General features: G+C 34.4%; 38 protein-coding genes, 1 pseudogene and 1 riboswitch (1 of these 40 cut by a window edge). Of the genes and pseudogenes, 11 read left to right on the top strand and 28 right to left on the bottom strand.

The genetic code is table 11. From position 1 onward, the window contains the following. The 5 genes and pseudogenes from MN581_RS07755 to MN581_RS07735 all read right to left on the bottom strand — a co-directional run. Positions 1–398, bottom strand: a pseudogene (locus MN581_RS07755) (myo-inosose-2 dehydratase); the annotation flags it as partial. A 91-nt stretch (positions 399–489) separates the two neighbouring features. Then, the gene (iolD, locus tag MN581_RS07750) at positions 490–2,403 is read right to left on the bottom strand and encodes a 3D-(3,5/4)-trihydroxycyclohexane-1,2-dione acylhydrolase (decyclizing) (protein WP_241699557.1); all 1,914 of its coding nucleotides are present in this window, start codon (positions 2,401–2,403) and stop codon (positions 490–492) included. A gap of 14 nt (positions 2,404–2,417) precedes the next feature. Continuing rightward, entirely contained in the window at positions 2,418–3,380 is a 963-nt protein-coding gene (gene iolC, locus MN581_RS07745; RefSeq protein WP_199500926.1) for a 5-dehydro-2-deoxygluconokinase, read from the bottom strand. A 14-nt stretch (positions 3,381–3,394) separates the two neighbouring features. Continuing rightward, entirely contained in the window at positions 3,395–4,213 is an 819-nt protein-coding gene (gene iolB, locus MN581_RS07740) for a 5-deoxy-glucuronate isomerase (protein ID WP_117973539.1), read from the bottom strand. 14 nt (positions 4,214–4,227) lie between these two features. After that, positions 4,228–5,685, bottom strand: a complete 1,458-nt coding sequence (locus MN581_RS07735) for a CoA-acylating methylmalonate-semialdehyde dehydrogenase (protein ID WP_241699556.1) — start codon at positions 5,683–5,685, stop codon at positions 4,228–4,230. A 223-nt stretch (positions 5,686–5,908) separates the two neighbouring features. Between MN581_RS07735 and MN581_RS07730 the strand changes: the two genes are divergently transcribed. Next, positions 5,909–6,667 carry a DeoR/GlpR family DNA-binding transcription regulator gene (locus MN581_RS07730; RefSeq protein ID WP_241699555.1) on the top strand — a complete coding sequence of 253 codons (759 nt, stop codon included), beginning with the start codon at positions 5,909–5,911 and terminating at the stop codon, positions 6,665–6,667. Positions 6,668–6,708: 41 nt separating this feature from the next. On the opposite strand, the gene ftsY is transcribed toward MN581_RS07730, so the two are convergent. The 11 genes from ftsY to aspS form a co-directional block, all read right to left on the bottom strand. Further along, positions 6,709–7,908, bottom strand: a complete 1,200-nt coding sequence (ftsY, locus tag MN581_RS07725) for a signal recognition particle-docking protein FtsY (RefSeq protein WP_117973545.1) — start codon at positions 7,906–7,908, stop codon at positions 6,709–6,711. An 11-nt stretch (positions 7,909–7,919) separates the two neighbouring features. Further along, positions 7,920–8,738 carry a Cof-type HAD-IIB family hydrolase gene (locus tag MN581_RS07720; protein ID WP_241699554.1) on the bottom strand — a complete coding sequence of 273 codons (819 nt, stop codon included), beginning with the start codon at positions 8,736–8,738 and terminating at the stop codon, positions 7,920–7,922. Positions 8,739–8,752: 14 nt separating this feature from the next. Then, entirely contained in the window at positions 8,753–12,325 is a 3,573-nt protein-coding gene (smc, locus tag MN581_RS07715) for a chromosome segregation protein SMC (RefSeq protein ID WP_241699553.1), read from the bottom strand. A gap of 18 nt (positions 12,326–12,343) precedes the next feature. Next, positions 12,344–13,045, bottom strand: a complete 702-nt coding sequence (rnc, locus tag MN581_RS07710) for a ribonuclease III (protein WP_117973550.1) — start codon at positions 13,043–13,045, stop codon at positions 12,344–12,346. Between the two features lie 113 nt (positions 13,046–13,158). Further along, positions 13,159–14,946 carry an oligopeptide ABC transporter substrate-binding protein gene (locus MN581_RS07705; protein WP_117973552.1) on the bottom strand — a complete coding sequence of 596 codons (1,788 nt, stop codon included), beginning with the start codon at positions 14,944–14,946 and terminating at the stop codon, positions 13,159–13,161. Between the two features lie 23 nt (positions 14,947–14,969). Next, positions 14,970–15,872: an ABC transporter permease gene (locus MN581_RS07700; RefSeq protein ID WP_117973554.1), complete on the bottom strand. Its 903-nt coding sequence runs from the start codon at positions 15,870–15,872 to the stop codon at positions 14,970–14,972. 30 nt (positions 15,873–15,902) lie between these two features. Further along, complete coding sequence (gene opp4B, locus MN581_RS07695; RefSeq protein WP_071456144.1) at positions 15,903–16,865, bottom strand: oligopeptide ABC transporter permease; 963 nt, start codon at positions 16,863–16,865, stop codon at positions 15,903–15,905. 1 nt (position 16,866) lies between these two features. Further along, complete coding sequence (locus MN581_RS07690) at positions 16,867–17,817, bottom strand: ATP-binding cassette domain-containing protein (RefSeq protein ID WP_117973556.1); 951 nt, start codon at positions 17,815–17,817, stop codon at positions 16,867–16,869. After that, positions 17,814–18,818 carry an ABC transporter ATP-binding protein gene (locus MN581_RS07685; protein ID WP_241699552.1) on the bottom strand — a complete coding sequence of 335 codons (1,005 nt, stop codon included), beginning with the start codon at positions 18,816–18,818 and terminating at the stop codon, positions 17,814–17,816. Before MN581_RS07685 ends, MN581_RS07690 begins: the two co-directional genes overlap by 4 nt. A gap of 404 nt (positions 18,819–19,222) precedes the next feature. Next, positions 19,223–20,077: a YitT family protein gene (locus tag MN581_RS07680; protein ID WP_241699559.1), complete on the bottom strand. Its 855-nt coding sequence runs from the start codon at positions 20,075–20,077 to the stop codon at positions 19,223–19,225. A 76-nt stretch (positions 20,078–20,153) separates the two neighbouring features. Beyond that, on the bottom strand, positions 20,154–21,920 hold the full coding sequence (gene aspS / locus MN581_RS07675) for an aspartate--tRNA ligase (RefSeq protein ID WP_241699551.1): 1,767 nt from the start codon (positions 21,918–21,920) through the stop codon (positions 20,154–20,156). Between the two features lie 371 nt (positions 21,921–22,291). Between aspS and MN581_RS07670 the strand changes: the two genes are divergently transcribed. Next, positions 22,292–23,608, top strand: coding sequence for an N-acetylmuramoyl-L-alanine amidase (locus tag MN581_RS07670; RefSeq protein WP_117973562.1), 1,317 nt, complete (start codon positions 22,292–22,294; stop codon positions 23,606–23,608). 41 nt (positions 23,609–23,649) lie between these two features. Here the strand turns inward: MN581_RS07670 and MN581_RS07665 are convergent, their stop codons facing one another. Next, a complete protein-coding gene (locus MN581_RS07665) occupies positions 23,650–24,738 on the bottom strand; it encodes a 3D domain-containing protein (RefSeq protein ID WP_241699550.1) in 1,089 nt (362 codons plus the stop codon). 149 nt (positions 24,739–24,887) lie between these two features. Here MN581_RS07665 and MN581_RS07660 point away from each other — a divergent pair, with 149 nt between their 5' ends. The 3 genes from MN581_RS07660 (at position 24,888) to MN581_RS07650 (ending at position 28,892) form a co-directional block, all read left to right on the top strand. Next, a complete protein-coding gene (locus tag MN581_RS07660) occupies positions 24,888–25,364 on the top strand; it encodes a nucleoside 2-deoxyribosyltransferase (RefSeq protein WP_241699549.1) in 477 nt (158 codons plus the stop codon). An 84-nt stretch (positions 25,365–25,448) separates the two neighbouring features. Beyond that, positions 25,449–27,158, top strand: coding sequence for an ABC transporter ATP-binding protein (locus MN581_RS07655; RefSeq protein ID WP_241699548.1), 1,710 nt, complete (start codon positions 25,449–25,451; stop codon positions 27,156–27,158). Then, a complete protein-coding gene (locus MN581_RS07650; RefSeq protein ID WP_241699547.1) occupies positions 27,159–28,892 on the top strand; it encodes an ABC transporter ATP-binding protein in 1,734 nt (577 codons plus the stop codon). It abuts the gene before it with no gap. 65 nt (positions 28,893–28,957) lie between these two features. Here the strand turns inward: MN581_RS07650 and MN581_RS07645 are convergent, their stop codons facing one another. The 4 genes from MN581_RS07645 to MN581_RS07630 form a co-directional block, all read right to left on the bottom strand. After that, on the bottom strand, positions 28,958–29,449 hold the full coding sequence (locus MN581_RS07645; RefSeq protein WP_241699546.1) for a hypothetical protein: 492 nt from the start codon (positions 29,447–29,449) through the stop codon (positions 28,958–28,960). A gap of 74 nt (positions 29,450–29,523) precedes the next feature. Beyond that, on the bottom strand, positions 29,524–30,204 hold the full coding sequence (locus tag MN581_RS07640) for a YjjG family noncanonical pyrimidine nucleotidase (RefSeq protein ID WP_117973572.1): 681 nt from the start codon (positions 30,202–30,204) through the stop codon (positions 29,524–29,526). An 88-nt stretch (positions 30,205–30,292) separates the two neighbouring features. After that, a complete protein-coding gene (locus MN581_RS07635) occupies positions 30,293–30,817 on the bottom strand; it encodes a folate family ECF transporter S component (protein ID WP_117973573.1) in 525 nt (174 codons plus the stop codon). Positions 30,818–30,856: 39 nt separating this feature from the next. Further along, positions 30,857–30,961, bottom strand: a riboswitch (THF riboswitch). Positions 30,962–31,021: 60 nt separating this feature from the next. Continuing rightward, on the bottom strand, positions 31,022–31,399 hold the full coding sequence (locus MN581_RS07630) for a methylglyoxal synthase (RefSeq protein WP_117973575.1): 378 nt from the start codon (positions 31,397–31,399) through the stop codon (positions 31,022–31,024). A gap of 116 nt (positions 31,400–31,515) precedes the next feature. Here MN581_RS07630 and ugpC point away from each other — a divergent pair, with 116 nt between their 5' ends. Beyond that, positions 31,516–32,622, top strand: a complete 1,107-nt coding sequence (ugpC, locus tag MN581_RS07625; protein ID WP_117973577.1) for a sn-glycerol-3-phosphate ABC transporter ATP-binding protein UgpC — start codon at positions 31,516–31,518, stop codon at positions 32,620–32,622. 49 nt (positions 32,623–32,671) lie between these two features. Here ugpC and MN581_RS07620 read toward each other — a convergent pair whose 3' ends face one another. The 7 genes from MN581_RS07620 to MN581_RS07590 form a co-directional block, all read right to left on the bottom strand. Continuing rightward, complete coding sequence (locus MN581_RS07620) at positions 32,672–33,238, bottom strand: hypothetical protein (RefSeq protein ID WP_241699545.1); 567 nt, start codon at positions 33,236–33,238, stop codon at positions 32,672–32,674. A gap of 83 nt (positions 33,239–33,321) precedes the next feature. Further along, positions 33,322–34,206 (bottom strand): 16S rRNA (adenine(1518)-N(6)/adenine(1519)-N(6))-dimethyltransferase RsmA, encoded by an 885-nt coding sequence (gene rsmA, locus MN581_RS07615; protein WP_241699544.1) that lies wholly within the window; start codon positions 34,204–34,206, stop codon positions 33,322–33,324. Then, entirely contained in the window at positions 34,199–34,774 is a 576-nt protein-coding gene (gene rnmV / locus MN581_RS07610) for a ribonuclease M5 (RefSeq protein WP_117973583.1), read from the bottom strand. The genes rsmA and rnmV overlap by 8 nt, the downstream gene beginning before the upstream one ends. Continuing rightward, a complete protein-coding gene (locus MN581_RS07605) occupies positions 34,767–35,543 on the bottom strand; it encodes a TatD family hydrolase (RefSeq protein ID WP_241699543.1) in 777 nt (258 codons plus the stop codon). Before MN581_RS07605 ends, rnmV begins: the two co-directional genes overlap by 8 nt. 78 nt (positions 35,544–35,621) lie before the next feature. After that, positions 35,622–37,631: a methionine--tRNA ligase gene (metG, locus tag MN581_RS07600; RefSeq protein ID WP_117973587.1), complete on the bottom strand. Its 2,010-nt coding sequence runs from the start codon at positions 37,629–37,631 to the stop codon at positions 35,622–35,624. 129 nt (positions 37,632–37,760) lie between these two features. Next, complete coding sequence (locus tag MN581_RS07595; RefSeq protein WP_199500925.1) at positions 37,761–38,378, bottom strand: DUF1054 family protein; 618 nt, start codon at positions 38,376–38,378, stop codon at positions 37,761–37,763. Between the two features lie 285 nt (positions 38,379–38,663). Continuing rightward, positions 38,664–38,900 carry an MmgE/PrpD family protein gene (locus tag MN581_RS07590; protein WP_117973589.1) on the bottom strand — a complete coding sequence of 79 codons (237 nt, stop codon included), beginning with the start codon at positions 38,898–38,900 and terminating at the stop codon, positions 38,664–38,666. 600 nt (positions 38,901–39,500) lie between these two features. On the opposite strand from MN581_RS07590, the gene MN581_RS07585 reads away from it, so the two are divergent. The 5 genes from MN581_RS07585 to MN581_RS07565 form a co-directional block, all read left to right on the top strand. Next, a complete protein-coding gene (locus MN581_RS07585) occupies positions 39,501–40,097 on the top strand; it encodes a TetR/AcrR family transcriptional regulator (RefSeq protein WP_117973591.1) in 597 nt (198 codons plus the stop codon). An 11-nt stretch (positions 40,098–40,108) separates the two neighbouring features. After that, positions 40,109–40,513 (top strand): DUF2871 domain-containing protein, encoded by a 405-nt coding sequence (locus MN581_RS07580; protein ID WP_117973593.1) that lies wholly within the window; start codon positions 40,109–40,111, stop codon positions 40,511–40,513. Positions 40,514–40,569: 56 nt separating this feature from the next. Further along, positions 40,570–41,637 carry an ABC transporter permease gene (locus MN581_RS07575; RefSeq protein WP_117973595.1) on the top strand — a complete coding sequence of 356 codons (1,068 nt, stop codon included), beginning with the start codon at positions 40,570–40,572 and terminating at the stop codon, positions 41,635–41,637. Positions 41,638–41,642: 5 nt separating this feature from the next. Next, positions 41,643–42,323, top strand: a complete 681-nt coding sequence (locus tag MN581_RS07570; RefSeq protein WP_117973596.1) for an ABC transporter ATP-binding protein — start codon at positions 41,643–41,645, stop codon at positions 42,321–42,323. Between the two features lie 142 nt (positions 42,324–42,465). Continuing rightward, positions 42,466–43,041: the 5' portion of a glycosyltransferase family 2 protein gene (locus tag MN581_RS07565; protein ID WP_117973598.1), read on the top strand. The gene runs 378 nt beyond the window's last position; only the first 576 of its 954 coding nucleotides appear in the window; it begins with the start codon at positions 42,466–42,468; the stop codon falls past the right edge of the window.

Here is a 43,041-nt window from a genome sequence, read left to right as displayed (position 1 = left end):
TTTTGCCATTCTTCTTCACTGAATTCAGGTTTTTTATCAAAAACAGGTGTCTCCATTTGACCTTGTACACTATGTCCTTGTTCTGACACAACGATGACTTTTGCTCCCATTGCATGCAAAAAGTCACGATGTAACATAAAAGCCTCTTCTGTTTCTTCAAATGGTTTGGTTGTTAAAAAAGCACTAAACCAGGCACTAGCTACTGATAATCCACGTGGTTCTAAGTAACTTTTTAATTCTTCTGGATTTTTCGGATATTTGTTTCCAATTTCTGTTCCTGTGTACCCTGCTAATGCCATTTCACTGATACATTGTTCAAACGTATTTTCCTTACCTAATTCCGGCATATCATCATTTGTCCAAGCGATTGGTGCAATCCCTAACTTAATAATTGTCATAGTATCCTCCTAGCTCAAAAAAAGAGCGCTTTCTTTGTTTTTAAAAGAAATATAGCTAACACCTTTATTTAGCTAGCTATATTCCCAAACCTTAATACTTCCACGCTTTTTCTAACTTTTGTTCTCGTTGTTTCCATGCTTGTGTCACATTAGGATTATCTGATACTTCTGATACTCCAACATTCCACCAACCACCATATCCATCAGTCATGGTTTTTGGTAATACTTTAATGTCAATCAATGTTGACACTGTTTGTTTTTTTGCATCTTCTAATGCGGCAACAAGTTCCTCTCGTGTGTTAACACGATACACTTTTGCTCCATATCCTTTTGCAACCATCGCATAATCAATTGCCATAATTTGATTATCAGCATCGCGTAATTCACAGTTGAAACTTCCACCACCATTAGACATTTGTAAATTATTAATACAACCATATCCAGCGTTATCAAACAAACAAATATTAATTTTTTGTTTGTACTGTAGGGCTGTTACTAACTCTGTATGTAACATCAAGAAACTACCATCGCCTAATACAGCATAGACTTCTTGATCTGGGTTAGCTAATTTTGCTCCTAAAGCGCCTGCCACTTCATACCCCATACATGAGTAACCATACTCTAAATGATATGTATTGACTGTATCTGTTTCCCATAATCGTTGCACATCTCCTGGTAAAGAACCCGCTGAAGCAACGACAACACTGTCATCTGCTACTGTATCATTTAGTGTGATTAACGCATTGGTTTGGGTAAATTCTGTTCGCAACACATCGGCATAATCATTCATGATTTCTTGTGAAAAATGATCCGCAATTTCTGCTTTAAATGTTTCTCTATTAAAGACAATATTATGTAAACGTTGGCGTTCTTCTTGCCATTCTTTGTGCCATTCTTCTAACTCATAACCATAACTGGCTTTATAATCATCCAAATGTTGACTAAACCATTCTAAACTAGCTTTTGCGTCACCTACTACTTGTAGTGCATCAAATTTATAGGCTTGTACTCGACTCACATTGATATTAATAAAACGTGTTTTATCATAATTAAATGCTGTCTTTGATGACGTGGTAAAATCGGTATAACGAGTTCCAATACCAATAACTAAATCAGCTGAGTCAATTGCTTTATTGGCTGCTGATGTGCCTAAGATACCTGTTCCTCCTAGGTTATAAGTAAAACTATTTGGAACAGTTGATTTTCCAGCATGCGTTTCAACTAATGGGATATTATGTTGCGTTGCAATCTGTTGGATTACCTCACCAGCACCAGAATATCTCGCACCGCCACCCACAATCATCACTGGACGTTTGCTTTCTTTGATTCTATCTAGTGCATCATTCAAGGCTCTTTCAACAGGACTTGTACGATCTAAATAGTGAACACGTTTTTTAAAAAATGACGCATCGAAATCAAATGCTTCCCCTTCAGTATCTTGCGGTAAACAAATTGTGGCTGGCCCTGCCGTTGCAGGATTCGTCATCACTTCAAATGCTCGAATTAACGCAGACATCAACTGCTCAGGACGTGTTACACGGTCCCAATATCGTGATACTGCTTTGAACGCATCATTTGTTGTTAGTGAAATACTAGATTCATGCTCTAGTTGTTGCAACACTGGATCTGGTTGACGTGTCGCAAAAGTATCTGCTGGTAAAAATAAAACAGGAATATTATTTGCATGCGCTGTTGCGGCTGCTGTAATCATGTTTGCTGAACCAGGTCCAGCTGAAGCTGTCACAGCATAAATTTTTTGTCGTTTCATTTGTTTGGCATAAGCAATCGCAGCATGCGCCATCCCTTGTTCGTTTTTACCTTGCATTATCTTTAAATGCCCTGGATTTTCTTCTAGAGCATGACCTAGGCCTAAGACATTACCATGTCCAAAAATATTAAATACTCCCTCAACAAAAGGTGTTTCTACACCATCAACATAGATATATTGTTGATTTAAAAACTTAACTAATGCTTGTGCTGTTGTTAATCGAATTGTTTCTCTCATTAGCTTACTTCCTTTTAGTTTGATTGTTCTTCCATTAACGCTTCAATTTGTTCTACTGTTGGCATGGCTTCAGATGAGCTATGTTTACTTACCACGATGGCTGCTGAGGCACTACCATATTGCAATGCTTCTTGAATTGTTTTCCCTTTAGTTAAGGCATATAAAAAGGCTGCAGCGTAAGAGTCTCCTGCTCCAAATGTTTTTAATACATTTGATTTATACGCTTTACCACGGAATGTTTCGCCCTCTTTTGTATAAGCATATGACCCTTCAACACCATGTTTAATCACGATTAATTCAGGCTCATGTTGGAATAAATACGCGACTGTTTTATCGTTATTTCCTTCTACTACATTCTCCAACATATTAAATTCATCACGTGTTCCAATCACGACATCTGATTGTTCAGCTACGATTGAGTAGTAAACAGATACTTCTTCAGCATTTTTCCATGTATAAGGACGATAGTCTAATTCAAACACCACTTTGACATTATTTTTTCGTGCTAATGCAACTGACTTTAATACGGCTTCACGGCTAGGACTTTGTGCTAAACCTGTTCCTGATACAACTAACATTTTCGCTTGTTTGATGTAGTCTTCACTGACTTCATTTGGCTCTAAATATAAATCAGCCACATCATCACGGTACATTAAAATACTACATTCTGACGGACTAAGAATTTCAGTAAAAGCCAACCCTGCTTTATGTCCATCTTTATCTATTGCCATTTGGCTTGTATCAATTCCAACTTCTGACATGTAATTTGAGATAAATCTTCCGTGTTGATCATCAGGAATTTTCCCAATAAATCCACAAGATAATCCTAATTTTGATGCACCAATTGCAATATTGGCTGGAGATCCTCCAACGTATTTACTAAATGTTTCTGTTTCTTCCATTGGACGATTGTACTCCACTGCATTTAAATCAATACACGCTCGGCCAACAGCAATTAAATCATAAGTTGTCATAATTAAACTCCTTTTTATTAGTCTCTATTTAAAATCCATTCGTGATCTTTGTCATTATGAAACTGCCATTTTTTGATTGGCCCTGCCATAATATTTAAATAATAACCATCGTATCCATCAGGGACTGATACTGGATGATAACCTTTTGGTACTAACACCACATTTTCATGTTCTACAGTCATGGTTTCATCTAATGAACGATCATCTGTGTATACACGTTGGAATACAAAGCCTTTTTTAGGGTTCATTTCATGATAATAAGTTTCTTCCAAGAAGGATTCATGTGGTAAATTATTTTGATCGTGTTTATGAGGGGGATAGCTAGACCAGTTACCACTATCTGTATACACTTCAACCACAATTAATTTATCTGAAATGGGACTTTGATCATCCATAATATTGTGAACAGTACGTTTGTTTTGATATTTTCCACGATGTTCTACTGAATTATCAGATGCTTTAATTAAAGTCGTTGGTAATATTTTATTACTTGGAGCATAGGCAATTAATACTCTAGCATCCTCATTGGTCGTAATATCGAACGTTTTACCACTTGAAACATAAACACTATCCGTTGGAACTCTATCAAAGACATCTTGACGATTCCCAATTTGTTTAAATGAGTCTTCCCCAACTATTACATCAATTTTCCCTGCCATCACGACAATGCACGCTTCTAAATTCGTTAATTCTTCTGTGTAAATACCACCTTTAGATAGGTTTAACACGCGCATTTCAATATAGCGTAATCCGTCCGCCTCACGCGTCACGTGATGGCATTCCACCACGTGTTCAGAAAGTTCTTTTTTATATGGACGTCGTTTTAGCTCAACCATTTTGTTTCCTCCCTTTACACATCACTACGTGCGTAACGTGCTGTTACGACTTTATTACGTGTATAGAAATCTACTCCAGCTTTCCCATTTGCTGGTAATGTCCCGTAGAATGATGATTTCCATCCTGAGAACGGGAACATTGCCATTGGAGCAGGAACGCCTAAGTTAATACCTAACATTCCAGCATCAATGTTTTCTCTAAAGAAGCGAATAGCCGAAGCATTATTCGTAAAGAGGCAAGCACCGTTAGCAAACTCTGATGCATTTGCAATAGAAATCCCTTCTTGTAAATCCTTAATTTTCATAATAGATAACACTGGAGCAAATAATTCATCTTTCCAAATAGTCATGTCTGTTGTCACACCTTCAAAAATAGTTGGTCCAACAAAGAATCCCGCCTCATCTAGTTGCTCACGACCGTCACAGATTAAATTAGCACCTGCTTCAACGCCTTGCTCGATATAGTTTAGTGTACGATCTAAGTTTTCTTGACGAATAACTGGGCCCAAGAACACGCCATCATCTAATCCATTGCCCATCTTGATATCTTTTGTGGCTTTTATTAATTCAGCCATGAATTCATCATAGATACCTTCTTCTACTGTTACCACTGCAGCTGCCATACAACGCTCACCAGCTGAACCAAACGCGGCACTTACAATAGCAGGAATACTGTCTTTAAGATTGGCATCATTTAAAACAATCGTGTGGTTTTTAGCTCCTGTTAGTGATTGAACACGTTTTAAGTTTTTAGAACCTTCTGTATAAACATATTGTCCAACTGGTTGTGACCCAACAAATGAAATCGCTTTGATATCTGGGTGTTGTAATAAACCGTTTACAACATCATGTGCTCCAAAAACTACATTAAATACTCCTTTAGGTAAACCAGCTTCTTCTAATAAGCTCACCACTTTTTCCATTAACATTGGCGCTTTTTCAGATGGCTTCAATACTACTGTGTTTCCTGTAGCAATGGCCATGGGGAACATCCAAAATGGTACCATCATCGGAAAGTTGAATGGCGTTATTCCACCAACTACTCCGATTGGGTATTTATAAACACTTGCTTCAACATCTGTTGCGATAGAAGATAAATTATCCCCCATCATTAAAGTTGGTGCTCCAGCAGCAAATTCTACATTTTCAATACCACGTTGAACTTCACCATATGATTCAGATAAAGCCTTTCCATTTTCTAACGTAACTAATTTTGCTAACTCATCTTTGTTTTCAATTAATAATTGATGAAACTTATATAAAATTCGTGCACGTCTTGGTACAGCAACTTCTTTCCATGTTTGAAATGCTTCTTGTGCGACAGAGGCTGCATGGTCTAAATCCTCACGGGTTGATAACGGAACCTCACACATTACTTCTTTTGTTGCAGGATTCACTACTGTTTCGTATGTGGTTGTTTGGCTTTCTACCCACTCACCATTTATATAATTTTTTAATTTTCTAATTGACATTCATACCCCTCCATAGATTTACTTAAAACATACCATTTAAATTGTTACATCTTGGTTGTTTTGGTTAACTTTGATTTAATATTACCTTTAATTTAATCAACAGTCAATATTTTTTGTTAATTTTATAATAATAACTGGTAATTAAAACATAATTTGATTAACTATTGATAAACTTATGTATAGGTGATATGATAAAAAAAATGACAGAAAGTGGAGAATACTTATGAAAGAGAAACGATTTGAATTAATGAAACAATATATTTTAGATCACAGCCATGTGAGCTTAAAAGAATTGGAAGAGGGATTCAACGTATCCATGAATACTATTAGACGAGATGTCAATAAGATACTCAAAGACTCACGTTTTGAAAAAGTTTACGGCGGTGTTAGTGTAAAAGAGGGGACTCTTGTTGATTTTGAGTATCGAAACGTTGAAAATAAGGAAGATAAAAAAGCCATCGCACAAAAAGCGGCTTCTTTTATTGAGTCAGATGACTTAATCTATATTGATTCTGGTACTACAACGAAATATATCCTAGATTATGTAGATGAAAACATTCCTCTTACGATTATTACCAATAGTTTAGATGTTGTATTAAAAGCTGAAAAATTAAGAAAAGCAAATATTTTTCTGATTGGTCATATTTTTAAGAAGCCTACCCGTTCATTTGTTGGAGTAGAAAATGACGAATTATCTGTTAAATACAATATTACAAAAGCATTTATGGCAGCAACAGCTGTTTCTATCAATAGTGGCTTAATGAATTCTGACATTATGGAATACGAGATCAAGCGACAAGTCATTGATAAAGCGGATAAAATCTTTTTACTAGCTGATGAAACAAAATTTGATCATTCGACTTTATTAACTTATGCAGATTTGAGTGCTGTCGATCTATTAATTACAAATAAGAAATTTACTGATCCATACTCTTCTTATTTTGTTGAGCATAATATTGACGTTTTACATTCATATAAATAATAAAAAACGATAAAACCTATCAAGGCTTTATCGTTTTTTATTTACCCATCATAATCTTCCATTAAATCTTTAAACAATCCGTAAACAAATTGATTTGGATTAAAGGCTTCTAAATCAGTGATTTTCTCTCCTAATCCAACTAATTTTACTGGTAAATGTAATTCATTTCTAATAGCTAAGACAATCCCACCTTTAGCTGTTCCATCTAGCTTAGTTAAAACTATCCCTGTCACATCTGTGGTATTTTTAAATTCTTTTGCTTGAATCAGTGCATTTTGCCCAGTTGTTGCATCTACTACTAATAACACTTCATGAGGAGCTGAAGGGTATTCACGCTCAATGATACGCTTCATTTTTTCTAATTCTTTCATTAAATTGACTTTATTTTGTAAACGCCCTGCCGTATCCACTAACAAAATATCATAATGCTCATTTTTCATTTTTTCTACTGCATCATACACAACAGCAGCTGGATCACTACCTGCATTATGCCGAACCACATCAACACCAGCACGTTCTCCCCAGACAACTAATTGATCAATGGCTCCAGCTCTAAAGGTATCAGCTGCTGCTAACAACACTTTTTTTCCTTCGTCTTTGTATCGTTTAGCCAGTTTTCCAATACTTGTGGTTTTACCCACGCCATTTACACCAACAAATAACATAATGGTTGGACTATCTTTTTGAATATTTAAATCATTGTTTTCTTCAACGCCCTCAGCTTCATAAATCTCAACTAATTTTTCGATAATTGTCGCTTGAACATCTTTTTTCTTTTTAACATTTTTTAATTTCACTTCTTCTTGCAACTCATCAGAAATACGCATTGCCGTTTCAAACCCGACATCAGCAGAAATCAATGCTTCTTCTAAATCTTCAAAAAATTCATCATCAACCATTCTAAAGTTAGCAAATAATTCATTCATGTATTGACCAAAAGATCGTCTTGATTTTTCTAATCCTTTGTCATATTTTTGAACGGTATCTTGTGGTTTTTCTTCAATCACCACTTCTTTGACTACTTCTTTTTTTGGTTCTTCTTGTTTTGAATAAATGATCTCTTCAACCGTTACATCTTCCTTTGGTTCTTCTACAACCACAGTTTCTTTGGCATCAAGACTATCTTCTTTATCTATTTTTTCAATGCTTTGTTCTAATTCCTCGACGATCTCTTTTTTTGGTGTTTCTTCAACTTTTTTCTCACCAAGAACTGCCTTTTTAATCTTATCAAAAAATCCCATGTCACTGCCTCCTACTCATTAATTAACACAAATTTTTCAACGGCATGCGCCACGCCATCTTCTTGGTTACTTTTCGTAACAAATTTAGCAATGTCTTTCACACCTTGACTGCCGTTTTCCATCACAACACCTAACCCAGCATACTCAATCATTGAAAAATCATTTTCTTCATCACCAATTGCCATCACTTCTGATTGTTTAATCCCTAAATAATTTGCCAATTCATCAATGCCAGCAGCTTTACTCGCTTCTTTATGGATAATTTCTAATAAATTGTCACGTGATTTCATGATATTAAACTCTTCTAATAACTCTTTTGGTAATTGGGCTAATTTTTCATCCAAATAACTTGTTTCAACGGCTACAACCATTTTGTTAAACAAACGATTTTTATCCAATGTATCAAGTGTCGCATGCTCCACCTTAAGTAGTGGATTCATACTTTCATAAATAGAAGTGTAAGGTTCTTTAGCAGTTTCTAAATGAATAACCGTATCCACTGAAATAATATCTAACGGTAAATTTAATGACATCATCACGTTAGCCACTCGACTCACTTCGTCAAAAGATAAAGAATGAGCTAATAGCGTCTCGCCAGTATCATTTTTTTGCACAGAACTACCATTAAAGGTGATACTATAGTCCCCTTCATCTCTTAACTCAAGCCTATCCAAGTAAGGCTCAATTGCAAATAATGGGCGTCCCGTACAAATGACAACCTTTACTCCTTGTTCTTTCGCTTGAGTTAACACTGTTTTATTTTTATCAGAGATTTTTTTATCATCAGTTAATAATGTGCCATCTAAATCAATCGCAATCAACTTAATCATGTTATGTCTCCTATCTATTTTAATGTGGTTTCTAATTTTTCCATCTCTTCTAAGTGTACGGAAACAATCTTCGATACACCAGATTCTTGCATTGTGACCCCATATAATACTTTAGCAGATTCCATCGTTCCCTTACGATGAGTAATCACAATAAATTGTGTCGCATCACCAAAATGACGTAAATAATTACCAAAACGTGTCACGTTTGCTTCATCTAATGCTGCCTCTACCTCGTCTAAAATGCAAAATGGGATAGGTCTTGCTTGAATGATAGAAAATAGCAGAGCAATAGCTGTTAAGGCTCTTTCTCCTCCTGAAAGTAAACTCAATTGCTGTAATTTTTTACCTGGTGGTTGAGCCACAATGTCTATCCCTGTATGCAGTAAATCTGTTTCATCACTCAAAATTAAATCAGCATGTCCTCCACCAAACATCTTAGGAAATACTTGACGGAATTCTTCACGAATGTCACAAAATACTTCATGAAATTGCTTCATGACTAACATATCCATCTCATCCATTGTTTCTTTCAATTCATCTTTCGCTAAATTCAAATCATCACGTTGGCTCGTTAAAAAGTCATAACGCTCCAATATATCATCATGTTGAGCAATAGCCGAAATATTAACAGGTCCTAAGTCAGCTACTTTTCTTTTTAACTCTCTAATGTTTTGACTCACGCTTGCTACGTTTTCAATGATGAAAGAACGCTCTTTTGCTGCCTCAAACGTTAAACTATATTCTTCTTGTAAGTAAGTTAATAAACTATCTAACTGATTATCACATGTTCCTTGAATAATGTCTAATTCTGTTCGTTGACTAATCAAGACTTGAATATCTTGTCGGTTTTTCTCAACAATTTTTTCTTGTTCTTTGATACTGGTTGTATAGTGTTCTCGCTGTGTTTTGGCTTCCGTAATTTGAGTTAAAATCTCCTCGCGCTTATTAGAAACACTACCCATCTCTTTTATAATTCTGGCTTCTTCTTCATGAAAATGACTGCTATCTTGCTCATTAGACTGCGTTTCTTGTAGCATGTCACTCATTTTCTTATCCGCAACATCTAAGCGTTCTATACGCTCTTTTTGTTTTTCGTTCAACTGACTGAGTTTTTCTTTCACCACTGCTAACTCAGCTTCTTTTTTAGCAAGTGATTGCGTCAACTCTTCTTTTTTCTCTAAATTAGTAGCCTCTAATTGATCCACATCAGCCATTTTTTTATCAAGCTCGGCTATTTTTTTTTCTAACTCTTTTTGTTCAAGCTCGTAATTTTCTTTATCTTGTTGATATAACGTTAGAAATTGGTTCAATTCACTTTGCTCATACTCTATCACTTTTTTCTCTTTTTCTAATTGACTCACATCTTGTGTTAAAAGAGACACTTGAGTGCTTAACTGTTGCTCTGTTAATCTTGCTTCTTCGCCTAATTGACGCAACTGTTCAAGAGACTCATCTACTACAACTAGTTCCTCTTTTATATGAGACACTTCTGCTTCTTTTTGCTGATACAAAGTCGTCATTTGAGACAATTGTTTCTCTATTTCCTGTAATTCTTTTGATTGTGAAAACCAGTGCATCGACTGACCATTTTTACTCATCCCACCAGTCATCGAGCCACCAGGATTCATCACATCACCATCTAACGATACCACACGATATTGAAACTTAATTTGTTTCGCAATGTGTGTCGCAGAATCCAATGAATCAGCCACAATCGTTAATCCAAGTAAGTTTTTCATAATCGCTGCAACTGTCTCATCATAAGATACCAACTCACTTGCTACACCAATAAATCCAGACATATGAGACACTTTATCTAATACATCTTGACGAATAAAACGAGCTTTGACGGTTGTTAATGGTAAAAATGTCGCACGTCCCAATCGTTGTTTTTTTAGATAAGAAATGGCCTCTCTAGCACTTTGGTCATCAGTTGTTACAATATGCTGAACACTTGTCCCAAGTGCTGTTTCCAATGCTAATTGGTATGCTTCTGGAATCTCAATTAATTCAGCAACAGCACCCACTACTCCAGGAAATTGCTGTTTATCTTTTAGTACTGCTCTAACACCTTGATAAAATCCAGCATAGTTATCTTGTAGCTCTTTCAAGCTTTTTTGTTTTGCTTGAGCTTGCTGTAAAATACGTAACGCATCCATTAATTGTGTATTTAATTTTTGAAGTTGCGTATTTAACTGTTCTTTGACTTGTCTTTTTTGCTGATAATCTTCCAAGTAAGTCACGACATTCGCTTTTTTTATGTCATACTCTTTCTCTAAATTTTCTAGGGTTTCTTGTTTTTCTTTAATCAATGAGATAAGCTGTTCATAATGATTGATTTCACGCGAATTTTTATTGGTTTCTTGACTATACTGTTTTTCTAAATGTTTTAACTCATTATTCACATGACTTTGTTGTTGCATATATTCTAAATAATCGCTACGCATATCATCTAATTGTTCTTTTGCTGATTTGCTATATTGAACCAGTTCTTCTCTCATACGATAAGTATCTTTTTGTATCGCTTGCTTTTCTTGTATTAATTCTTGTTCATCTTGCTTTAATGTATCAATCTCACGTCGTAATAATTCTTTTTGTGTATCTAAATCTCTCAATGTTTTTTGCTGTGATTCTTTCGTTTGGACAGAAAATTTTTGCTTTTCCTCCAACACTCTTTTTTGTGTTTCTAACTGTTCATATTGCGTACTGTAATCAAGTAGTCTCTGTTGATGATTGTCTAACATTTGTTCTAGTGTTTCTTGTTCTAATTTTAGTTGTTCTAATGTTTCTTCCAATGTGATTTTTTCTAATTCTCTAGCCTCTAGAGCTTGTTTTTTTTGACGTAATTGTTCTTTATTTTTTTCCCATTTTTCTTTCGTTTCTTCAATAAGATGGGTTGTCATACTGATATCTTGCTCAGATAAAGTCTCCTTTAAAGCCAGATATTGTGTCGCATTATCACTTTGTTTCTTTAATGGAGCTAATTGTATCTCTAGCTCATAAATAATATCTTGTACTCGACTTAAATTATCATCTGTTTCACCAAGATGTTTTTCAGCTTGTTTTTTTCGGTTTTTATATTTTAATACCCCTGCTGCTTCTTCAAATATAGCTCGACGTTCTTCCGGCTTACTATTAAATATTTCTTCTACTTTCCCTTGAGAAATAATCGAAAAAGAATCTCTACCTAGACCTGAATCCATAAACAAACTAATCACATCTTTTAATCTACAACGTTGCTTATTAATAAAGAAATCACTCTCACCATCTCGTGTTAACCTTCTTGTGACACTCACTTCAGAGTATTCAATGGGTAAGAAATGGTCTTCATTATCTAACACAAGCGTTACCTCTGCAATATTTAATGGGGAACGTGAAGAAGAGCCAGCAAAAATAACGTCCGGCATTTTCCCCCCACGTAAATTTTTTGCTGACTGCTCCCCTAAAACCCATCGAACGGCTTCTGTGATATTACTTTTTCCACTTCCATTAGGACCAACTACGGCCGTCAAGCCTTCATTAAATTCTATTATCGTTCGTTCTGCAAAGGATTTAAATCCCGCAATTTCTATTCGTTTCAAATACACAAAAAATAAGTCCCCTTCCTAGGATTCTTCTGCCAAAATATTAGCTAATGCTGCTTCTGCTGCATTTTGTTCTGCCGCTTTTTTAGATTTTCCAGACCCCTTACCTAAAGGTGTTCCTCCACCACACACTTCAACATGAAAAACTCTTGCATGTGCTGGTCCTTCTTCATCAATTAAATGATATTCAATCAAGATATCACCATTTTTTTGTAATACTTCTTGTAGAGCTGTTTTATGATCCATCTCATGTGAAAAAGCACCAGTTTCAATTTTTGCTACGACTACTTGGTAGATAAATTCTTTCGATTTTTTAGCTCCTTGATCCAAATATAGAGCTCCTAAAAAAGCTTCGAATAAATCACACAACAATGATGAACGACTTCTACCATTTGAATTTTCCTCACCCTTACCAAGTTTAACAAATTGATCAAACCCACATTCTTTAGCAAACATTGCTAGACTGTCTTCTCTAACAATGGTTGAACGTAGTTTTGTTAATTTCCCTTCTGGTAAATCTTGAAAATGACGGTATAAATAATCAGATACTTCTAACTCTAAGACAGCATCTCCTAGAAATTCTAATCGTTCATTATCTTGTAATTCAAAATGTCGATGCTCATTCACATAGGATGAATGGGTAAACGCTTGTTCCAACAACGAGATGTCTTTAAAAATGATGTTATAGTCTGTCTTTAATAACTGTGTTAACGTTTGTTCCATTGAATGTGCCTCTCCCTTTTAACGATAGATACTCTTATTATACGTTTTTTTTGTTTGAAAGAAAACAAAAACTATCAATTTGACCAAATAGCCAAATTGATAGTCATTAAACGTTATTTTTTATCTGTTACACCAACGTGAGACCATGGGTTACTTGTTACATCATAAGCCCAGTCAAATCCAGTTACTTTGTCACTTACTGGTAATACAGCATCTCTGAACAATGTTGGAATGACAAATGCTTCGTCAGCAACATATTCTTGCCATTCTTTAAATTTATCTGTACGGTATTTACCATCAAATGATTTCTCAGAATCAATTTCGTTCAATAGCTTAGTATTTTCATCACTGACAAAACGAGTGTAGTTAAACGCTGCTTTAGGTCCGTATAATCCTGATTGAGATGGATCTGAACTTAATCCCCAAGCCGCTTGATAAACATCAACGTCTGGTGAATCATTTTTCAATTTATCATAGAATGATTGGAATTCAATTAAACGACCAGTTGATAATTTAACATCTAAACCAATTTCTTTCCAGCAGTCCATGTAGTATTCAGCTAATGGTTGGGCAGTTTCGCCACCTGACATAGAAGCAAAATTAATTTCTAGTTTTTCACCTTTTGGATCGCGACGGAATTCTTCGCCATCTTTTTTCTTGTATCCAGCTTCATCTAATAATTTGTTTGCTTTATCAATATCTTGTTTAGAGTAACCAACTAAGCTCTTATCACTAAATTCATCAAAGATTGGTGGTACAATCGCATTAGCAGGTTGACGTAAACCATTGTAGAATTTGTTCGCTACAGCTTCGTTATCAATGGCATATCCCATTGCTTGACGTAATGATTTATTTGCCATTTTTGAATCTGGATTGTAAACAGATTCACCTTTAGCATCATCCCATTTACCTAATTTGAATCCAATATAAGTATAAGCTAAATCTTGACGACCTAAGATTTCATATCCTTCTATATCTTTATAGTTTGGATAGTTATCAGTTGGCATACTGAATACCATGTCATATTTTTTAGCTTTCAATGATTCTACAATTGAACTCGATGGTGCGACACGCATTGTGATTTTACTTAATTTGGGTTTTTCACCGTAGTAGTACTCATTTGGTGTGTACTCTACAGATTCACCTGTATTAATTTTTTCCATTTTGTATGGTCCAAACGTTACGATATTCTTACGTACCGCATCACTAGATTCCATTCCTTTTACTGGAATATCTTTAAAGATATGAGAAGGCATTGCTGAAGTCCAAACAGTTTCACTTGTTTGTTTCATCCCTGGATTCATTTCTTTGTAAGAAATTTCGACCGTTTTGTCATCTACTTTTTTAATTCCTGAGATAGTGTCAGCTTTTCCATCATGGTACTCATCCATCCCAACGATATTTTGGAAATCTTCACCATAACGGATACCTGAATAATCTTTGTTACCAATGATTAAGTATGGTTGGATAATATCATCTGCTACTAATGGTTTACCATCTGACCATTTGGCATCTTTAGTAATTGTAATTGTAATTTTCTTACCATCAACATCGATGTCTTTTTTTGCTACTCCGTCATCTGTTGTCTCAAAGTTACCATTACTTGTAAATAATGATTCATGAGATGGTTGCATAAATTGAGCATCATAGTTGTCTTCAGAAAAAGTTTCAGAGAACATTCCTTTAAACTGTGTATCCATAACAACTGCTGCTTCTAACGTTCCGCCTTCTTTGGCTTTTTCTTTATTAGACGTTTTTACTGGGAATTTTGATACATCTTCCGTTTTTTCTGTTTTCCCACTACTTGATTTTTTGTCAGATTTTCCTCCGCCACAAGCTGATAACCCAACTGTTACTGCAGCACCAAGTGCTACGACGCTAAATAATTTTTTGTACTTCATTCCTTCATCCCCCTTAGATTTTTTTATCCTAAACGTTGACGTGCATCCGCTGAACGCTTCAATGCTTGACCAACGTAGTTGATACATAACATCATGACAAGAATTAATACAGACGCTGGCGCCCATACCCAAGTCATATCTGATAAAACGACACCATTTGACGCATACCCAATCAATGTTCCTAAACTAGGTGTTGATTGTGGTAATCCAAATCCTAAGTATGACAACGTTGTTTCAATCCCGATGTTGCCTGCAAAGTTCATCGTCAAATTTGTAATAATTAATGAGCTTAAGTTTGGCATCAATTCACCAAACATTATCTTGAAATCACTTGTCCCAAGTGTTTTTGATGCACTGATGTAATCACGACGTACTTCAGATAGTGTCTTTCCTCTAAAGAGACGCGCTTTTGCGACCCAATAGAATGAACTCATAATCATAATAAAAGAAAATACATTATAGCTTGGAACAATTGTAACAAACACAATGATAATCATCATAATGGGTAAAATCATGATAAAATCAACAATTCGCATAATGATACTATCTACCATACCACCATAGTACCCTGCAACAATCCCTAATCCCACACCAATGATTGATGTCAAAATAGTAATTGAAAACCCAATAACAACAGAGTTACGAGCACCAATGATCAATTGTCCAAAAACATCACGCCCACCTTCGTCAGCACCTAATAGGTAGCCATTACCTGGGGCAGCATATTTATCTAAGATACTTACTTTCATTACAGCATCTTTATCTAAAACAAGTGCTCCGATAAAAATAACTGCAAAGATAATAACTAATAACGCTAATGAAAATAATGCTAATTTATCTTTTTTAAATTCTCGAGCAATCATTTTAAAACCTGTTGGTGGAACACTAACAGCTTCTACAGTTGCTTCTTTTTTTTCTTTACTCATAGCGAGTCTCCTTTCTTAACTATTGGTGTGTTACTGGATACGAATACGAGGATCGACGATACTCATGACAATATCTGAAATTAGATTTCCGATAATTGTGACAATACCTAGTATTAATACTATGGCTGTAATCACTGAGTAGTCACGTCCATTGATTGCATCAATAAACAATTTACCAATACCTGGATAAGCAAAGGTTTGTTCAATAACAACTGACCCACTAATTAAGGCAGTAATTTCATAACTTAATTGGGCTGCTATTGGTAAAGAGGCATTTCTAAAAATATGATGTGTAAAGACTTTATTAGTCGGTACACCTTTTGCTCTTGCTGTACGAACAAAATCTAATTGTTTTGCATCAATGACTTCATTACGTAAGTATTGAATCGTTACGGCTGTTGCAAGTAACGCTTGTGTAATGGCTGGTAAAATCATGTGATACAAGCGACTCATCACATATTGTAATGACCCCGGTTCTAATCCTGTTGCCACTGATCCCGTTGTTGGGAACCATTCTAAACGGTAACCAAAGACAAATAGCATCAGTAACGCGAAGATAAAGATTGGAACAGCAAAGCTGACAAAGTTATAAACGACAACTGCTTTATCAAACCAAGAGTTTTGATAACGACCTGAGACTAATCCTAAAGGTAAGGCAATTGCATATGTAATAATAACTGTTAATAATGACAAGTAAATGGTATTCCCAACACGAGAACCAATAATATCACTTACAGGTAGTTTATATAAGAAACTTTGTCCAAAATCACCTTTAAACGCATTGGTTATCCAATCAAAATACTGAATATACCAAGGATTATTTAATCCTGCTGCTTCACGCATTCGATCGATTGTCGCAGGGTCCATATTAGGATTAATTAATCCAGTAAACGGATCTCCCGGCATAGCTTTTGCTAATAAAAAGATAAACAGACTCAACACAAAAATTTGTGGAATCATTAATAGTACACGTCTTAATATTGTTTTCCACATATCATTGTCCTCCCCCTTCAGTTGTCTTAATTGCTGCCTGATGAGTTGGACTAATAGTTTTCAAGTCATATACACGACCATTTTCATCATAGTACTGGCTGTATAAGTCTCGGAAATCTTGTTCCACTTTTCGACGCTCTTGTTTATGCTTATCACGGTTTTCTACATCAATCTTAGGAATGGCAGACAGTAAGCGTTTTGTATAAATATGTTGTGGATTATTATAAATATCTTCACGCGTTCCGATTTCAACAAAACGACCATGATTCATAATCGCAATATTGTCACACATGTGTTTTACCACACCTAAATCGTGAGAGATAAATAAATAACTCAAATTATATTCTTCCTGAATACGTTTCATGAAGTTAAGTACCTGTGCTTGAACTGATAAGTCAAGAGCTGATACTGGCTCATCGGCAATGATTAATTTAGGATTCGTTGCAACAGCTCGTGCCACACCTAAACGTTGTCTTTGACCACCAGAAAACTCATGTGGGTACTTATATAGTGCATCTGTTGGCATACCAACAATATCTAACAAGTTTTGAACACGTTTCTTTTCTTCTTGAACAGATAAGTTTTCGAAGTTTCGAATGGGTTCAGCAATAATATCCAATACACGTTTCTTAGGATTTAAACTTGACATTGAATCTTGGAAAATCATTTGCACATCTTTATTATAGCCAATTGATTTTCTTGCTCTTTTTGAAACAACATTTGTGTTTTCAAATAAAATTTCTCCGGCTGTTGCTTTTTCAAGACCCACAATTGTTTTACCAATGGTTGATTTGCCTGAACCAGACTCTCCAACTAAACCGTATGTTTTTCCTGCTTCAATTTCAAAGTCAACACCATCAACAGCATAAACATAATCAACAACTTTATTTAAAAATCCTCCACGAATTGGGTAATGCACTTTTAAATCTTTTATTTCTATTAGTCCCATTATGCGTCACCTTCTTCTCTAAAGTGGAAATGTTTGTAACATGTGCATCGAACAAAGTGTCCTGGTTCAACTTCATGCAACGTTGGTTGTTCCTCGTGCTCATCTTCTGGTATCCAAGGAATACGAGCGGCAAATCGGCAACCTGTACGTGGCATATTTTTTAATGAAGGAACCACTCCCTCGATAACATGTAATTCAGAGTCATGTGCGTCTTCTTGTGGAATTGAGTTCAGTAACGAGCGTGTATAAGGATGTTGTGGATTAGAGAATAAAACATCAACAGGTGCTTCTTCTACAATTTGACCACCATACATAACAGCGACTCTATCTGCTGTCTCAGCTACCACACCTAAATCGTGAGTAATCAAAATAATGCCGGCTTCTGTTTCCTCTTGTAAATCTCCTAATAAGTCTAAAATTTGTGCTTGAATGGTTACATCAAGCGCAGTAGTAGGTTCATCGGCAATAATAATTGGTGGTTTACAAGAAATAGCGATAGCGATGATAACACGTTGTCTCATCCCACCGGACAATTCATGTGGATATTGTTTTGCCACACGTTCAGGATTGACAATACCTACTTGATTTAATAACTCAATCGCACGTTCAGTCCGTTGTTTTTCATCTAAATCTGTATGATAAAACAACGCTTCTGAAATTTGATCTCCTATACGCATTAATGGATTTAACGCTGACAATGGATCTTGGAAAATCATCCCGATATCATTTCCTCTAATCTTGTTATAAAGCGTTTCGGATAGACCTACAAGATTTAAATCGTTGTAGACGATATCCCCAGTAATTCTAGTATTTTTTGGATCTTGTAACCCCATTATGGTCATTGCTAATGTGCTTTTCCCACAACCAGATTCTCCAACAATTGCTAAAATTTCATTTTTGTCTAATGTAATTGACACGTCATCTACTGCATCATAAAAATTGTCTTTGATTCGAAATCCCGTATGTAAATTTCTCACGTCTAATAATTTGTTGTCAACAAACAATAGAATTCTCCTTTCTTATATTATTCCCGTACTGATTTTATTTGTACATATAACTCTTCATTTTTAATAATATCTATATACTTAATAGATGAAAACTATTAAGATATCTTATAATTATATTAGAAAACGAATGATTAAGCAATAGTTTTAATAGCAATTAAATTAATTTAAAATTAAAATTAAATGATATTAAACTCATTATATACTACTAATCTCATAATTTAAAGGTATCTTTTTGAATTTCACAAACATTCTAATACAAAAACGTTTTCAGTACCAACCTTTTAATCTTTTCTTGTAAAAATAAGTTATTTTCTTTTAAAAAATTAGGGATTTAAGTATTAATATAACTGCTTTCTCATTTTCTAATGACCTAAAGGGAAAAAATTTATTTTAGTTCTCAGCTAATCAATCGTTTCATAGAAATTCCCCATAATAGTTACATTCTCGGATATACTAACAAAGGCTTTTGGATCTGCTTTCTCCATTGCATGTTGTAGCATAGGGATTTGATCGCGCGTCAATACAGTTAATAATACTTTTTGTTCATGATGAGAAAATGCTCCTTCTGCATCATTTAAAATAGTAATACCTCGACGTATCCTAGATTGTAACTCATCTACGACAGTTTGTGGCTTACTTGTAATAATCATAACTTGCATTTTTTTTTGCTTAGTAAATACCATATCGACTACTTTGCCATTCACAAAAATAGAAAAAGCACTGTAAAATGAATATGGCCAACCAAACAAATAACCTGATGTTAAAATAATACAGGCATTAAAAATGATATTTAATGATCCAACATTTCGACCAGTTAGTTTTCTAATTGTCATACTAACAATATCTAATCCACCCGAAGATAAGCCACTACGAAGCGCTAATCCTACTCCCAAACCACATATTCCTCCACCAAAAATGGCACAAATAATAGGATCGGTCGATAACACTGTAATAGGAATAACCTGTACAAAAAAAGCTGTCATAAATACAGAAATCATCGTAAAAATAGTAAATTTTCTACTCAACATTATCCACGCTAATATAAACAGCGGAATATTTAAGCAATACAATACAACACCCATAGGCAATTCAATACCTGATACCTTTTCGGCTAACGTGACAATAATCTGCCCTAAACCTGTAATACCACTGGCATAAATATGTCCAGGTCTCCAAAATAAATTTAGTGCAATTGCTTGTAAAATACCATTAACAACAGCCATAGAAACTTTTTCCATATACCCATTGTCGCTCATATATTCTTTACACGTTTTTAATCTTTCCACTGATTGCGCCTCTCCTCGATTTATTGACTAATTAAGTGGCATAATTCTACTCATCTATTTCAACGTTTAATGATAGCTCAGCTAGTTGTTCTGTTGATGCCATACTTGGTGCAGATGTCATCAAATCAGCTGCTTTACTATTTTTAGGAAAAGCGATTACCTCACGAATATTATCTTTTTTAGCAAGTAACATAACTAAACGATCTAGCCCTAAAGCAATTCCCCCATGTGGTGGGAATCCATAATCTAATGCATCTAAAAGAAAACCAAATTGAGATTCAGCTGATTCTTTCGTAAAACCTAACGCTTTAAACATTTTCTCTTGTAAATCTCGTTGGTAAATTCTCAAAGAACCCCCTCCAAGCTCATAACCATTTAGTACCACATCATAGGCTTTGGCGTAAACTTTTTCAGGTGATGTTTCTAATAATTCAATGTCACTTTCCTTTGGCATTGTAAATGGATGATGTGCTGCTACAAAACGGTCTTCTTCTTCAGAATATTCAAATAATGGCCAGTCTACTACCCATAAGAAATTAAATTTATCTGGATCTATTAAGTCTAACTCTTTTCCTAAACGATTTCTTAATGCACCTAGTGATGCTGCGACAATTGATTCAGTGTCGGCGCAGAATAATAATAAATCGCCAACCTCTGCCTCTGTCACATCAATAATTTTTTCGCTTGAGTCTACTAAAAACTTCGCGATTGGTCCTTTTAGCCCATCTTCTTCTACTTTGACCCATGCTAAACCTTTAGCACCAAACTGAGATAACCATTCACCTAGTTTATCCAAGTCTTTACGTGAATACTTACTTGCAGCTTGTTTAGCATTTAATGCTTTGACAGCACCATTTGCGTTCAATGCATTTTGGAACACTTTAAATTCAATGTCTTTGACAGTATCCTTCATGTCAATTAATTCCATATCAAATCGTGTATCAGGTTTATCGCTACCAAATCGAGCCATTGAATCATCATACGTCATACGTGGAAATGGCAGTGGAATATCAATTCCCATAACATCTTTCATTACTTTTGATAACATATTTTCAGTATAATTTTGGATGTCTTCTTCGGTTAAGAAACTTGTTTCAATATCAACTTGCGTAAATTCTGGTTGGCGATCACCACGTAAATCTTCATCCCTAAAACAACGAACAATTTGGTAGTAACGATCGATACCTGCTCCCATTAATAATTGTTTTGTAGTTTGTGGAGACTGTGGTAGAGCATAAAAGTGTCCTGGATGAACACGTGAAGGAACTAAATAATCTCTTGCCCCTTCTGGTGTCGATTTATTTAAATAAGGTGTTTCCACATCTAAAAAGCCATTGTCATTTAAAAATTCACGAATAACTCGTGTAACATGATGTCTTAATTTTAAATTATTTAACATAGATGGGCGTCTAATATCCATATAACGATATTTCATACGCACATCATCACTAATCGTTTGATCGTCTTCAATGACAAATGGTGGTGTCTTTGCTTCATTATATACCATGATGTCCTCAGCAATAATTTCTACTTTACCTGTCTTCATTCGAGGATTAATAGACGAGTCTGTTCTCTCTACTACCTTACCTCTAACACCAATCGCATATTCACTTCGACATGAATCAGCAATGTCTAATGCTTCTTGTGATACTTCTGGATTAAAGACCACTTGGACGATTCCTTCTCTGTCTCTTAAATCAATAAAAATCAATCCACCTAAGTCACGGCGTTTTTGCACCCAACCTTTTACTACAACTTCTTTATCTAGATCTTTTTCCGATACTAACCCACAATACGTTGTTCTTTCTTGCATATTATCTCTCTCCTTAAAATTAATCATTCATAAAAAAAAAGCCCCTGTTATATCATAACAAGGACGAATAATTACTTACACGTGGTACCACCTATTTTTTAAAAAGTTCAAGAACTTTTTTCTCTAAACGATATAACGCTCGTTAGCGGGGTATCTTACTACCCATCTCCAGAGTGTCAGTCCTTTTTATGAATGATTTCACCAGATTCATTCTCTCTGTCGGGAAAAAAGGCACGTCTCTTTCATCGATACTCCACTTTAAAATACTAAAATTTGTACAAAAAGTCAAGATACAATAGGAGAACTCACTACTCATCTTTCCTTTTTTTTGCTATAATATTCTTTATTAATAAACCAATGAGGTAAACCATGTGAAAAACACAAAATCAATAAATCGCACGATAAAAATGTTCATCATTAATACTTTAGTCATTACCCTTGTTTTTATCGGCTTCTATTACATGCGGGGGAATAGCCAAATTGCAACTGTGGGAACAACCGCTTTAAACGTTAGAGAGAAGCCTGATGCTTTTTCCACTGTCATTACACAAGTACATAAAGAAGACAAAGTGACCATTTCTGATCAAAAAAACAACTGGTATAAAATACAGACATCTGATAAAACGGTTGGCTGGGTACCAGATTGGTTACTATTTGATGGAACGAGTGGACCATACACTAACCTTAGTGCTTTAATATCTAAACGAAACATCGAACTAAAAAAAGAAAACTCAGAAAATAGTCAAACAATTAAAACGCTAAAAAAGAATGAGTACGTCAATGCAACCCTTGAGCTAAATGGATGGGTAAGGATTTATAGTGGTGGTGATTATGGCTGGGTACCAAATGATTGCTTAACCATTCAAAAAAATCGTCCCAATAAATATAAAGACAATCAATCTCTCCATATTGCAACTACCTCTGCCTTTTTAATGAATGATCATTCAACTTCCAGTAAAAAAGGTAACTTATTAAAATATGGCGATTCTCTTACCTATGTATCTGAAACCGAAAATGGTTGGATGAAAGTAAAAACAAAAGATGGAAAAACTGGTTTTCTCAACTCCTGGCAAGTTACTTCTAGGAAAATATCTAGCAAAGAGGAAAAGCCAGGTATCCCAATGCCAGAATTTACCATTATGTTAGATCCCGGTCATGGTGGGGATGACCCAGGTGCTCAAACAACAGATGGTATAACATTTGAAAAAGATGTTACATTAAAGACAGCACTAGCTGTGAGAAAAGAATTACAGTCTCATGGATTTAATGTTTTAATGACTCATGATACAGATAAATTTGTTTCACTAACAGATATTGGAAAAATTAGTTCTTCTAGTCAAGCAAATGCGTTTATTAGTTTCCACTATGATTCTAGCGCACAACCAAATACTGCTTCTGGAACCACAACTTTTTACAGAAAAGATGGCAGTAAAATGTTAGCTCAATCAATAAATGATAGTATTGCCAATATTTTACCATTAGATAACAGAGGTTTTGGAAAACAAGACTACCAAGTTCTAAGAGAAAATTCGAAACCCGCTGTTTTACTTGAATTAGGATATATCAATAATGATTTTGATGCTTCTTATATTACGAATAAAAAATACCATCAAAAAATCGGTGAAGCAGTGTATGATGGCCTAATGCATTACATAGAAGAAAAAAGCAGTAAAGGTGCTGAAAACTAAAAAGTATCAACCAACACATGACTCGTTGGTTGATACTTTTTTTATTGAACAGTTACTGTGACTGTTCGTCTTCCCCACTGTAAACATTCTGCTACTGTACTAAAATGAACATCAATAATATTGCCTTTAATGGCTCCACCTGTGTCTCCAGCAACAGCAAATCCATATCCAGACACTTCTACTAGTGAGTTTAACGGAATTACACTTGGATCAACTGCAATAACACGAGAGTTTTGTCTTAAATCAATTCCGGTTGCTGTGTAAGGTGTTAATCCAGCTTCACTATATGAATAAGCTGTCGATTGCATAGTTAAAACCCGTCCATTACCACTTGACGCTGGTTTATCTGTGGATACAGGTGTTGCGTTGGTAGAATTAGTTACTTCTGTCTTATTATTATTTTCTGATTTAGCTATTTCGTTCATTGAAGAAGAATTATTAGTATTTACTTTGGTTGTTTCTTTAGCCTCTTGTGCTTTTTTAGCCAATTCTTTTTCTTTAGCTGCTTGAGCTTCTTTTATGACACGTTCTTCCGATAACTTTTTCAATGTTGCTTCATTATCAGCCAGTTCTTTTTTTAAATCGTTTACTTGTGATTCTAATGCTGCTTTATCTGTTTCTACTTTGGATTGCTTTTCAGATAACATTTGTTGGTCCATCACTAATTCTTCTCTTAATTTTTCCAACTTTTCCGTATCTGTTTCTAATGTATCAATTTTAGATTTTTCAGCTGTTTGTAAAACTGACATTGCATAAGCACGATTAATAAAATCTGACACACTATTAGCGTTTAATAACGTATCAACCATTGTAGTACTTTGTTGATTTGTTTGGATTGTCTTCATACGAGAAGCGATCAATTCTTTGCGTTTATCCATACTACGTTTTGTTTTTTCAATTTGCTGTTGTGTAGATAATATTTTAGTTTCAGTATTAACTACCTCTGATTTTAAATTTTCTAAATCTCTATAATTTTTATTTACATTATCAAGTGCACTATCGATTTTTTCACTAATCTCAACACTTTGTTTTTTCACGTCTTCTTCTTTCGTTGCTGCAAATAACGAAACTGGCATGCTTGTTAGCATGACAAAGCACAATAGACCAGTTATAGTTTTCCTATAATTCAACAATCGCCAACACCTTTCAATTAATAACGTTCACTTTTTATCTTTCCCAATTATACAAGAATGGCTCTTGCTTAATATGACATTCTCTTTACAAATTATTACAAATTAGGGTATTGTATTATATAAATGTAATAGTAAGGAGTGGTTTGATGACAAATATATACTTTGCTAGTCCCTTATTCTCAACAATGGAAAAAAATTACAACGAGTGGCTTGTAAAACAAATCAGAGAATCTTACAAAGAGGTTTCTGTGTATTTACCTCAAGAGCAAATGGAGATAAATGATAAAAATAGTTATGCTGACTCAAAAATGATTGCAACTTATGATACAAAAGCATTACTAAACAGTCAACTAATGATTGCTGTACTTGATGGTGTCAGTATTGATGTTGGTGTCGCTTCTGAGATTGGTGTAGCTTATCAAGCTGGCATCCCTATTATCGGTTTGTTCACAGACAGTAGACAACAAGGTGCTGATAATCAGCAAAAAATAACAGCATTGCAAGATGTAGCAGAGTCTCAATTCCCTTATGTTAACCTTTACACGATTGGGTTAATTAAACTAAATGGCGTCGTGGTTAATTCTGAAGAATTGTTATTAAAAACGATCGCCACATACATCTAATTTAGCGAGCATCTTTTACCGTATTTGGGTATAGGATGTTCGCTAAAATCATGTTAACCTAATTAAAGAAAGGAAGTGCTCAACTTGTCTGTATTTTCTTATGCTAAAAAATATAAAAAACAATTAATACTTGGCCCTGCTTTTAAATTGATGGAAGCGATCTTCGAATTAACACTCCCACTATTTATGGCTTATTTAATTGATTCAGGGATTCGAGAACAAAACATATCGGTTGTCTACGCTGCTACTTTATACATGTTAGGTTTGTCTATACTTGGGCTTTTATGCGTCCTAGTTTGCCAATATTATGCAGCTGTTGCGTCTCAAGGTTTTGGAACAGAATTACGTTTAGCTGTTGTAAAAAAAATCACACAGTTTTCTCATACTGAAATTGATAAATTTGGACCTGACACATTTTTAACTAGAACCATTAACGACGTCAATCAATTACAACTAGCATTAGCCATGCTCATCCGTCTAGTTATTCGTGCACCATTCCTTAGTATTGGCTCTATCGTCATGGCCTTTACCATCAATACATCAATGGGATTTATTTTCTTGTTAACTGTTCCTATTTTTTCATTTATTCTATACATTTTAATGAGCAAAACAGTACCAAAATACCAACAAGTGTTATCATCTATTGATGAATTAAATACTGTTACTAGCGAACAACTTACCGGTGTCAAAGTTATTCGTGCCTTTGCCAATGAAAAAAAAATGGAAGATAAATCAGCTGAGGTCAGCGAAAAGTTAGCCAATCGCTACATTGATATGACAAAACTATCTGCTCTTATGTCTCCCCTAACCTTGTTTATGACAAATATGATTATTGCTCTAATCTTATGGGTTGGTGATATTAATGTATCTGTCGGACAACTTCAAACAGGAGATATTGTAGCTTTAATCAACTACATGCTACAACTGCTAGCTGCCTTAATTGTTGTAGCAAATTTAGTGACCATTTTCGTACGAGCTTTTTCAGCTAAAAAACGGGTCGAGGAAATACTTAATACAACACCGAAAGTTCAAACACAACCTCTAGATAAAGTATTACCATTTGAATCAGAAAACACGTTATCTTTTCAAGATGTATCCTTTCATTACCCTAGTTCATCTCAAGACGTGTTAAGAAAGATTCAATTCGATTTAAAAAAAGGGACACAACTTGGGATTGTTGGACCTACCGGATGTGGTAAGACAACGTTAATTGAATTAATTCAAAAATTTTATCTTCCAACTGACGGGACTATTCTCTTAGATAATATGAACCTACTTGATTTAACCTCAGGAGAAGTCAGACATTCTATCGGTTATGTATCACAAAAAAGTGTCATTTTTTCAGGAACGATTGAGAGTAACTTAAAAATGGGATTCCCAAATGCAACGGAAAAAGATTGTTGGAGAGCACTAGAGTGGGCTGACTGTTTAGAGTTCGTTGATGACTTAAGTATGCCAACTGCTGAAAACGGGACAAATTTTTCAGGAGGCCAAAGACAACGTTTGGCAATTGCCAGAGCGTTGATTTCTCAACCAAGTATTCTAATTTTAGATGATGCTCTAAGTGCTTTAGATTATAAAACGGATTTAGCTATTCGACAAACGTTAGCAAGACTTGATTTTATCAAAAATAGCATTATCGTGTCGCAACGCATCTCTTCTGTTAAAGAAGCAGACCATTTACTAGTCTTAAATCAAGGTGAAATAGTCGCTCAAGGAACGCATCAAAACTTGATGAAGCAATCACAATTTTACCAACAAATTGTGACATCTCAAGAAAAGGGGGATAACTAAATGTTTAAACAAAGACTTTCAACTTTCTCTCCTTATCTAAAACCTTTCAAAAAAGCGATTATCTTAAATGCTTGTTTGAGTTTTCTGTACGGCCTGAGTAGTGTATTGGTCACCATGTATATTGGTAAAGCGATTGATAGTATGACGCTATCATCTAAGACGGGGTTAGTAACACAGATTTTTCTCATTATCGTTTTGACTTGTCTAGCGGCGAGTAGTTTTTATTTCTTACAGCGAATCAGTCAGCATATCGCCTATACTTCTATGAAGGAAGTAAGAAAAAAAGGATACCATAAGCTAAATAAATTACCGATAAATTATTTTGATACACATTCACATGGTGACACGATGAACCGATTTAGTACGGATTTAGATTATATTTCAGAAGCTCTACTGGCTTTATTTAATCAACTATTTCCAAGCATAACGATTATCATCGTGGCACTGGGTATTATGCTATCTTTAAACGTTATATTAACTGGTGTAATTCTCTTGATAACAGCAGGTATGTTTTTAGTTAATGTGATGATAGCAAAAAAAGGACAGCGATATTTCAACGCACAACAGCAATTACTAGGAAAAATGTCTGGCTATATCAATGAACAATTTAGCCATTTAAAAACGATTAAGTCTTATGAATATGAAGAAACCGTTATTCAACAATTCCAGGACATGAATCTTGAATTGCAACAAACTGGGCAACAAGCACAATTCATTTCTTCTCTGACAAATCCTTTATCTCGTTTTATCGATCACATGGGCTATTTATTAATTGGTTTAGTGAGTGGGCTACTTATTATTAATATTTCATTACCATTATCTTTAGGAATGCTATCTAGTTTTATTATTTATTCAGGACAGTTTTCAAAACCGTTAATTGAACTATCAAGTATCACAACACAACTTCAAACAGCTTTTTCGAGTATTAAACGTATCAACGACTTACTAGATGAACCAGAAGAAGAAACATACGTCAAAAAACTAACCCATCCTTTCACACCTATTGGTAATGTGTCCTTTTCGCATGTGTACTTCTCATATGATCCAGCATCACCATTAATTGAAGATTTCAATTTAACTGTTAAACAGGGACAAACAGTGGCAATTGTAGGGAAAACAGGAGCAGGTAAATCTACCTTAGTTAATCTTTTAATGAATTTTTATCCGTTAGATAAAGGCGTTATTACGATTGATTCCGTGCCAATCACTGATATACCAAAAGATGAATTGCGACGCTCATTTGGAATGGTGTTACAAGAAACTTGGTTATTCCAAGGTACTATTTGGGACAATCTAACGTTGGGTAACACACAAGCAACAAAACAAGATGTGATAAAAGCCTGTGAAGAAGCAAATATCTATCACTTTATTCAACAATTGCCTCATGGATTTGATACGATGATTGGGCAATCAGGTGTGTTGTTATCTGAAGGACAAAAACAATTATTTACGATTGCGAGAACGATGATTAGTAAACCTCCTATGCTTATACTAGATGAGGCCACAAGTTCTATTGATACCTTGACAGAACAACATATCCAAACAGCTTTTGATAACATGATGTCAGGAAAAACTAGTTTTATCATCGCTCATCGTCTATCAACAATTAAAAAAGCCGATATTATTCTTGTGATGGATAAAGGAAAAATCATCGAGACAGGAACTCACGACTCCTTATTAAAAAACAAAGATGGTGCTTATTCTAGTCTCTACCACTCACAATTTAGTCATTGACAAACTAAAAAACTCACTCTAGCTAATTGCTTACTACTTAACAATTAAACTAGAATGAGTTTTTTTTATTTTACTATATTAACTTTTGCTTCAATTTTTTTTACTGAATCAAGTGCCAACATTAAGCCTATTGTTTCTGGTTCGCTTGATTTTTCAAAAACAGTGATTTCATAAGCATCGCCTAATCCTGTCCAACGATTACGAACTTTTGATACTTTACGATAACCTGACATGATGTCAAAGTCCATTGACCACCAATCATCGTATACTTCTAAATCATCACTTGTTATTTGAAATGACATTTTTGAGATTGACTCGGATTGTTCTACAGTAAATGCAATACGCTCATCAACTACAACATCTAAACATGGAAGAGTTGATCCAATATGTTTTTCAACACGAACAACTTCTTCTTGTTTGTTATTATATACACTATAACAAGCTAATCCATTATCATCAAAACACTCGATTGTATAAACTTTATCTCCTTCTCTTGTGATGATTTCTCTTTTGTTTTCATTAGTATAATCTTCTTTTAACATAAATAGTTGACGCATAAACGCACACCTCTTTAATCTTTTATTATACCAATCAAACAATTCCCCATACCTAACCGTTACCCTTTTTTGAGTCAAACACATTCCAAAATTTCTGATAAGTTATCTACTTTTTTTGTGTAGGTTTTATCTGACGTCTCAGCTCCATTACTAAACCATATAGAATCAATTCCGACACGATTTGCCCCTTCAATATCTGATGATAAACTATCACCAATCATCACAACTTTTGATAAATCTGTTATTCTAGCATCATTAAAAATATAATCAAAAAAACGAACATCAGGTTTTTCAAATCCAACTTCCTCGGAAATATATAATCCATCAAATAAATCTGTCATATTTGCACTAGCTAGACGTTTGCGTTGTGTCTGACCAACACCATTTGTTCCAGCAAAAATGGTATACCCTTTCGATTTTAATTGGGTTAATAAACTCATTGCCCCATTCATGACATCATTTCTCTCTTCAAGAAAACCTCGATACTGTTTATCAACTAATACACCATCAACAACAATATTATTTGCTAAAAAGAATCGTTTAAAACGCTCCTTTAAAACAACTGCTTTACTGATTTTACCATCTTCTAACTGCTCCCACAAGTCATGATTGATTTCTTTGTATTGATTAAATGTGTTTTCATTAAAAACAACACCATAAGTAGCAAATACTTTTTGTAGTGCGTCATACTCTGAACGGCTAAAATCGAGCAACGTATTATCTATATCAAATATAATATATTGGTATTTTTTCATGTATACCCTCCTTTTTTCTATATATGATACTTTATAACATAAAAAAAAGCAGTGTGTCCATATACACTCTGCTTTTTGTATGATTTTTTTATGAAGCAAATTTAACTAATTGCTTTTGTATAACTTTGACATTAGCTAACCAATAAGTCCCGATAACATGAATCACTAATAAAATCAGTGAACTCACAACACGACTTGGAATATTGGCAACAATTCCTGGACCATACATTAAATATAGCCAAAATGTGTTCATCCCTAAATTTACCACAATTGTCACAATCACATTGACTGTGATAATTCGTTTTAGCGTCATCTCTTTTTTATAATAGAATAATCCATATAAAAAGGCTGATAAAAAAGCTGACAACGTAAAACCTGGAAAAAATCCTGCTGTTACTGGAAATAGAGTGATTCCAATAAAATCAGCTAAGGCATTTCCTATTCCTGCCACAAGTGGCGAGAACATCATACACATCAACACAACCGCAATAAACGTAAAACTAATACGAACAAACGGTGTTTGAATTGAAATAAATCGTGTTAACACGATTTGCAACCCCATTAATACTCCCATCAATGCAATTGACTTTGGCGTAAAATCATTTTTGCTCATCCTAGCATCTCCTTTTATTTAGAGTTGCTACATCCATTATGCAGCGAATGCAGAAATAAGGCCGCAAGTACACCACTTGTACTTTTCGTCCACTAAGCAACATCCCATCCTAGTAGCACTTGACGCTATATTTCCTACTCTGTTATTTGTTTTACATTCGTACTATATCATAATGGAAAAAAATTACAATAAAGACTATCCCAGTCAAATTTTCGCCAAATTCTCTAATTCTTTAAAAAGTAGCATGGCTGTACTTTTATTTGTTGCTAGAGGGATTTCATAGACATCACTTAGACGAATCAACGCAGTCACGTCTGGTTCATGTGGTTGGGCTGTTAACGGATCTCTTAGAAAAATGATCATATCCATCTCTCCTTCTGAAACACGTGCGCCTATCTGTTGGTCTCCCCCTAGAGGTCCTGATTTAAATCGATGAACATTTAATTTCGTTGCTTCTTGAATACGAAGTCCTGTTGTCCCTGTGGCAAATAATTCATGTATACTTAATACTTCCTCGAATTTTTTTGTTAATTCGACCATCTCTTTTTTCTTTTTATCGTGTGCTATCAGTGCTATTTTCATCTTTTTCTCTCCCTTTCGTCATATTGCCCAAAAATATAGGCATGTTTACATTGTAAGCGCATCACTAAATTCATTATACTGTATTTAATAAAACAAATGAAAGAAGGAAGTACACTATGGTAGAAATTGCTTTAAAACACATTTATAAAAAATATGATGGAAACCCTAATTATTCTGTTACAGATTTTAATTTACATATTGAAGACCGTGAATTTATCGTGTTTGTTGGCCCTTCTGGTTGTGGTAAATCAACAACATTACGTATGGTAGCTGGTCTTGAAGATATTTCAGAAGGTGAACTTTGGATTGGTGATAAATTAGTCAATGACGTTGCGCCAAAAGATCGTGATATCGCGATGGTTTTCCAAAACTATGCGTTATATCCTCATATGACCGTCTACGATAATATGGCATTTGGTTTAAAACTTCGTAAATATGACAAAGAAGAAATCAGAAAACGTGTCGAAAATGCTGGTGAAATTCTTGGTTTAACAGATTACTTACAACGAAAACCCGCAGCTTTATCTGGTGGACAACGACAACGTGTGGCATTAGGTCGTGCGATTGTGCGTGATGCTAAAGTATTTTTAATGGATGAACCTTTATCAAACTTAGACGCAAAACTTCGTGTGGCAATGCGTGCAGAAATCGCGAAACTTCATCGTCGTTTGGAAACAACCACTATTTACGTTACCCATGACCAAACTGAAGCGATGACTATGGCTGATCGCATTGTTATCATGAAAGATGGTTTTATCCAACAAATTGGAACACCAAAAGAAGTATATGACACACCAAACAATGTATTTGTCGCTGGATTCATCGGCTCTCCTGCTATGAACATATTTAACGTTGAATTAACAGAAGATGGTCATATCACTGATGGTCATGATTTAAACGTTCAGTTGCCTGAAGGAAAATTCAAAATTTTACGTGAACAAGGATACGTTAACAAACCATTAATTTTTGGTATTCGCCCTGAAGATATCCATAGTGAAATTCTTGCAAAAGAAGCTTCTCCAAATAGTATTGTTAAATCTGAAGTAGTTGTATCAGAATTACTTGGAGCTGAAACAATGCTTTATACAAAAACGGGTGAAACAGAGTTCATATCAAAAGTGGATGCCCGATCAACGTATCGTCCAGGAGAAGTGATTGAATTAGCTTTCAACTTAAACAAGGCTCACTTCTTTGATCCTCAAACAGAACAAGTTATTAGATAAGAAATAACAAAGGCCAAATTTTCATTTGAGAGAAAATTTGGTCTTTTATTTATTTATTTTTTGCTGCTAAATAAACTGGAAATGAAAATCTTGTCCCTATTTTTTGAGCAATCATATACGCAATAGAAAAATCAATCAAACTATGGACAAAACCACCCAATCCTACTAACACAATGACTGACTGGAAGAATCCCATTGTATAACTTGCCTCACCTAATCCATCTGTCATAAAAAATACTGTCACAATCAGTGTTTCAAATAAAGCATGTGCTAGTCCTAAAACAATATTAAATACCATCATTTTTTTAGGTGAATGTATGATAGTAGGTCTTTTTTGTAAATACAATGCACCAAAAAAAGCAAAAATCACATGAGATAAGGCTCTCATCCCAATAATAAAAGGTGTCGTCATAAAGAAACCAAACGCTGTCCCTAATGCCACAAGCACTGCAACTAATGGAGAAACGAACATTGCTAGCATGACTGGTACATGGCTGGCTAAAGTATAAGACGCAGGTCCTATCACGATTTTTACTGGCATAACCATTGGAATAACAATCCCCAACGCAATTAAAAAAGCTGCATAAGTCATATTTAATACCGAATTATTTTTCATTTTTTATTTTCACTCCGTTTATCATTTGTTTATATGATAAACAATGTACAAATTATTGTCAATGAACAATCACTACCGTAATTTTATTTTTTATTCGTGATTAACACGTTTGATAATTTTCCAAATTCTGCAATGCTTAATGTCTCACCACGACGTTTTGGGTCTATGTCACTCTCTTCCAATGATTTTTCTAACCACTGTTTTGTTTGGTCATCTTTTCCAAAATGACTCGTTAAATTGTTCCATAATGTTTTACGACGTTGTGTGAACGAAGCACGTGTTAATTCAAAAAAGAATGTTTCATCTATCACGTCAACAATCGGTGTCTCTCTTTTTTCTAACTTAATAATCGCTGAATCCACATTAGGTTGTGGAACAAAAGCTGTTTTTGGCACAATAAATGCGAGTTTTGCTTCCATATAAAATTGGACAGCAATTGATAACGAGCCATAAGCCTTCGTTGACGGTTTTGCTGTCATGCGATCCGCCACTTCTTTTTGCATCATCACAACCATTGTCGTGATATCTAGTGGTGACATCAATAAATGCATCATGATGGGTGTCGTAATATAATAAGGCAAATTGGCAACGACTTTGATTGGTTGCTCTTCATCAAATACTTTTTTTGCTTCGGCCACGACATCAGCTTTTAAAATATCTTCATTAACGACTGTAATATTATCATAAGGTGACAACGTATCTTCTAATACCGGAATTAAACGTTGGTCGATTTCAAATGCTAGCACTTTTCCAGCATGTCGTGCTAAATGTTCCGTTAAAGCACCGATACCTGGACCGATTTCAATCACACCATCTTCTTTTGACAAGTCTCCTGCTTCGGCAATTTTTCTTAAGATATTAGGTTCTGTTAAAAAATTTTGTCCTAAACTCTTTTTAAATGAGAACCCATGTTTTTTTAGTATTTCTTTCGTTCGACTAGGTGTTGCTATGTCTTTGTATTCATTCATTCGTTTCACCTTCTATTATCTCTTTCATTGCCTCTAAGAATTTTTCTTTTGTTATTTGAAACATACTTAATCGTTTTTTTAATTGTTTTCCATTTGTATAGCCGATATTAAGTAACTCACCTAGTTTTTCTCGTCTAACTCTCGAGCCATTTCCGGCTATTAATCCAAATTGAATTAAATCTTCCACCGTGATGTCAGATTCAAAATGATTGGTTGTGGGTGTTGAAACATCTTTTAGCGCTTGAATAATTGCTTCATTACTGGCATGTTCTACGCCCAAACTACCATGTTTCTTTTTAGGAACTCCCTTTGAGCGAGGGATAAAAGCATGTTTAGCATCAGGCACGACAGCCATAATCTGCTTACGGATTTTTTCACCAGGAAAATCTGGATCAGTAAACACAATCACACCACGCACACGTTGAGCGTGTTTAATTTTATCCAACGTTTCGTTATTTAACGCCGAACCATTCGTTTCTATCGTGTCAACGTCTAACACTTGCTGCAATCGTTTTGTATCGTCTTTTCCTTCTACAACCACTATTTCTGATATTTTTTCTTTAGTCATTTTCTTCTAACCTAAACAATCTATGTGCATTTTTTGTTGTTTCTTTTGCCACTGTTTGATAAGGTAAATTTCTTAATTCAGAAATTTTATCAACGACATAATGTGTATACCCAGGTTCATTACGTTTTCCACGATATGGCACAGGCGCTAAATACGGTGCATCAGTTTCCACTAATAATTTATCCATTGGGACAATTTTTGCTGCTTCTTGAACTTCTAGTGTTTTCTTAAATGTGACAACACCACTAAACGAAATATGCATCCCTAAATCTAAAAAACGTTTCGCCCACTCGCTATCGCCACCAAAACTATGCATAATGCCTCCAATATCTTGAATGCCTTCTGATTTTAAAATCTTATAAGTATCTTCCATCGCATCTCTTGTATGGATGCTAATTGGTAGATTCATCTCTTTAGCAATCGCAATTTGACGACGAAAGACTTTTTCTTGTACGTCAGGATCGTCATTCATCCAATAGTAATCTAATCCAATTTCTCCCAATGTCACAACACGAGGATTCGTTAATTTTTCTTGTAAATCTTTTTCAATCTCTTTTGTGTACCTTCCTGCTTCAGTCGGATGCCACCCAATAATACTATGAATAAAAGGGTACTGTTCACTTAACTCTAACGAGCGTTCAATCGTTGGTGTATCAAATCCTACTACTGCCATTTCAGTTACACCTAGTTGTGCTGCTCGCTCAATGACTTCTTTATAATCGTCATTAAATTGTTCTGCATTTAAATGTGTGTGTGTATCAAAAATCATAGTTTTCACTCCTATCACGATGATTTTAACATAAAAAGAGATTGAAAAAGACCACTTTTTCAATCTCTTTTACATTTTCTATCCAACGATACTGCCGTTTTCTGCTCCTTTTGGTGCTTCAACAACATATAATTTTCCATCTGAATTTTCAGCTGATAAAATCATTCCTTGACTGATATGTCCACGAATTTTTCTTGGTTTCAAGTTAGCCACAATCACCACTTTTTTACCAATTAAATCCATTGGTTCAGGATAAAATTCTGCAATTCCTGATAAAATTTGGCGATTGCCTTTGTCACCAGCATCTAATCTAAATTGCAATAATTTATCTGCCCCTTTAACTTTTTGACAGTCTAAAATTTCAGCCACTTTTAATTCAACTTCATCAAACGTTTCAAATTTTACTTCTTTATCTTTAACAGAAACAAGCTTCACATCTTCTGGTTTCCATTCTTCTTCTTCTGTCTGTTGATTCATACTTTGAGCCATCTGTTCTTTAATATAAGCTACTTCTTCTTCAACATCTAGACGTGGGAAAATAGGCGTTCCTTTGCTGACAACTCTGGTACCAGAAGGGAACTCTCCAAAACGAATATCAATCATAGAGACTGTTTCATCATCCAATCCTAATTGGCTAAAGATTTCTTTTGGTGCTTGCGTCATAATTGGTTGTAGTAAAATAGCAGAAATGCGTAAACTTTCGGCTAAATGAACCATGACACTATTTAATTCTGTTTGTTTTTCTTCATCTTTCGCTAAGTTCCATGGCTCAGTCTCATCAATGTATTTATTCGCACGAGAAATGAGACGCCATACTTCACTTAACGCAATGTTAAACTCTAATTTTTCCATTGCTTTATTATATTTACCAATCACATCTGCAGCAGTTGTTGATAATTCACTATCAAAATCTGTTACCTGAGAGGCGTAGTTTGGTACGACACCATCACAATATTTATTAATCATCGCAATCGTACGATTTAATAAATTACCTAAGTCATTGGCTAAGTCATAATTCACACGAGAAACAAAATCTTCTGGTGTAAACACACCATCTGAACCAAACGGAATTGCACGCATTAAATAGTAACGTAGTGCATCTAATCCGTAACGTCTTACTAACATTTCAGGGTAAACCACATTCCCCTTTGATTTAGACATTTTACCATCTTGCATCACTAACCAACCATGAGCAAAAATTTGTTTTGGTAACGGCAAATCAAGTGCCATTAACATAATTGGCCAATAAATGGTATGGAAACGGACGATTTCTTTACCAACCATATGAACATCAGCTGGCCAGTATTTTTGGAAGTTACTATCATCGTCTGTACCATAACCTAAAGCGGTAATATAGTTTGATAGCGCATCAATCCATACATATACCACATGTTTTGGATCACTTTCAACAGGAATTCCCCATTTGAAAGATGTACGGCTAACAGCTAAGTCTTCTAAACCTGGGTTAATAAAATTATTAATCATTTCATTTTTACGAGAAACTGGTTCAATAAAATCTGGGTGTTCTTCGTAATATTCTAATAAACGGTCTGCATATTTGCTCATTTTAAAGAAATAGCTTTGTTCTTTAACAAGTTCTACTTCATGACCACTCGGAGCTAATCCACCAATAACTTTTCCATCTTCATTTCTAAAGACTTCAGCTAATTGATTTTCAGTGAAATACTCTTCATCTGATACCGAATACCAACCTTCGTATTCACCTAAGTAAATATCTCCTTGGTCAACTAAACGTTGAAAAATCTTTTGAACAGATTGTTTATGAGAAGGATCAGTTGTACGGATAAATTTTGTGTAGTCAATGTCTAATAATTTCCATAATTTCTTAACGTCCATTGCCATATTATCTACGTATTCTTGTGGTTCAATTCCTAATTCTTCTGCTTTTTGTTCAATTTTTTGACCATGCTCATCAAGCCCTGTTAAATAAAAGACATCAAACCCTTTCATTCGTTTATAACGAGCCATTGCATCACACGCTATAGTTGTATACGAGCTTCCTATATGTAATTTCCCACTTGGGTAATAAATCGGAGTGGTGATATAAAAAGTTTTTTTATCTTCCACTGTTCGTCCTCCTTTAAGTCACTCTTCATAAAATTCAGCGACATATAATCACCGTTCATTATAGCATAATTCAATAAAAAAAATCATCATAAGCTAAAATTTCAATCTGTCTAGTTCTCTTACTGCATATTAATTAAACAATTGGAAACAAGCTTGATAAATTGGTATAAGTGATAGATAGGTTTGCAATATGTCGTCAAATAAGACATCAGTCGATTCGGTATTAAATCGATTCTTTTGTATCACTCGACCAATTTGAAATTCTCCTTTTTTAACATCTCTCCATCTAGTTAAATCTTTAATGACTCGTTCTTTTTCTAATGCATGATAGTTATTTTTTGTATGGTCTGTGTTTACAACAAAATCATTTGGCAATGACTCAAACCACTCGAGGTGATCCAAGCATGTTTGTGCCATTAAAACTTCATTTTGTGGGTTATCAATAAATGATAACCATATGACTACATATTCCGGTGTAATCCCCAACTGAAAATGAGGAAATTTTTTATAACCTCTTTTATTTCCACCCATTGCACTCCACGTAAAATTTGGTGCATTTGTTGTGCGTCGTCTGTGTTGTGCTATATGAATAGGCAATTTTTCACCCAACAAAGGTTCTAACTCTTCCACTAATTTTTCATCAATCGACTGAAAAACCGGTTGAATTTTTTCACGAATTCCAATCATTCGACTATCTAATCCTTCTATATTAAAAACTTCAAAACATGCTTCATTAAACATTAACATATACTAACTCCTAACAAATATTATCCACTAAAAAAGCGGTCTAAATAGATTACTTTAAATCTATCAGACCACTGTTATTCTGTCTATTTATTTGTGGTTGGATACTTAATGCCAGTTAAGATATCAACCAAATCTTTTATCGATCTGATTTCAATATCTTTTACGACTTTTGTTAATTTTTCAGCCAATACTGGATTAATATATCCTTTTGTTAAACAATCAAATTTATCGACTGATTCTTCCCAAGTAAATGGTCAACAAGGCATACCTGGGTAATTGCTTACTTCATAAGTTGTAACAGTACCATTCATTTGTGTAATTGGTAATACGTGCACAAAAATCTTTTGGATAACGTTTTGTGAAATCAGCATCTGGTTTCACAAGGGCTTTTTGAAGAAGTGCTTGAACATCAGGTTTTATAATACGTGATTCTTCAAACTGAGGTTGCATCACTTGTCTACCTAACACAGCAACAGCTAACAAGTATGGTAGGGAATAATCAGCTTGTTCTTTTGTTGTGATGGCTGCATCCGTATTACCATGTTATACACCGCCCAGAAAAATCATAGGTAATTTTTGGTACATCTGTTTCAATTGACTTGATACTTTCAGACTTAATAGGCGTTTTGGCTAATAATTCTAATATACATTCTATAGCTAGTTATGTATGAATCATTGCAACAAATTTTTTAATGGTTGATTGTGGTACACCTTTATAATTTTCATGTTCCCAATCAAGATCAATTGGTTGTCCTAGTAAATGTTCAATACCCTGAGTCTCTTCTACAATAAACTTGTTTTTTTCCAGCGAAAGAACCCAACGCCAATACAAAGATAATGGGTGTCACTATTGTGATAGATTGCAGAATATGCGACATTCATAAACCTCCCTTCTCTATTTATTCATAAAATAACCTGTGGATAAGAATGATTATCGGTTATTTTGATATTTTTATATCAAATTTTTTAAAAATTTTCAGTCATATCACCAAGGCATTAGAATTCTTACCATAAATTATATTTTATACTGTAAATCCCCAAGCAAGATAAGTGACAATATGTTACTTTTTGTGTTATCATTTTTTTTAGTTAATCAATTAATCTTTGAAGGGGGGTTATGATATGCCAAAAGATACATTCCTTAATCTATCTGCACCAAAAAAAGAAAAAATGGACATGATTTTATTAGATACTTTTTATAACCAATCTATTAGTCAAGTAAAAGTTTCACATATTGTTGAGCAGATGGAAATGTCAAGAGGTGCATTCTATAAATACTTTGTTGATTTAGAAGATGCCTACGCCTATATCGTGAAAAAACAATCCCTACTTATTCATCAAGATATTTTAGATTATATTGCTCAATATAAAAATGATTTTTTCCATGGAATCGAACAATATTTGGTTTTTTGTTCTCACTTAGAAACAGACAGTGCTTACTGGAAAGGACTATTGTTACTAACACGAGCGGATTATCAACGTACGATGAAACGATTAGATTTAGATGACTCTTCTTACATGTTAAAGGAATGGATTAGCCTATTATGTAACAACGACTTTCAAATCCATGAAACTCAAGAAGCTATTAGTTTTCTTTACTTTACTATGGAAGTAGTCATGAACTCGTTAACAGACTTTATTATTAATAATTGGTCTCCAGAAGAGTTGATTGTGGATTATCACTATAAAATTAAATGGATTATAAAAGGAATTAAATAGGAGGATTTAAGATGCAAAAGTTAGCTAGAGCTAGTTTAAGTTATATGATTATCGGATTGATTAGTGGCGTTTACTTCCGAGAAATGACAAAATTTAATGATTTTGATGGTTGGACGCAATTAAGTGTTGTTCATACTCATACCTTAATTTTAGGAATGTTTTTCTTTTTAATTGTCTTATTATTAGAAAAGAATTTTAATCTTACTAAACATAAAAACTTCAAAAAGTTTTATATTACCTATAATATTGGATTAGGTGTTACACTATTAATGTTATTAACTCATGGTACAATGACTGTCTTAGGAATCGAAAGTTCTGCTGCTATTAGTGGTATTGCTGGTTTGGGTCATGTTATTTTAACAATAGGCTTGGGATTTTTCTTTCAAGTGCTGTTGCAATCAATCAAAAAAGACTAGTTGTCTTTTTAATTATCTAGTGACAACTTGTTACTAAGTGAAATGGAGGAATATTTATGTTCTTAGCTTTAAAAGAAATGCGTTACTCAAAGTTACGTTATAGTTTAATTGTTGGTATTATGTTTTTAATCGGACTCGTTGTCTTTTTACTCTCAGGCCTTGCTGATGGGTTATCTCAAGAATTTAGACAAACAGTCGATGACTGGAACGCAAAAGAAATTGTGTTATCGGATGATGCAAATAACATCCTAGCAGCTTCTCAACTAAAATTAGAGGATGTCAAAGATATCTCTTCAAATGAAAAAGCCCCATTATCTCTTTACAGTGGAGCAATTGGCAAAAAAGATAATAAAGTAAATATTAGCTTATTCGGTACAAATGACGATGCTTTCTTCTTACCAAGTGTAACAAGTGGCAAGTCGTTTAAAAAAGATAATGAAGTAATTATTTCTCAAAATCTGGCGGATAAAGGATTTAAAATTAATGATACTATCACAGTAGGTAGCAATGATTTAAAAGTTAAAGTTGTCGGTATTGTTCCATCAACTTCTTATATTGCAACACCTGTTATGTATTCTAACATCAAAACTGCAACTGAAATTAAGTTTGGTGAAGACATGGTTAAAACAACTGATAACTATCCTATTAATGCTGTCTTAAGTAATGACTCGAATACAACCTTATCAAACGATTCACTCACTAAGCTATCTACACAAAAATTTATCGATAACTTGCCAGGATATACAGAACAAAGTTTGACACTCGATTCAATGATTTATGTTCTATTCGTTATTGCTTCGGCTGTTATTGGAATCTTCATGTATGTCATCACACTTCAAAAAACAGCTATTTTTGGTGTTATGAAAGTACAAGGAATTAATTCTTGGTTTATTTCAAAATCAATTTTAGCCCAATCATTCTTAGTTGGGGTATTCGGCGTCATTCTTTCTGGGGTTGCAACTTATTTTCTAAGTTTAGTATTACCTGAGGCTATGCCATTTGCCATTAACATTACCCAATGGTGCATTTATGGTATTATCTTAGTCATTGTCTCAACAATTGGTGGATTATTCTCAATTGTTACTGTTAATAAAGTTGATCCTATTAATGCCATTGGAGGTTAAATAAAATGAAAACTATTTTAAATATGTCACATATTACAAAAAAATTTGGTAAAGGTCACAATGAAGTGACAGCCTTAAATGATTTAAATTTTCAAGTGAACGAAGGAGAGTTTATCAGTGTTATCGGACCGTCTGGTTCTGGTAAGAGTACCTTTTTAACCATTGCTGGTGGATTACAAAGTACAACAAGTGGAAATATCAGTATAAATAATATTGATTTTACTTCTCTTCCAGAAAAAAAACGTGCAAAAATACGTTTTGATGAGATTGGGTTTATTTTACAAACATCAAATCTCATTCCTTTTCTTACAATTGAAGATCAATTTACTTTAGTCGCTAAAGTAAAAAAAGAGAAAGTCAACAAAGATAAGCTGGATAATTTACTAAAATCTTTGGATATAGACCATTTAAGAAACAGTTATCCAAGCGATCTATCTGGTGGGGAGCGTCAACGTGTAGCAATCGCTCGTTCATTATATAACGATCCTAGCTTAATTTTAGCCGATGAACCAACGGCTAGTTTAGATACAGAACATGCGTATAATGTTGTGAAATTACTGGTAAAAGAGGCTCATAACAAGAAAAAAGCAACAGTAATGGTAACTCACGATACTCGTATGATAAAATGGAGTGATCGTGTTTTCCAAATGGAAGATGGTACTCTTAAAGAAATTCATGATTTTTAATTTACACACCTTAGCCTTATAATAGGTTAAGGTGTTTCTTTTTTATGTAATTGAAATAGATACGACTATCTTTTCAATTTATTTTCATTTAGAATGTATATATTATGACGGGATTCGTTATTATTAAAAAGGGAGTATTATCATGTCAAAAAAAGTTTTATCCATTATTGTTCCTTGTTACAACGAACAAGATACCATTCACCCTTATATCAGTCAGATGACTGATATAGAAGCATTATTACCAGAGCTAACTTTTGAATACTGGTTTATTAATGATGGGTCTAAAGATAACACACTAAATGTATTGAAAGAAATCAGTAAGCAGTCTGAACAATATAATTACTTATCTTTTTCTAGAAATTTCGGAAAAGAGGCTGCTCTTTATGCTGGTCTAGAACATGCTAGGGGGAATTACATTACGGTGATGGATGTTGATCTACAAGATCCTCCCGAACTTCTACCTAAAATGGTAGAATTACTCCAACAAGATGATTATGATTGCATTGGGACGAGGCGTGTCACTCGTGAAGGAGAACCAAAGATTCGTTCTTTCTTTGCTAAAAAATTTTATAAAATCATCAATAAAATTTCAGATATTGAAATCGTAGATGGCGCAAGAGATTATCGTTTAATGTCACGTCAAATGGTAGATGCTATACTCGAATTAAAAGAATATAATCGATTTTCTAAAGGTATATTTAGCTGGGTTGGTTTCAAT

The organism is Vagococcus sp. CY53-2, assembly GCF_022604695.1.
Classification (GTDB): domain Bacteria; phylum Bacillota; class Bacilli; order Lactobacillales; family Vagococcaceae; genus Vagococcus.
Note: the sequence above shows the minus strand (reverse complement) of the source record. Positions and strands in the feature narration are given on the sequence as shown.

Coding starts and splice junctions, on each gene's coding strand:
- iolD (WP_241699557.1), bottom strand. CDS start 2,403: ATGAGAGAAACAATTCGATTAACAACAGCACAAGCATTAGTTAAGTTT.
- iolB (WP_117973539.1), bottom strand. CDS start 4,213: ATGGTTGAGCTAAAACGACGTCCATATAAAAAAGAACTTTCTGAACAC.
- MN581_RS07735 (WP_241699556.1), bottom strand. CDS start 5,685: ATGTCAATTAGAAAATTAAAAAATTATATAAATGGTGAGTGGGTAGAA.
- MN581_RS07730 (WP_241699555.1), top strand. CDS start 5,909: ATGAAAGAGAAACGATTTGAATTAATGAAACAATATATTTTAGATCAC.
- ftsY (WP_117973545.1), bottom strand. CDS start 7,908: ATGGGATTTTTTGATAAGATTAAAAAGGCAGTTCTTGGTGAGAAAAAA.
- MN581_RS07720 (WP_241699554.1), bottom strand. CDS start 8,738: ATGATTAAGTTGATTGCGATTGATTTAGATGGCACATTATTAACTGAT.
- rnc (WP_117973550.1), bottom strand. CDS start 13,045: ATGGAACAAACGTTAACACAGTTATTAAAGACAGACTATAACATCATT.
- MN581_RS07705 (WP_117973552.1), bottom strand. CDS start 14,946: ATGAAGTACAAAAAATTATTTAGCGTCGTAGCACTTGGTGCTGCAGTA.
- MN581_RS07700 (WP_117973554.1), bottom strand. CDS start 15,872: ATGAGTAAAGAAAAAAAAGAAGCAACTGTAGAAGCTGTTAGTGTTCCA.
- opp4B (WP_071456144.1), bottom strand. CDS start 16,865: ATGTGGAAAACAATATTAAGACGTGTACTATTAATGATTCCACAAATT.
- MN581_RS07680 (WP_241699559.1), bottom strand. CDS start 20,077: ATGAGCGACAATGGGTATATGGAAAAAGTTTCTATGGCTGTTGTTAAT.
- aspS (WP_241699551.1), bottom strand. CDS start 21,920: ATGCAAGAAAGAACAACGTATTGTGGGTTAGTATCGGAAAAAGATCTA.
- MN581_RS07660 (WP_241699549.1), top strand. CDS start 24,888: ATGACAAATATATACTTTGCTAGTCCCTTATTCTCAACAATGGAAAAA.
- MN581_RS07650 (WP_241699547.1), top strand. CDS start 27,159: ATGTTTAAACAAAGACTTTCAACTTTCTCTCCTTATCTAAAACCTTTC.
- MN581_RS07645 (WP_241699546.1), bottom strand. CDS start 29,449: ATGCGTCAACTATTTATGTTAAAAGAAGATTATACTAATGAAAACAAA.
- MN581_RS07640 (WP_117973572.1), bottom strand. CDS start 30,204: ATGAAAAAATACCAATATATTATATTTGATATAGATAATACGTTGCTC.
- MN581_RS07635 (WP_117973573.1), bottom strand. CDS start 30,817: ATGAGCAAAAATGATTTTACGCCAAAGTCAATTGCATTGATGGGAGTA.
- MN581_RS07630 (WP_117973575.1), bottom strand. CDS start 31,399: ATGAAAATAGCACTGATAGCACACGATAAAAAGAAAAAAGAGATGGTC.
- ugpC (WP_117973577.1), top strand. CDS start 31,516: ATGGTAGAAATTGCTTTAAAACACATTTATAAAAAATATGATGGAAAC.
- MN581_RS07620 (WP_241699545.1), bottom strand. CDS start 33,238: ATGAAAAATAATTCGGTATTAAATATGACTTATGCAGCTTTTTTAATT.
- rsmA (WP_241699544.1), bottom strand. CDS start 34,206: ATGAATGAATACAAAGACATAGCAACACCTAGTCGAACGAAAGAAATA.
- rnmV (WP_117973583.1), bottom strand. CDS start 34,774: ATGACTAAAGAAAAAATATCAGAAATAGTGGTTGTAGAAGGAAAAGAC.
- MN581_RS07605 (WP_241699543.1), bottom strand. CDS start 35,543: ATGATTTTTGATACACACACACATTTAAATGCAGAACAATTTAATGAC.
- MN581_RS07595 (WP_199500925.1), bottom strand. CDS start 38,378: ATGTTAATGTTTAATGAAGCATGTTTTGAAGTTTTTAATATAGAAGGA.
- MN581_RS07585 (WP_117973591.1), top strand. CDS start 39,501: ATGCCAAAAGATACATTCCTTAATCTATCTGCACCAAAAAAAGAAAAA.
- MN581_RS07580 (WP_117973593.1), top strand. CDS start 40,109: ATGCAAAAGTTAGCTAGAGCTAGTTTAAGTTATATGATTATCGGATTG.
- MN581_RS07575 (WP_117973595.1), top strand. CDS start 40,570: ATGTTCTTAGCTTTAAAAGAAATGCGTTACTCAAAGTTACGTTATAGT.
- MN581_RS07570 (WP_117973596.1), top strand. CDS start 41,643: ATGAAAACTATTTTAAATATGTCACATATTACAAAAAAATTTGGTAAA.